The 57,671-nt window shown below is 67.8% G+C and carries 24 protein-coding genes (2 of these 24 running past the window's edge); 9 read left to right on the top strand and 15 right to left on the bottom strand.

What is annotated here, in order from left to right:
• From ACGF7Y_RS18300 to ACGF7Y_RS18290, 3 genes are all read left to right on the top strand, one after another.
• A protein-coding gene (locus tag ACGF7Y_RS18300) for a WXG100 family type VII secretion target (protein ID WP_393235106.1) crosses the window boundary here: on the top strand, positions 1 to 967 show its 3' portion. It extends 731 nt beyond the left edge of the window; 967 of the gene's 1,698 nt are visible here — the last part of the coding sequence; its start codon lies off the left edge, out of view; its stop codon occupies positions 965 to 967.
• A 151-nt stretch (positions 968 to 1,118) separates the two neighbouring features.
• On the top strand, positions 1,119 to 1,553 hold the full coding sequence (locus ACGF7Y_RS18295) for a YbaB/EbfC family nucleoid-associated protein (RefSeq protein ID WP_393235104.1): 435 nt from the start codon (positions 1,119 to 1,121) through the stop codon (positions 1,551 to 1,553).
• A 163-nt stretch (positions 1,554 to 1,716) separates the two neighbouring features.
• Positions 1,717 to 39,351, top strand: coding sequence for a LuxR C-terminal-related transcriptional regulator (locus tag ACGF7Y_RS18290; protein ID WP_393235101.1), 37,635 nt, complete (start codon positions 1,717 to 1,719; stop codon positions 39,349 to 39,351).
• Between the two features lie 168 nt (positions 39,352 to 39,519).
• On the opposite strand, the gene radC is transcribed toward ACGF7Y_RS18290, so the two are convergent.
• A complete protein-coding gene (radC, locus tag ACGF7Y_RS18285) occupies positions 39,520 to 40,197 on the bottom strand; it encodes a DNA repair protein RadC (RefSeq protein WP_393235099.1) in 678 nt (225 codons plus the stop codon).
• A gap of 127 nt (positions 40,198 to 40,324) precedes the next feature.
• Here radC and ACGF7Y_RS18280 point away from each other — a divergent pair, with 127 nt between their 5' ends.
• Complete coding sequence (locus tag ACGF7Y_RS18280; RefSeq protein ID WP_393235096.1) at positions 40,325 to 40,624, top strand: DUF6881 domain-containing protein; 300 nt, start codon at positions 40,325 to 40,327, stop codon at positions 40,622 to 40,624.
• Between the two features lie 23 nt (positions 40,625 to 40,647).
• Here ACGF7Y_RS18280 and ACGF7Y_RS18275 read toward each other — a convergent pair whose 3' ends face one another.
• Positions 40,648 to 40,845, bottom strand: a complete 198-nt coding sequence (locus ACGF7Y_RS18275) for a type II toxin-antitoxin system VapB family antitoxin (protein ID WP_393235093.1) — start codon at positions 40,843 to 40,845, stop codon at positions 40,648 to 40,650.
• A 107-nt stretch (positions 40,846 to 40,952) separates the two neighbouring features.
• Here ACGF7Y_RS18275 and ACGF7Y_RS18270 point away from each other — a divergent pair, with 107 nt between their 5' ends.
• Complete coding sequence (locus ACGF7Y_RS18270) at positions 40,953 to 41,486, top strand: DUF4396 domain-containing protein (RefSeq protein ID WP_393235090.1); 534 nt, start codon at positions 40,953 to 40,955, stop codon at positions 41,484 to 41,486.
• 128 nt (positions 41,487 to 41,614) lie between these two features.
• Positions 41,615 to 42,511 (top strand): phenylalanine 4-monooxygenase, encoded by an 897-nt coding sequence (locus tag ACGF7Y_RS18265; protein WP_393235087.1) that lies wholly within the window; start codon positions 41,615 to 41,617, stop codon positions 42,509 to 42,511.
• A gap of 29 nt (positions 42,512 to 42,540) precedes the next feature.
• Here ACGF7Y_RS18265 and ACGF7Y_RS18260 read toward each other — a convergent pair whose 3' ends face one another.
• Positions 42,541 to 43,152 carry a TetR family transcriptional regulator gene (locus ACGF7Y_RS18260; protein WP_393235085.1) on the bottom strand — a complete coding sequence of 204 codons (612 nt, stop codon included), beginning with the start codon at positions 43,150 to 43,152 and terminating at the stop codon, positions 42,541 to 42,543.
• Positions 43,142 to 44,656 carry an MFS transporter gene (locus ACGF7Y_RS18255; RefSeq protein ID WP_393235082.1) on the bottom strand — a complete coding sequence of 505 codons (1,515 nt, stop codon included), beginning with the start codon at positions 44,654 to 44,656 and terminating at the stop codon, positions 43,142 to 43,144. The genes ACGF7Y_RS18260 and ACGF7Y_RS18255 overlap by 11 nt, the downstream gene beginning before the upstream one ends.
• A gap of 129 nt (positions 44,657 to 44,785) precedes the next feature.
• Here ACGF7Y_RS18255 and ACGF7Y_RS18250 point away from each other — a divergent pair, with 129 nt between their 5' ends.
• Positions 44,786 to 46,087: a D-alanyl-D-alanine carboxypeptidase family protein gene (locus ACGF7Y_RS18250; RefSeq protein ID WP_393235080.1), complete on the top strand. Its 1,302-nt coding sequence runs from the start codon at positions 44,786 to 44,788 to the stop codon at positions 46,085 to 46,087.
• Positions 46,088 to 46,095: 8 nt separating this feature from the next.
• Here ACGF7Y_RS18250 and yhjD read toward each other — a convergent pair whose 3' ends face one another.
• From yhjD to ACGF7Y_RS18235, 3 genes are all read right to left on the bottom strand, one after another.
• Positions 46,096 to 47,127 carry an inner membrane protein YhjD gene (yhjD, locus tag ACGF7Y_RS18245; protein ID WP_393235185.1) on the bottom strand — a complete coding sequence of 344 codons (1,032 nt, stop codon included), beginning with the start codon at positions 47,125 to 47,127 and terminating at the stop codon, positions 46,096 to 46,098.
• A 67-nt stretch (positions 47,128 to 47,194) separates the two neighbouring features.
• Complete coding sequence (gene trpS, locus ACGF7Y_RS18240) at positions 47,195 to 48,226, bottom strand: tryptophan--tRNA ligase (protein WP_393235077.1); 1,032 nt, start codon at positions 48,224 to 48,226, stop codon at positions 47,195 to 47,197.
• A 21-nt stretch (positions 48,227 to 48,247) separates the two neighbouring features.
• The gene (locus tag ACGF7Y_RS18235; RefSeq protein WP_393235074.1) at positions 48,248 to 49,216 is read right to left on the bottom strand and encodes an oxygenase MpaB family protein; all 969 of its coding nucleotides are present in this window, start codon (positions 49,214 to 49,216) and stop codon (positions 48,248 to 48,250) included.
• 94 nt (positions 49,217 to 49,310) lie between these two features.
• Between ACGF7Y_RS18235 and ACGF7Y_RS18230 the strand changes: the two genes are divergently transcribed.
• Positions 49,311 to 49,946, top strand: a complete 636-nt coding sequence (locus ACGF7Y_RS18230) for a TetR/AcrR family transcriptional regulator (protein ID WP_393235071.1) — start codon at positions 49,311 to 49,313, stop codon at positions 49,944 to 49,946.
• Positions 49,947 to 49,955: 9 nt separating this feature from the next.
• On the opposite strand, the gene ACGF7Y_RS18225 is transcribed toward ACGF7Y_RS18230, so the two are convergent.
• The 3 genes from ACGF7Y_RS18225 to ACGF7Y_RS18215 are packed head-to-tail and all read right to left on the bottom strand — an operon-like array spanning position 49,956 to position 51,702.
• On the bottom strand, positions 49,956 to 50,450 hold the full coding sequence (locus ACGF7Y_RS18225) for a barstar family protein (RefSeq protein ID WP_393235068.1): 495 nt from the start codon (positions 50,448 to 50,450) through the stop codon (positions 49,956 to 49,958).
• Entirely contained in the window at positions 50,450 to 50,929 is a 480-nt protein-coding gene (locus ACGF7Y_RS18220) for a ribonuclease domain-containing protein (RefSeq protein WP_393235065.1), read from the bottom strand. The genes ACGF7Y_RS18225 and ACGF7Y_RS18220 overlap by 1 nt, the downstream gene beginning before the upstream one ends.
• A complete protein-coding gene (locus tag ACGF7Y_RS18215) occupies positions 50,926 to 51,702 on the bottom strand; it encodes an exodeoxyribonuclease III (RefSeq protein ID WP_393235062.1) in 777 nt (258 codons plus the stop codon). Before ACGF7Y_RS18215 ends, ACGF7Y_RS18220 begins: the two co-directional genes overlap by 4 nt.
• A gap of 68 nt (positions 51,703 to 51,770) precedes the next feature.
• Here ACGF7Y_RS18215 and ACGF7Y_RS18210 point away from each other — a divergent pair, with 68 nt between their 5' ends.
• Positions 51,771 to 52,652: an alpha/beta fold hydrolase gene (locus ACGF7Y_RS18210; RefSeq protein ID WP_393235059.1), complete on the top strand. Its 882-nt coding sequence runs from the start codon at positions 51,771 to 51,773 to the stop codon at positions 52,650 to 52,652.
• A 499-nt stretch (positions 52,653 to 53,151) separates the two neighbouring features.
• Here the strand turns inward: ACGF7Y_RS18210 and ACGF7Y_RS18205 are convergent, their stop codons facing one another.
• The 5 genes from ACGF7Y_RS18205 to ACGF7Y_RS18185 form a co-directional block, all read right to left on the bottom strand.
• Entirely contained in the window at positions 53,152 to 54,408 is a 1,257-nt protein-coding gene (locus tag ACGF7Y_RS18205; RefSeq protein ID WP_393235056.1) for an acyl-CoA dehydrogenase family protein, read from the bottom strand.
• Between the two features lie 26 nt (positions 54,409 to 54,434).
• Complete coding sequence (locus tag ACGF7Y_RS18200) at positions 54,435 to 55,310, bottom strand: SDR family oxidoreductase (RefSeq protein WP_393235054.1); 876 nt, start codon at positions 55,308 to 55,310, stop codon at positions 54,435 to 54,437.
• Between the two features lie 74 nt (positions 55,311 to 55,384).
• Positions 55,385 to 56,254, bottom strand: coding sequence for a MaoC/PaaZ C-terminal domain-containing protein (locus tag ACGF7Y_RS18195; RefSeq protein WP_393235051.1), 870 nt, complete (start codon positions 56,252 to 56,254; stop codon positions 55,385 to 55,387).
• 219 nt (positions 56,255 to 56,473) lie between these two features.
• Positions 56,474 to 56,911, bottom strand: coding sequence for an SRPBCC family protein (locus tag ACGF7Y_RS18190; protein WP_391466848.1), 438 nt, complete (start codon positions 56,909 to 56,911; stop codon positions 56,474 to 56,476).
• 40 nt (positions 56,912 to 56,951) lie between these two features.
• A protein-coding gene (locus ACGF7Y_RS18185; RefSeq protein ID WP_393235048.1) for a lipid-transfer protein crosses the window boundary here: on the bottom strand, positions 56,952 to 57,671 show its 3' portion. 498 nt of this gene lie beyond the right edge of the window; only the last 720 of its 1,218 coding nucleotides appear in the window; the start codon falls outside the window, past its right edge; the stop codon is at positions 56,952 to 56,954.

Here is a 57,671-nt window from a genome sequence, read left to right as displayed (position 1 = left end):
ACAGGGAGCGCCGGCGAATACACCGACGGGGAAGCAGGCGGTTCCACCGACGATGCCGAGCGGCCGCAACGACTCCGGCAAGCCGTCGGCGAATACGCCGTGGACGCGGAACGGGTCGGGCACCCCTTGGGCAAAGGCTCCCAGCCCCTCGGGCGCGCCGGCAAACGAAACGCCGCCTCGGGTATCTCCTCCACGCACCCCGGACCGCCCGCCCGCGGGCAAGAAGCCGGAGCCGGCTCCGAAACGTCCCGAGCAGAAGCGGCCCCCGAAACCCGCAAGCGTGCGTGCGCGCCGAGCAACCGATGCCGAGGCCATGCGGATCGCGCGGGAGATGGCCGCTCGGCACAACATCGAGATCGTCGGATTCGACGCGGCGGGTATCGCCGCGGCAACGGTCCAGGACATCGCCGATGCTGTCGACACCGTCCTCCCGCGGATGCCGGGCGCACTGCGCGGAATCGAGATCCGGGATGTGACGGGTGCGCCATCTGCCGTCGAGAATCGCAGCACGGCAGAGCGACCGGGGGAGGTGACGCCGTGGATCCTGCTGGCTCAGGCTGCTGTCATCGATCCTCGGATGTTGGCCGGCCGTTCCCGGGCGACAACCCGATCCGGTCCTCCACGGCGACCGATGTATGCCGCGATTCTGCGGGAACTCGGCGCCGCGATCGACCTCGCCGACGGGTTCCGGGCACACAAGGAGGCGCAACGCGCGCTCATCACCGAATACATGCGGATCAACGGCCCCCGCGGCGAGACGCTGAGCCGGGTGGTCGCCGGCTACAAGCGATGGCGGGCGCAGCTCGGTGACAACTGTTTCGAGCGGGGTCTGTTCGTTCCGGGCAGAGCGCTGGCCGAGGGATTCGCCGCTGTCGAATCGAGTGAGGACGAGGCCAACGGCCCGCAGAAGGTGCTTGGTCGGCTGTTGGTTGCGATGTCGCGTGCGGAGTTGCCGGACCGGCGATGAGACCCGTCGCCGCCTGGGCGGACGGCGTCCGACTTCCCCCTTCCCACCAGTGGTGAGAGTTGCCACGCATCTGCCGGTCATCATTATGGGCACGTTCGGAGGTCCGCGGTCGTCGCTGTCCGCTGAGGGTTTCGAGTCGGAAGGTTGTGGCATGGATCGATGGGAGCGCGAAGGCCTCCGCTCGGCCAACAACGGCATGCGCAACCAGCTCGAACATCTCCTCGACTCCTTCGAACGTCAGCAGGGCCGACTCGCCGATGTGTTCCGAGAACTGGAAAACGCTCGCACGCAGGCGAGTTCTCCCGACCAATCGGTAGAGGTCACCGTGGACGCCGCAGGCGTGCTGACGGATTTGCGCCTCACGGCCGCGGCGATGCGCCAGACACCGGAGCAGTTGAGCGGGGCGATCGTGGACGCCGCTCGGGCCGCGGCGCGCCGGGCGCAGCAGCAGGCCGAGGCCCTCGCCGCACCCGTCGACGACGACCTCGAGGGCCTGCCCGACCTGCCCGATATCTCCCCGGGCGCCCCCAGCCTCAACGAAATTCGCGCCTTCTTCCGCGGGGACAACGAAGGTCCCCCGAGATAGCACCGGGCCGCGTAGTGCAGACGATGCTGCGTACCTGCCGACGACCGGAGAGGAACTTCCCGCCGGCGGAAGGGCCTGGGATTCGGATGCGACCGTGCGATGCCGGCAGCAGTAGCGTTCACGAAGCCGCTTGCCGGATACGCGTCGACGAACGCGAGCGCACATGACGCTACGTTTGCCGGACTGGCTCCCCCCGGCCGTAGTGATGTGTGTCGCCGGGCACTTCCCGCTGGGCGACGAGGACGCGGAACGACGCGCCGCCGATGCCTGGTCGGATAAGGCCGAATGGTGTCGTGCGCAGGCTGAGTATCACGAAGCCAAGGCAAAGCCGCCCGAGGGCTCACACGGCGACACCGTCGCCGCGATCGCCGACAAGCACCGGCGCACGGCCGATCGCTTCCGACAGCAGGCCACCAATTGCGACAGCCTCGCCAGGCAGCTCTACGAGAGCGCCAACGCCACCGAGCTGCAGAAGATGGTCATCATCAGCATGGCCGTGATCCTGGCCATCCAGCTGGCTCGGTGCGCATTGATGTTCGCGTTCGGTGGTCCGATCCAGGCCGCCATAGCACAGATGGCGACCCGAACCGCGGCGCAGCGCGCGTGGATGAGATTCGTGGCATTCCTTTCCGGACGCGGTGCGGAACTGGCCGCGGAACGCGGATCGATGGTGCTGCTGCGCAACGGAGTCGTGATCGGGGTAGCACTGGGCGGCGGCACCCAAGCCGGCGCTCAGGCGATTCAGGTCGCCAAGGGCGACCGCGAACAGATGGATTGGACGTCGGTCGGCGTGGCAACGGCCGCCGGCGCTGTCGGTGGCCTTTTCGGCATGCTGTTCGGACTCTGGGCGGGGCCGAAGGTCGCCACCATCGGCGCGAACGCCAGCAGCACCGCGGGACGGGTGGCCCTGCAGCTCGCCGGCACCACCATGGTCGGCGCCGGAGCCGGAGCCGTCGGCGCTCTCGGCGGCACCGCCGTCTCGCTTGCGCTGTCGGACCAGCCGTTCAGCCGCAAGGCCTTCACCGAGGGCCTGATCCCCGGTATGGGTAGCGGGTTCATCGGCGCGGCAGCCTTCGCGGCACAGGGGATGCGCGGCCGGGCACCACTTCCCGACACGACTGCCGCCCCCGCTGCCGCACCGGATGTCACCACGGCCGAACCGTCGCCTGGTTCGCTCGTCGACGCACTGCGCTCGCATGGCATCGTCACCGCTGACTTCGATCCGAACAACCCCTCGCCCACCCATCAGCAACAACAGATCGACAATCTTGTGGCGCTGCTGCACCGAGCCGGCGTCACCGCGGACGACGCAGCCCGTCCCACGCTCCCATTGAACAATGCCGACTGGCAGCCCGCGAATCTGTCGAATGCGTTGCCCGACAACCTCAACGCGGTCAAGTCGGCCAAGCTCCCCTCCCACGCCGTTGCCACACCAGCGGATCCGGCCCCCGCAGCCCCTGCAACCCAAGCAGCCCCCGCAGGGACAATGCCGAAGGCTGACGGAGGCGATCAACCACTTGTTGTGTCGCCGCCGAAAGAGTACAAGCCGCCTCCGGAGCAGCCGTTCTCCGTGCCGAACAACAGCATGGACTGGGAACCACCCGCAGGCATGCCCGGCGCCCTGATCGACAACGTCAATCCCGTCAAGACCGTCACCTTCCCCGCAGCCGCCATCCCGTCTACCGTCAACCCGGTCGGCGTGCCGAGCATCGGGACGGATCCGACATCGGCGGAGGCGCCCGGGTCACGGAACACTCCTGACGCACGACCGGATGCCGAAACCGTCGGCACCGCTGAAGCTCCTCTCGACGGGGAACTGCCTCCAGCACCGCACGACTCGGATAACAGCACCGCCGAGAACGCGGGCACAGCACGGCAGACCACCGAACATGATCACCCTGCGGCCGGGCCCGACCACTCGGTGCGGCCGCACCCCACGGATACCGGCGAAGGCAGTGCTCGACCGGCAGATGTCGCTCCCGGATCGGCTCGCGGCAACCGGGTCGGTGCCGAAAACCCCTCGGTCGCACCTCATTCCACGCCGGAGCACGCCGCGGTGCCGGACAACGCCACCGCCACGGCCCGACCGCATCCCGGCGGCCGGGACACGGCGGGCGAGGGGGCGGCCGGGCGAGGCCGCGCCGTGGCGGATGCCCGAGGCGACGATCCGGCGGCGGGGCCGTCGTCATCGGTTCGGCAACGAGGTGTCGCAGCGGGCGAGGAATCCGGTCCGCGACCAGTCACGGCCGACCCGCACGACGCATCGGCGCAACAGAGCACGACCGTGTCGGCGGAGGAATCCGGTCCGCGAGTGGTCACGGCCGACCCGCACGACGCATCGGCGCAACAGAGCCCGACCGCGTCGGCGACCGAGGGTCAAGGGGAACAACGGGTTACCGACGTGGTCACCGATCCCGAGCCTGCCGTGTCCGAGCTGGTACCGGCGGCGGCGCACAGGGATTCGGCCGACGGCCTGTCATCGGACCACGACGTATCCCCGAGCATGACGATCACCGCCGACCCGTCACCCGCTCCACAACGCGGTGATGCCGGTCCGCGCTCCCCTGGCGCGGACAGGCTCGTGGACGCGGCCGGGCAGCAGCGGCAGACCGGGCAGCCGTCGGGCGGCCCGGCACGACCGGCCGCAGGCCTCCAGCCCGGCACACCCGCTGCCGGTGGTTCGCCCGCTGCTGCCGGAGGCAATCGGCCGCCGCGTGTGTCGGCCCCGAAGAATGCCGCAGCGGAGCGCCCTCCGGCCGTCGAACCGGTCGAAGGAGCGCGCGGGCCGGCCGAGGACGGCCATGCCCCGTCCGGTTCGGCGACCGCCCACGCCACCGACAATGACAACCGGAGCACACCGCCCGCGGCCGCCGAACCGGAGTCGGAGCACGGTCGCACGGCTGACGGCACCACAGGCGACGAGACCGCGCGAGCCACGCATCCGGATGAGGCGAATGCACCGGAGTACGCACTCCCGGCCGACGAAGGCGCGAATGGGCAACAGGCCAAGAGTCATCCCGAGGTAGTCGACGAGGCGGGACCATCGCAACCGAAGCCCGGTGAGTCCGATACCAGCGGAGACGATGTCCCCGGCGGTCGTGCGGGCGACGATGATGCGAGTGAGCGGCAAGCGAAGACGAAATCCGATCCCCCCGACGACGCGGCCGCGCCACCTGCCGAGTCCGAACACGGGCGCGCACAGAATGATTCGGATGGACAGCTCACCGCTCGCGATGAAGACCCCGCCGCGGCCGCGCGTGCGAGGGCGAGAGCCGAAGTAGAGCAGCGTAATGCGGCCGAGCGGCAGCAGAACGAGCTGGTGCGCGAACACCACCGGCAGCGTGTCGAAGCGTCGGCCGAGCGCGAACGGGCCACCCATGCCGAGCTGCAGCGGCAGGAGAAGGCCGTGCGGGTGGCCCAGGAGCATGAGCGGGCCACCCGCGTCGGCTTCGGCGACAAGATGCGCGATCTGTTCGGGCGGGGCACGGCGGAGGATCGGGTGGCCGTCGAAGCCGCGCGGGCCGCTCAGGAACAGCTCCGGCAGGCTCAGGCGAAGGTAGCCGAGTGCCGGGACGCGTACGAGGCTGCGGTAGCCCAGCATGACGCCGCAGCCCAGGCCAGAGCCCGCGACCTGGTCGAAATCTCGGACAACGCGGGCGTTTCGCTGATGAACGACTACGAGGCCGGGGTGCTCACCGATCGCGACGCCGTGTTCGAGGTGGTTGCCCAGGAGCGGGTACGCACGGCCCTGGATGCCGGTCGCGCGATCGGGGAGTTGCGGAAGCCGGGCAGCACGGCCGACGGTACGAGCCCGTTGGCGAACGCGTCACCGGAGTCGCTGGCCGACACGATGGCGCGGGGATCCAGGGAGGAGCGCGTCGCGGCGATGACGGAATGGATTCGCCGGGGTGACGACCGGCATCGGCTGGTGCGGGAGACGCAGGCCGCGGCGTTCCTGCTGCTCGAGCACGGTCCGGTCGATATGAAGACCGGTGAGGGCAAGACGATCGTCATGGTGATGAAGAAGGTGTCCGACGCCATCGATCACGGCACCGCACATGCGTGGACCAGTAGTGATCTGCTCGCCGGTGAGCTGGCCGGTGAGTTGCAGGCATTCGTGGTGCGGCCGGAGTCGGATACCGGGATCGATGTGGTGCGGATGGATCAGGACGGTCCGCTGCCGGATCCGGTACCCGGCCGTAACCGGATCGTCGTTGGTACGAAGGAGGACTACCTGTTCCGCGCGTTGAAGGTCGCGGATTCGATGATGAACGAGCTCACGGCCGGTGGCATGTCGCACCAGGAGGTGACGGCACTGCGGGACTTCCTCAACACGAAACCGTCGATCGATCTGATCAAGGAAAGGCTGGATACCGCGGCATCCGACCACGGCCTGGACCTCCGGTACGACCCGTTCCCGGCGGGCAAACTCACCGTCGACGAATTCGACACCATCTTCGACGGCAATTCCGAATGCGTACTTTCCCCCGGGGCGGCGAAGGAGGCCACACCCGAGGTGGTCGCCGAACTGCAAGGGATCTGGGATCGGCTGACGACCGCGGAGCGCGAACACGGTTTGACGGCAGCGGATTTCAAGAGGCCGGAGAACACCCGCGGAATGTGGGCCGCAGAAACAACCCTGGCGGCGGTCGCCAAGCTGGAGAAGGTGGCGGGTGGACCGGTCACCGTCTCGGAGCTGAAGCTCTACGCCCATGCCGCCAACGCCCGCTGGGGGCTGGAGAAGGGCACGCACTACATCACCAGGGCGGACGACGGCGAGGGCGCGAAGATCGGCATCCTCGCTCACGAAACCAACGACAAGGCGATGTGGGACAGGACGAAGTCGACCGAGGTGCGCTGGCAGGACGTCGGCCAGTTCGTCGACCTCAAGGAAGGGCTGCCGGTCCGGGCGAATCAGGAACATTCGCTGCGCATGTCGGATCAGCAGTTGATCGGCAGCAAATTGCTGTTCGAGCCGTCTGGTTTGTCAGGGACCATGAAGGGCGTCGAGGGCATCACCTACGACCTGTACGGTGTGGGGCCGGTGCCGGAGCTGCCGACCTTCTATACATCGCAACGGGTCGTGGAACCGCCGAAATTCTACGAGAACACGCATGCGAAACTCACGCAGCTGGCCCGTGACATCGTGCGGGATGCACATGTGGTCGACGGGGAGCAGACGGGCCGTGCGCAGTGGGTCGTGTGCATGGACAACGGCGAAATCCGGGGCGACCCGGATGCCGGGCGGATCGGACTGATCGACCTGCTCCGCGCAGCGGCGAAGGACGAACACGGCGAGGGATTCGAGCTGAAGTTCGAGGTGGTCGATGCGGAATTCTACGCCGAGCACGGCGGTAGCAATGCCGACGCCGAGGCCCTGGTCAGGCAGAAGATCGAGGAATTCGGGGACAAGGGCACCATCTATATCACCAACAAGGACGGAGGCCGCGGCGCCGACCCCACACCGTCGCAGGAGGTGATCGATCTCGGCGGTGTCGACGTCAAGGTCAGCGGCGGGCCGTCGTACTCCGAGCGGGTGAACGACCAGGTCGATGGTCGTGGCGCCCGTGGTGGATCCGGCGACGACCGGGAGCACGGTGGCACCCCGGGTTCGGCGGTGCACTACGTCTCCCCCGAGGACTTTCTGGGCCGGGTCACCGACCACGGCGTCACGCAGCAGATCGTCCAGTACACGGAAGCCGTCAAGGCCCACCGGGCCGCCCAGGAACAGCACGAAGCCCTCGGCACCGAGGCCACCCGCAGCGAACTCGACAAGGCCGAAACGGCGCTGCGGAACTCCGAGTCCGACCTGTGGAAGCATGCCGTCCCGGCGATGAAGGACGCCGTCGAGCAGAATCAGCTCGCCTCCAAGTACGCGAGCGCCAACCAAGCCAACGCCCCACCCGCGGACGCACATGGCACCGCGACCCAGCAACCCCAGCAACCCCCTCCCCGATCCGCAGGGACCGCGGCTCCGCACGCGACCGGCCCACATGCGACCCCGCACGCCCCTGCCGCCACCCACAACGGCACCCCCGTCCCGACCGCCGCAGGCCTCGCCGCCGGGGCGGCGTCCAATCTGGCTTCCGGTAACCCACCGGCCGCACCCGACCTGCGTGACGAGCACGGCGACGGCACCCTCCGCCACCTCCTTCGGGTGCTGGACGCACCCGGTGGACAGGCGGCCGCACCATTGCTGCCGGTCGCGCAGGCCGTTCGCGACGCGGCGTTCGATCAGGTCGCGTCGCAAGGGCTCCCCATCGGCGCCGACGCCGCCGACCACGTGCGCGAGACCGCACGAAATCTGCTGCACACCAGCCTGAATCAACTCGATCCGGCGCAGCGCCAACTCGTCGCCGACGCCGGGACGCTGCTGCAGCAAGGACGCCGGCTCGAAGACGCGCACACCGCGGCCGTCGCCCAGTTGGTCGCGCAGGTGCCGACCGCCCAGCCCGTCCTCGCGGCCGCCGCGGGTACCACCGTCTCGTTCGACCAGCTGCCCGCCGGCGACCGCACCGAGACACTGCAGCGGGCGCAGCAGGGCGACCGGGCCGCCGCGCAGGCCTTGGACCGCCATTTCGGCCCCGCCACCGCCCAGGCCATGTGTGCCGTACTCAGCGGGGATGCGGAGCACGGCACCCCACCCACGCGGATCCAGCTCCTAGCGCACGCCGTCGCCCGGGCCACGCTCGGCGCCGCCGAAACCGGTGGCTGGCAAGTCCCGCCGGGCGTCGACATCGGCGACTGGCTGCTCGGCGAAGCGCAAGACACGTGGCTCGACAGCCTTAATCGACTGAATCCCGCGGTACGTCGACTCGTCAATGAAGCGCTCGATTCCCGATCCCGCAGCAACGACCTCACCGACGCTCAGGTCGCCCTGTTCGGGTGGGTCGCGCAGGAAATCGCAGGAGGGGCGGCCGATTCGACGGTCCGGCAACGGAAACCCCCGGCCGAGAACCGCGACCGCGCGAACTCCGCGAGGACGGGCGAGGCCGATCGAAAAACCAAGCAGGCCATCGCCCGGCAGTTGTTCGAGACGTTCGACATCGAGGTGCTCGGACTGGACAAGCCGGGGATCTCCGTCGACACGGCTCTGTCGATCAGGAACGCGATAGTCGACGGTTTCGCGGCAGGGCGGGAGATCAAGCTCGACGTCGTACTGGTCGCCCCCATGGTCGGCAATACCGGTGCCTGTATCTGGACTCCCGAAGGCATCGGAAAGGACGCCCCGACCTTCATGGTCCTGAACGAGAACCTCTTCGGTGACCAGGAGAAATTCCGGAAAGCCATGCGGAAGGCGGTGCGGTCAGGCCACCTGATGGCCCCGACCGGCGATCCCGCGTACGACGCCGTCAGTCACGAGATGGGCCATCTGCAGGATGGCGCCGCGCGGAAGGGGCTCTACGACGAAAAGCCGATTGCCCATCTACGAGACGGAGCCGTCCAGGGGAAGGACTACCAAGACTCCAAAGAGGCACGAGCATTCGGATTCCTGTACACGCATTTCGCCGAGTTCAAAAAGGCCGGCATGCTGCCACCGGACCTCGATTTCGACGACTGGCTGGGGCAGCTCGATTCCTACAGCAGCAGCAGGAAGAAGCTGAAGGAGGCAGAGGAATACAACCGAAAACTTGCGGGCGAAGAGTCGCACGGAACGGAAATGGGCACTTACGAGCCCAAAATGGGTGACCTCGCGGTATTCAATCCGGCAGAAGCACTGGCCGAGGCGAACAATGCGTTCGGCAGGACCGCACCGGCCGATCGCACACATCCCGCCTACGTCCTGCAAGCCCTGCTTCGAGACATTCCGTATTTCCAGGTGCTGCGGGAGGCCGAACAGCGCAATGCCCTGGTGCAGGCGGACTATCGCGGTCCGGTCCCGGCTGCGTCCGAGTTCGGCACGAGCATCGCCTCGCACGGCCCGTCCGCATCCCTGGCCGCGCGATGGCGCGCTATGTCCCCCACCGCCCGCGCCAACTACGCCGAACAGCAAATCGCGTACTTGAACCCCGACACCGGTTTCGTGCTCGACGAGTTGGCCCGGCTCCAGGCGGAGCACCGCGCCACGGTCGCATCGACCTCGGATCGCACCGCCCCGACGCCAACACCGCAAGCGCCGCAATCTAATTCACCACGTACGGCGGCGCCCGGACAACCTGACGGCGGGTCGGCGTTCCCACCGGAGTTCTGGCAGCAGCATAGTCGGTCCCACGCGCGGGCAGCTGTCCCGGCCCCGATCCACCTCGGCGACCCCGACGATGCGCAGCCGGACCCGACGCAACCCGTCCCGGACTCGCCTCGCTCGGTCCAGGCGTCGAGACGTGCTGCTTTCGACAGCTTCCGGCGGCAGATCTTGGCGATCTACCTCGCCGGACCGTCGATCGAACGGAGCGATGCGGTAGCCCGCGCCCTGGCCGATGCCGACCCCGAGGATCTGCGGCGCGCTCTGCGCGAGGCCGGGCTCGACCCGAACCAGCAGCGGGTACTCCGCCAGTTCTGGCCGGGCCGGTCGGACCGGACGGCCGCAGCGGTGCTACCGGCTCCCGGCGAGGACATGGACCCTCTGCTGTGGGCGCCGATTCACAGATTCGCCTCGACAGTCGCTCGCATCCGGGCATCCGGGGAATCTCCCGCACGGGTGGTTCCGGAATCAGATCGGACCGAATCCGACACTCCGATCCCCGACAGAGGCGGGCTGACCCCCCGGGAGCTCGAGGTGTTGCGCCTGAGCGCGCGCGGCCTGTCGTACCCCGAAATCGGCCCTCAGATGGGGATCTCGCCCAAAACCGTCCAGAGTTACGCCCGGCATGCGTGTGCCAAACTCCGCTGCCCGAGTCTGATTCCCGCGGTCCTCGCGGCAGATCGGGAGGGATGGCTGGACGAACCATCCGGCCCGCACATCGACGTCGAATTCGCTCCGGACGAGGTCGCCATCCTCCAGCTGGCGGCGAACGGCCTGGACAACCGTGACATCGCCGCCGAGCTGGGGGCGACGCGGTATCGAGTGCGGACGTTCATGGCCGCGTTGCCCGGCCGTTTGGGTGTCGAGGGCAGGCTGCCCGGTCTGCTGGCGGCACAGCGGCAGGGGGCGTTCCAGCCTGGCGATCCCCACTCCGCGGCGACGCGGAAGCACGCCGATCTGTCTCCCCGCGAACGCGAGGTTCTCGACCTGGTCGCGGCCGGTCTCACGGATCAGGCGATAGGTGACCGGCTGGGAGTTACGGCATCGACGGCGCGGGGCTATCGGATCCAGCTACATGCCAAGCTGGGCACCTCGGATCACGAGGAACTGGCGACCCGGGCGCGCAGCCTGGCGTCGTCGGCCGCGACGGCACGGACTGTCGAGCTGACCGAATCCGAGGCGCTGCTCCTGCACCTGGTTACGAGGGGCGTGCCACACGAAACCCTCGCGACAGCGCTCGGCTTGCCGAACGGTGGGTTGGATCCCGTACTGGCACAGCTGGCCGACAAGATCGGTACGCGCGGCACGATTCGGGTATCGGCGCAGCGGCAGGAACCGGCATCGCAGCGCGAGCGACTCGCGACACTCGCCGAGTCGCTGCCGGGCGCGAGCGGTGATCCGGCAGCGGTGTCCTGGGCCACGGTGCGCGCCTTCCGATCTCGGATCGCCACCCACCCGTCCGAACTGACCGGGCGTGAACCCGATGTGCTGCGGCTGGCCGCACAAGGCCTGTCACTCAAAGCGATCGCTCGCACGTTGGGCGGATCGCACGCCACCGTGATCAACGAACTCGACAGCATCGCGGTGAAGCTCGGAACCCCTGACCGGGCCGTGCTCCTGATGGCGGCGCAGCGGGCATGGTCGGCCGACCACCCGGAATCGATACCCGAACCAACGGCCGACGTCGGTCTGACACCGCAGGAAACCAGGGTCCTGCGCCTGGTGGCCCAGCGGTTCACGAACCCGGCTATCGCGGCAGAGCTGAGCATCTCGGTGCCGTTGGTGAAGTACATCCGGCGCGGCCTACGCACCAAACTCGGTATCGACGACACCGCCGGGCTGGTCGCCTGGGCACGGCACAGCGGTATCGCCGTCGACGATCCCGCCGACGCCCCGGACCCGGAGTTGCAAGCGAGCGTCACGGACGCGCTGCGGCGGGCAACGGCGACGGATACCGACGACGACCGAGACGAGTCGACACCCGGCTCCCACGAGGCCTCGCCCATCCCCGCCGACATCGACGGATCCGGCGAGGCACAATCGGCCAAGCCCGCCGAAGCGGCCTCGGACCCGGCCCAGATCGCGCTGGCCGAGCACCTCGGGCTGCCACCCGGTGCGGTGACGCGGGGAGCTGTACGTCAGGCCCTCGCCCTCGTCGCGGAACAGACACAGGCCATGCCCGCCGCCGTGACCGTCGACGCTCAGGCGCTGAGTCGATGGATCCGGTCCCAGCTCGAACTGCACGCGGATCAGGAAGCGGCCACTCACGAGGGGGCGCTCGCCGAGCTGGAGCGGCGCGACGGCGAAGAATTCGGTCTCCGGGATGCGGCCGATCCTGAGGCCGATCCGTTGGACCAGAACGGTTTCGACAACCGGCGCCGGGCCCTCGACCAAGAATTGCGGGCACTGCTGGGGTCGCAAGACCTGAGCCCACCCCAGCCGATGACCACGGGCGAGGTGCTGGCCGAGCTGTACTGGATCACGAGCCTGACGGACTCGCCGGAGCTGGAACACCTCGTCGCCGCGAGTGAGGCCTTCCTGTGCGCCACTCTCGAACCGCCGGCGGCAGTCCCGCTGGACACGGTCCAGATCCACACGCTGCGCGACCAACTGGCGCAGCAGGTGGGCGTCGCCGACGACGAACTGACCCGCACGCACGCCGAAGTGCTGGCCGCCGACGAGAACGTTGCGCCACAGACGCGCCGTCTGGCGGAGCGCTACCTCTCCCTGCGCCGGATCGAAGCCGCGCAGAAAGCCACGCGGGCCGATATCGCCCGGCTGGCGGGTGTGGGCGAGTCGTATGTCAGCAGTGTGTTCAACGGACGGTTCGGCGCGAAAAAGCCGTGGCACGGCGAGACTACGCAACGCGTCCTGGCTGCGGCTCACCGGTTGGGTGTACCGCCGGACCGCGCGGACATCGCGGCCCTCACCGATCCGAACTTCGTGACGCGTCGCGTTCGCCCGGCACGTTGGGTCGGTGACGAGTTCGTTCCGGCGCGGATCAAGCCGCAGCCATCTCGCGAGACGTTGGCCGAAGCAGCGGGCACGGCCAAGGCCACGGTCCGTGATGTGGTGAAAGGTTCGGGCACGCCCGATGACATGCGGCTGGTGCGCAGTGCGGCCGACGAGATCGGGTTCTGGTATCACCCGGACGGCCCGATGGGGACGGTCGACGCGATCACACTGTCGGAGGGCGAATTCCACGTTCTGCGATTGATCGCCGACGGCATCGCCGAAGATTCCCTCGCCGCCCTGCTCGGGATGACGCCGGACCAGTCGAACCGGCTGCTCGTCCGACTGGCCGAGCGGGTGGGATTCGAGGGGCCCGTCCGCATGCCCACGGACGCACGATCGAGCGGTTTGCCCGACGGCGCCGTGCCGTCGTCCCCAAAGCAGACCGGTCTGTCACCTCAGCAGGTCCGGACTCTGCGACTGGTGGTGGCGGACTTGCCGTATACCCCCATCACGGGCACGGTCCCCGCGGACACCGTTCAGGCGTTCCGTTCCGCCCTCGCGGAGCGGCACCCCACCGCACTCACCGGCAGGGAAAGGGAAGTACTCGCGCTACTCGCCGAGGGCCTGACTTCCGGACAGATCGCGACCAGGCTGGGATTGTCCCGCAACACGGTGAACGGGTACATCGCGCGCGCGGAAATCAAGCTGCATACCGACGGCCTGCGTCGTACCGTGCGGGCGGCACAACAGGCAGAGCGATCACAAGCGGCCAGTGAACAGCAGCCGACCAGCGATCGTGAGGCGACATCCGGCACCCGCATCGATCCTGTCGCGATCGATCTCGGCGATTCCGACGAGCCGGACACCGCTGTGCAGCGCGCGCGGCAGGGGGATACGACGGCGTTCAACGAGCTGCGCGAGCGATACGGCCGGGCCTCACTCCGGGAAGTGCTTGCCCGGTTCGGGGTTCCGGCTTCGCCGGTCGGCCGCGACTTGCGGCCGCTCCTGCAGGTGGCACAGGAGCTCAACCGCATGGCATTTCGGATCGCGGAGGCGCACCGATGGCGTGCCGACGCGGGCACGGATCCCAGCGAATGGCTGCACAGCATCGTGAGAGGTCTGGTAGACGGCTGGTTCGAACTGAATGCCACGCAGCGCAAACACGTCACCGAGGCGGTGGACGCAATGCGGCGTGGTGCAGCGATCAATTTGGTGCAAAGAGGTGCGCTCAACAGATTGGTCGACGCCGGCGAGCAGGTTATAACAGACGCCGAAACGCACGCGACCGACACGTCACAGCAGACGGATAGTGGGCTCACCAACCGTCAGTTCACGGTGCTCGAGTTGATGGCCGCGGGAATGACCAGCCCTGAGATCGCGGAGGAGCTGGGGTTGTCCCCGGGGACCGTGAGCATCTACGCGACCCAGGTTCGCCAAAAACTCGGTGCCCGTACCCGGGCGGAAGCGGTGTACATCGCACTGAGCACAGGCATCCTCCCCGGCGGTCCCCGCGCCGACGGCGAGACACGTGGTCGCGAAGATCTCCCACTGACCAGTCGCGAAATCCATGTACTAGGACGGATCGCGAACGGAGACACCAGCGACGACGTCGCTCAAGACCTGGAGATCTCTCCGAGAAGCGTGGACCGGTTGGTGAGTCGAGTCGGCCGCAAGCTGGGCGCGCGCAACCGTCCGGAAATCGTGGCTGCCGCCGTGAGAACCGGCGACCTCCCGCTCGCCGACCCTGCCGACGCCGTCCCGGGCACCGGCCGAATATGGCTGGCCGATTACGAAACCAACGTGGTCACGCGGATCGCGAACGGTGAGACCAGCAAAGACATCGCGCAGGCGCTGGGCATGTCCTCGCTCACCGTGGACGAGTACCTGATGCGTGTCTGCCGAAAACTCCGCGTGCACAACCGGGCGGCGATGATAGCCGTCGCCATCCGCACCGGACTCCTGCCTGGGACCACCCGAACCGCTGTGGAAGTTCCCGAATCGACCGCCGCCGATATCGATCTGCTCGCGCGGATCGCGAACGGCGATACGAACGCCGATATCGCGGAGGACCTCCAGATTTCGCCGAGCGCGGTCGACAAGGCGCTCGCCCGTATTCGCGAGAAACTCGGCACCCGCAACCGGCCGCAGACGGTGGCAGTGGCTATCCGTGCCGGCATCCTGCCCGGCGCAGACACGGTCGAAGCGGCTCCCGCCCCTCCCGCAAACCCGGCGGAACTGAGGGAACAGTACGGGCTCGACACGTTCGGACACGTGCTATCGCTGCTCGGGGTATCAGCGAGGGGCGGGCGGCGAAGCGAACGGCTTGCGCGCGCCGTGCAGCTGGCATTGGAGATCAATGACGATGTATTCCGGCTCTCGGACTCGAGATCGGACGGCGACGTCGCTCGACGGTTGCGCGAAGTTGCGCGAGAACTACTGGAGCAAAAATGGTTCCGCCCTCTCCGCGCGAAGATGCTGGCAGTGCTGCGTTCCGATGGCATCACCGAATCAGACCCCAGGTACAGCCGCCTCGCCGAGTTGACCGTCACCGAACTCCGGGATTACCTCGACCAGATCGGTGTCACGACGCGATGGGTGTTTCTCGAGCTGGCGGACGGTCTGCATCACGGCCGGGACATAGGTTCGTTGTCGCGGCAGGAAAAGAACAGCGTGCTGCGGATCGCAAAAATAACGCGTGCGGAGGAAGTCTCGCCACCGCTGCTGGACGCCTCGCCGCACACCGTCTCCGGAGCCTCGCGGACCGGTGAGGAGGAACCCGAACCGGCGACCGCAACCGATCACACCACCTCTGATACAACGCATCCCGGCATGACCGAACACGAGATCGCCGTGCTCGCCCTCGTTGCCAAAGGTCGTTCCCACCGCGACATCGCCACCATGCTGGCACTTTCGGATCGCCAGGTCGGCGCAGCCGTCCGTTCGATCGCAGTGAAGTTGGAGACCCCTCACTGGGCGGAAATGCTGGAGGTGGCCCGGCGCAGAGGGATCGATGTATATGCCGACAGCCCGGCCACTCCCGGGCGTGACCGGCCCCGCGACGACGCTGCCGCCCGATTCAACGCCTACCGCTCCGCACTGGCGCATGCCTTGGCGGCAAGGACCGGCGAGCTGGGTTCTGCCGCGGTGCTGGCCGAGGCCACCGCCGAACAGATCGCGCAAGCCAGTCGCCAGCTATCCTCCGCCGAGCGGGAAATTCTGGCGGAACTCCGCTCGAGACAACCAATTCCGCGCGATTCGGCCGTCCGTCCGGCCGTCGCCGCAGTTCGACGTCTGACTTCGATTCTCGTCGTCGAGCAACACACGTTGGACATCCAACTTGCACAGGTGCTCGCCGAAGCTACCCCCGACCAACTGGAGGAAGCACTCGGCACGCTCACGGACCGGCAACGGAAGATCATCCGCGCTGTCTTCACGCGCAGGCTGTCCGTCGAAACCATGGTGTCCGGGCTCGGCTATCGGGATGAGGCGACGGCCAAGTCGTTCGTGATGAACACCGTCCGGCAACTCGGAATGCACCTGGCCGGAATACCCGTCTCCGCACCGCTGAGTGACGCACACTCGAGTGGCGCACTGCCATTCGGGCGTGAGCGGCATATGGCTGGACGCAGCGCAGTCGCCCAGGCACCACCCGGCGAAACCGCCTTCGAGCGCGGTCGTCGTGAGGCCGAGGAGGAACGAAAGGCCGCCGCCTCAGGCATCAGCGAAGCCGAAATCGACCTGCTCGACAAGCTTCTGTCCCGCCTGGATCTATCCGCGCCCACCACCGGTAGTGTGTCCGGTCCCGACCCTGTCGCGATCGACCTCGGCGATTCCGACGCCCTCGACCCGGAATCGGCGGAATCCCGGGCAGGCGGGCACGGCAGCACCGAATCCTCCACGCATCGGTCGAGCCGGGATTCGGCGAGCGGGATCGACGAAGAAGCGGCGGCCGCGACGCATAACCCCGCAGATGTCGCCGCGGCCCTGCGGAACAGTCTGCCTGGCGCGGTCAAGCAGGTCCTCGACCAGATCGATGTCGAGCTGCGCTCCATGACCGATGCCGAGCGCCGCGACGCCGCCACCCGAGCCGACCTCACCCGTCTTCCCGGCTGGGTGGTCGACCGCCTCGCCCATGAGGCCAAGGCTCAGGAGCTCGCCCGCGACACAACCACTCCCGAGCAGCGCGCCGAATGGCGAAACCGGGCAGAACGATTCGACCACGAACTCGCCGACATCCTCGGCCTGCCCCAGCCCGGTACAGGATGGACCGACCGCATCAGCAGTGACCCGCTGCACCACCTCCGCGCACTCACGCGCCGCCCGGACGCCCCCGCCGAACTCCGTCACCTGGTCGACACCGCCACCCGATGCCTGAGTCTGCAAGACGTCGCCGCGGCCGTCGAACCGCTGCACCGGGCGCTGGCCGACTGGCCCATCGCCGAACACACCGACCGGGCCGCCGCCATCGCTTGGGAACTCGCGTCGCAAGCCCGCGCCGACGGCGGCGGGACACCCGCGATCTCCGTTGCCATCCACGGACAACCAGGTCAACGGTGGATCGAGATCCACGTCAGCGACGACAGCCGTACCCTGCCGGCGCGCGAGAGCGGCGACCGCCCCGGATGGCGCGCCGTCGACCTCCTCGACGCGCACACCGAAACCTGGGGATGGGTGCTCCCCCGCAACAGCGGAAAACAGGTCTGGTTCAAGCTCTTCGAAACCGCCGACACCAGCGACCCCTCGCAACCACCCCACGAACTCATCCTCGACCTGCCCATACCGCAGGACTCCTTGCAACGAGGCCCGGGCCTCGCGCGGCGAGCAGTACGGCAGCGCTTGCGACAGGCCGGCCACCCTGATCCCTACGACCTGATCGTCCTCGTATCCGACCTCGTCCAGAACGTCTACCGCTACGCCGACCAAGGCGACGCCCGGGTTCGAATCCGGCTCGACGGAAGCACAATTCGCATCGGGATCACCGATGCCAGCCGTGGCCTACCCGCACGACAAGAGGCGACCACCCAGGGCACCGTCAGCGCCGCCGCTTTCACCGATGACCAAGCCGCCGAATGGGCCGACACCGGGATCGTCGCCGACACCCACGGTTTCTTCCTCGGCATGCTCGAAGCAATGGCCTCGGCCTGGGGCGTGATCCTGGAACGCGCCGGCGGCAAAACCATCTGGTTCGAAGTGCCGATGCCGCCCAGGGCACCCGGCACCGCCACCGATCAACCACCGAACACACCCGCATCCGATCCGGACACCCCCGCATCGATCGGCATCGACCTCAGTGCAGGCGACCTGACCGGACGCGGCCAGGCCCCTTCGACCACCAGCTCGGATCCCGATCCCACCCACCCGAACGATGGGACGCAGAACCGGTCGACCCCACGCACGGATACCGACGGCCGGCGCCCACCCACACCCGGCGACCGAATCGACCCGGTCGCGCTCGCCCTCCCCGACGAACCGGAAACGCCCGAATCGCCGGCTTCTACCCACCGGGCACCGACCGACCCGAACGAGCACGACCCCGCCCCGCTGCCCACAACCCGGGAACTGCTCGCGGATCCGGGAAGACTGAAAACGCTGCGGCAGGAAGTCGACGCACTGAGGCGGCGACTCCTCGAGCTCAGCAACGGGCGCGCGGATCTGTCGAGCGCAGCAGCGGTGGACAGGTTGCTCGGGGCCCTGCTGCAACTCGAGCGAGAAGACAAGCTGAACCCCCGCCAGGCCCGCGCACTCCCGCTGGTCGAGGAGTATCGCGAGAAGTCCGGTCTCCTCGACGACGCCGAGCGGGTCCGCGGTCAATACCGAGAACACAAAGCCAATGCCGCTCGCCGGACGGATCAGCCGGAAGGCGCCAGGCCGACCACCTCCCGCGGACCCGACCCCGTCGCTATCGACCTCGACCCCGACGAAGATCCACCGGCAGACCGGCAGACCGACAACGCGGAATCCCGTGCCACCGAACAGCTGCGGACGCTGCGTGCCGCGGTCGCCGCGAGACTGGCAGGCACAGCGGAGACTTCGAACGATCCCGTGCTGAATCGCGCACCCGCTCTGATCGATGAACTGGTGGCCGCGCGGCGCCGGCCGGAGGCGCAGGTCCCAGCGGATCGGCTGCGGTTGCTGGAGCAGTTCGCGCACCAGATGTCGGCATGGTTGGCCGGCGCGGACGAAGCCGCCGAGGCGAACGCCGCCTACGAGCAGGGGCTGCGGGAAGGGACGCCGGCCGTCCTGCGGGCCCGGCAGGACGCCGCGGAGATCCGGCTCGGGTCGGCCCTCGCCGCCGTCGCGGAGGTCTGGGCACAGGCCCGCCCCCGAACAGAAACGCCGATCGTGACCCGGCCCGCCGACCACCTCCGGCCAGGAGAGACCGAACGGCTGCGCGACGTGGCCGAAACGATCTTCGGGGAGATGGTGGCCGCGGGGGCGGCGGTCGATGCGGTGATTACCACCGACCACCGACGGCTCGACGAGGCCACGGAGCGCTATAACGCGCTGCGAGATATGTCGCAGTGGCTGGAGGAGCTGCTGTCCTTCGCGGAGCAATGGGATACGACACGGATAGGCCGGGAGCGCCTCTCGTTCCTGCTCGACCACTTCCGCGCGATCTCAGAGCTGTTGGCGGCGACCAAGCTTCGCGACACCGCGGCCACCGCCCTGGCCGGTGCGACCGATCGAGAACGACGACGCGCGCAAGCCGCCGAGAACTACGGCATGGCCGACCGCGCGGTCCGCAATATCGCGGAGATGCTGGGCGAACCGCGGCATCGAGCGACGGCCACTCCCCCGGCGGCGCAACCCGGCGCACCCGTCGTCTGGCCCGGCGCGGACGGACAACCCGACTTCATCGCACAGACCCAACCCCGGCAACACGATCTCACCAAGCCCGGTTCCGGCGAGTCGGCGTCGTCCGATCGAACTCCCGAGGACCGCGCGGCGCAGCCCGGATCGGAACACCCACGGGGACACCATGTAGAGGAACCCCGCGGCTTCGATGAAACCGCACCACGGCGCTATGTCGAACAGAACCTGACGGTGGAGGATCTGGGTTCGGTTGCGGCAGCGAGCGATCGGGGGCGGCACGCGCACAACGAGGACGCCTTCGCCCTGATCCGAGTCAGTGTCGGTGGCGAAGAGGCCACCGCACTGATCGTGAACGACGGTCTCTCCCGGCCGAAGGGCGGTCACCGCGCCTCCGCGGCCGCCAGGGCAGCCGCCCACGATTTCGTGGTGGCGGCGCTGCGGCGGGCCGACCGCGACGGCCGGATCGATCCGGTGGCCGTAGTCGAGGGTGCCGTGGCCGCCGCCCAGGAGGCGGTACTCGCCTTGCCCCCGGAGTCTCCCGCAGACAACCCGCCCGCCACCACGATCGTGGTCGCGCTGCTGGAGTCGGGACGGCTCACCGTCGACTGGGTGGGCGACAGCCGCGCGTACTGGATTCCGCTGGACGGCGGCCCGCCGATACAGCTGACCAGGGACGACTCGAAGGTCCAGGATGTGCTGGACGTCTTCGAGGACACCACTCGTGAAGAAGCCGAACATTCGCCGATCGGCGGCCCGGGTCTCACCCACAACCTGGGCCGTTCTCTGAACGGGCTGAAACCGCGTGAGAAGGCCCGAGACATACGGGGCGACGGTGTCGTCCTGGCGTTGACGGACGGTGTGTGGGAACCGATCAGCCCCGACGACCCCGAACCCGTCGCGGCCATCGTCCTGCGGTCGCTCGCCGAGGCCCCGGGCGATCTCGGAGCCGTCACCCGCGCACTGGTACGGGCAGGCATCGAAGCGGGTACAGCCGACGACGTGACCGCCGCGGCGGGATTCCTGTCGGCCGCGAACATCGACACCCCCGCGGATACGACAACGGACCACGACGTGCCCGCGACCCCGACCGATCGCGGCGCCGACCCCGTCGCGATCGACCTCGATCCAGACGAAGCCGATCCCACGCCGGTCGGGTCTCGACAACCCGAAACGACCCCGCCGCGGAACTCGCCGGATCGCACCGGGGCACAGCCGGGCCCACAGCACGGCACGACCAACGAGGCGAACACCGCCGGCAGAGTCGGCACCCCGTGGGACAGCGCCCCGCGGCTGCGGCAGGTCCTCGAGCAGCATGTCGCGAGCGGACGACCGGAGCTCGCGACCGCCCTGCTCCGGCAACGGTTCGCGCCCGAGATACCGCGCCTCGCAGATGTTTTCGGGCGACGGGCAGCGCACCACATCGCCGACGAGGTATGCGCGACGGCGATCGCACGCCTCGGGCAGCTCGGTAACCGAAATATCGAGCTGTGGTTGAACAACATTGCGCGAGAAGTCATCTGGAACCATCGCCGTATCGCGGGCCCCTGGCAGAGCATCCGGGAGTTCGTTTCCGAATGCGCACAACTCGAACAAACCGATCCCCTGGTCCGGCTGCTGGCCGAAGCCCGAACCACGGATGTGCGGCGTATCCTGGAGGGATTGCCGAGCCGCCGGCGTGACCGTTTGATCCGCGCCTTCTGGCCCACGGGTCCGGGCACATCACCTGCCGCGCCCTACGGCACCGAATCCGATCGTGATGCGCTGTGGGTCGCAGCTCGCCAATTGGCCACAGCGGTGGCGGCCGCGGCGAACTTCTCTGCCCAGCTACCGGTTCGGGCCGCGAGCAGCGCACCTCGGATCGACCGACCCGACAGCCGCACCGCGACAACGTCCTCGCCCTGGCTCACCAGCAGGGAACTCGAGGTGCTCAACCTGATCTACCAGGGTTTGACCCATGCGGAGATCGGGCGACGGCTGCATGTCGACACGAAGGCGGTCACGAACTATCAGAGGAATGCGGCCAAGAAGTTCGGTACCGCCGGCCCCATCCGGACGGTCCTGGCGGCCAAGCGGCAGGGATTCATCCACGACGGGGACCGACCACCGGCCGGTACCGTCCAACTGTCCCGCGAGCAACGACAACTCCTCCAGTTGATGGCCGACGGCCTCACGGATCAGGCCATCGCCGAGGTGCTGGGTGTGGCCACGCTCACCGTCAAGCGCCGCCGAGCCCGGATCGGCGACGTACTCGGCGAGACGAAGCGAACGCCGATACTGATGAAAGCCGTGCGGCTGGGAGCCTTCGACGAACCTGCCAGCGAAGACACCACGCCGAGCGCACCCCGCAGACCGGACACCGTCGCCATCGATCTCGGCGACCCCGACGAACCCGACACACCGGCGGAGCAATCAGCGCGGGGCACCGCGACGCCCGGCGCCACCCCGTGGGCTCGACCCGCGCAGAGCGAGACACCGCCGGGAACCGCGGCGCTCGATGTGAGCGTTTCACGGCCCGGTCCTCTGCTGCGTCGAGTCCAGGAGGCGGAGCTGGCCCGGTACCTCTACGGTCGGCCGGAGGTCAAGGCTGCGGCGGTGGCGGTGCTGGACCGGCTGGAGACGGTGATCAAGGGCCTGTTCCAGGACGTGCTCGAGGATCTGCCCGCGACGGAGGCAGACGAGCGGATCCGAGCGGTTTTCGACGCGTCCGCGAGGCCGCGGTGGGGCGGCATGGTGCTGCCGTCGGTGCCGATGGACGAGCTGAAGCGCGACGGAAACCTGCGCGAACTGATGTCGGCCATGCTCAACGCCATGATCCGCAATGCCGAGCTCGGAGAAGCAGCGGTGGGTCTGACGTTGGACCAGGGCATCGCCCGGTACATGAATCAGACGCAGGAGTGGCGACGGAGCAAAGCTCGCGAACTGGGGCTGGACTTCGACGCGCTGGAGGCGGTTCGCGCGGCCGTTCTCGGGGACAAGCAGCCCGGAGAACCGGTCACCTGGAAAGACCTCAACCCGGTCGAGTACGTCCGGAGGCACGACGACGCGGCCGATCGGGCCTACGCGGAGTACGAGCGGCGGAAGGCGGCATTCCCCGAACGAACTTCGGACGCCCCACATCTCATTCCCACTTCCCGGGATGCCGCCGCGCTGGGCATGCCGCTGTCGCTGCGCGAATTCGCCGCACTGCCGGAGCGGAGAGTGCTGCGGATCAGCAAATTCGACCTCGGGGGCAGCGTGGCGATTCCCCGTCTCGACGACGGGCGCGTCGATATCTCCCGATTGGAAGCCCAGCTGCGAGAACACGACGACTCTGTCGCCTATGTCGCGCCCACCTACATGCTCGACCCGCGCGGACATCGAATCGTCGACGACGAGGGTTGCCGCATCGCATCGATCAACGTCTACCACGATGAGGGCACTGTCGGTCCCGAGGAAGCCTTCGCCCTCGACCACTCCGAACGGGTCATTCAGCTCCCGTGGCGACCGGGTTACGTCTACGTCGACCCCGACACCGGCAACGACGACATCCGCAGGCTGGCCGAACAAGAAATTCCGTCGAACGCAGGCATTTCCGGCACCGCCACCCGGATGCTCACCCGCTTCGACTGGCTGCGCCCGCCCGGCGTCTCCCAGCACGATTTCATCGCGGCGTTGATCGCCTTCATGCTTCCCCACCAGCACACGGTGTACGAAATCGTGCGGGGCTTCGAGATGGCGGGCGTGCGGATGGGCGACGACTCGGAGTCGATGTACCGCACGATCATCGAACAGTTCGGCCCAGGGCAGCGACCCGACCGCTCGCCCCGTGCCGAGGCGAGTAATACAGAACGGCAGCCTTCACGGACACCGTGGCAGGCCGCGCGGAACGCAGGCAGCGCCCGGAAAGAGGTCGTGCCACACGCTCGGTCAGGTCCGCAGGCACCCCCGACAACCGCGACCGCCGATTCGTTCGACGAATGGATCCAGGAGCTGCGGCACCTGGGAATCGACACCGAACGAATGGTGTCGGACCTGACGGAAATCTGGGACTACCTGCGCCTCGACCCGAAGTGGGAATTTCAGCCGGATCGTCCCTACGACGCGGTAATCGTCCTCGGTAGCCCGGACATCGGCACCGCGGCTGTTGCCGCGAACTTCCTCAGCGAGCACGATCTCGGCAATTGTCCGGTTGTGTTCTCCGGTTGGCGCGGGAAAAGGACCGAAGCCGAGACTGCCGAGGATGAACGGATCGAGCACATCGCCGAAGAACTCGGGATCGGCTCCGAGGCAAAAATCTTTCGAGTGGTCGCAGAACAGCTGGGTCTGGACGCGACGAGAAGTATCGAGGAACCGCATGCCCAGAACACCAGGGGGAATGCCCTGAAGTCCGTGCCACTGCTGTGGGAGCACGGATATGAAACCACCTCGATCCTGCTCTTCTGCAACCCATCACATGCGCGAAGAGTGCACGCGACGTTCGTGAAGAAGATCCAGGAGCTGATGGATGAGTTCCCGGATGCTTCGAGGCCCAGAGAAACCGAGCACATCGGCATAGTCACCGCGCCCGTAACGTTGGCCAATTTTCTCCGCTACGGCCTGCCGCACATGACCAGACCGGAACTCGTGTCCGCGATCTCGACCGAGGTGCGGGGACTCATCGAGACACCGGCGATGGGACACATCGTCGAGCAAGAAATACCTGAAAACGTGCGCATCGCCTACCAGAACGTGGCCGGGTCGCTCGAACTGGCCCGAGTCGGGTCGACCCGGGAAGAGCTCCGGGTGTTCACGCGACTCGTGGAAGGCAAGGACTACAAAGAAGTCACGACGGAGTTGGAAGTAACGCCGTGGGCGGTGCAGAAGTACGTCGCATCGATCTACGCCAAATTCGGCATCGAGGGGCGCAACGAGCTGGAAGCAGCAATCCGCGCCCGCCACGCCGACAGCACCGCCGCGGCCGCCTCGCGCAATCCGGTCCCGCCGACCGAGACCACCGATCAGACACCGCAGAACGACAAATCAGCGCGCCGCCCCGGGGGCATCGACCCCGTAGCGATCGACCTCGGTGATCCGGACGAGACGACGCCGACGGGGGAAACGGGCTTGGCGCATACCAGACGACTCGCGGAAGCAGAGATCGTCAGGCTGCGCGAAAAACGTGATCTCGCAGCCCATCTGCTGAAACTGACACCCGGGAGGAGTGACAGTGCATTGCTGCGTGAGATCGCGGCCACCCATCCGTTCGACGACACCTACGCCCTGCGCACCGGCCCCCGCGGCAAAGAACTGATCGGCGACATCGAGAGACACATGGTCGCCGAAGACCAGTTCCGCCGCTTGGACGGCGCCGCGACCGACCTGCTGCACGCCCAGGTCCACGCGGCGCTCCATGGCGGAAGCGCCCAGAGAGAGACAGCTCGGGTAACGAGAATCCTGGCGGAGAGCGGCGACAGCGCGGGCGTACTCGCCGGCAGCACGGCTCGGTCCATCCCCTATGACGGCCGCGCATCGGCTGCCCGCATCATCAACGATCTGTATCGAGCGGAGGTGATATCGAACCCCGATCGGTCGAGCGCCTCGACCGAGATGACCGTGGCGGACATCGAAGCCAGGTCGGGAGGCAGGTTCACAGAACCGTCCACCCCGCGCCGCATCGACGCCATACTCAGGCAACTCGGGGATGACGCATCGGTGGTCGTCGACAGCGGAGGCGAGCATGCGCGGCCGTTCGTCCTGCATTGCTATGGCAACGAGGTCGTACGGATCGACCCTGGCGCGAGCGACGCCGTGACTCCGTTCCGCGCGGACGCTCAGGGTCCACCCGCCCGGGCGCTCTTCCTCGACGGCAACGGTGAACCGGTGCCGCCACGCTTGTTGGATTGGATAGAAACCACCTACAACCTCGAACACCCGTTCCGGCTCGCCACCGACCGCGGGGTTTCGGGTGATGGGGAAGTCGCCCGCGGGGTCTGGGGAAAGTTCGGAGCGGCGGGCGTATTGATCAGGCACGTCGACAGCACCGAGACCGCCAGGTACTTGGTCACGAAGTCGGCGGCGGGATATTCCCAGGGAAACTGGCAGCTTCCAGGCGGCGCGTTGGATTCCAAGGAAACTCCCGCCCAGGGTGCCACCCGTGAACTCTTCGAAGAACTCCGCGTGCGCGAAACCGACGCGCAGAACCTGCGACTGATCGATACCTCGGTTGTCCGCGCGGCCCGGGGAAGGCCCAAGAACTGGACCTACACCATCTTGCTCGCCGATACACCCGAACGGTTCGACGTCGTCAGCGATGGCGTCGAGACCGAACATGCCGCATGGCTCACCCGCGACGAGCTGGAGGCGCTGGCGGCCCGGGGTGAAGTCCATTCCGCACTCGCCGCGGAACTTCCCGCTCTCTTCGATCGTCTGGATTCTCGGCCACCTCGGCAGCCCTGGAGTCCACTCGCCGCGTTCCGGAACGTGTACGACGCAATCGGCGACGACTACTACGACCACGTGGAGATGGTGAAATGGAACCACCCAGGTCTGGACGAGCAGTTGCTTCCCGGATACGTCGCGATCCGCACATACACCGGCAATCTCTACTACTGGGAGATGAACGCCGCCCTCCGGTCCGGCGACCCTGCCCGTATCAACGAGTATTACCACCTGATCCAAGGCATCACTGCCGCGCTGCACACACTTCCTCTCCAGAACGGGCTGGTAGAACGGCAAATCAACGTGTCGCCCGGAGCCCTCGTCCGGCTCTTGGCGAAGTACCGGCGCGGGAAGGTCATCACGGAGCCCGCGTTCGTCAGTGCCAGCAAGAGACCCGACGCCCTCGGCGGAAACGTGAAGTTCGTCATCCACTCGTTCACCGGTCGCGACATCTCGAAGATCTCGAGGAACTCGGGCGAAGCCGAAGTGATGTTCGCCCCCGGCTCCCACTTCCAGGTCCTGCACCAGACCAGGCAGAAGGGGCGGTGGGTTATCGAAATGATGGAAGTTGCGGATACTCGCGGCCTCGAAGATCACGACGACCACGGCGCCGCTCGGCAATCGACCGAGGCCGGCACCACCCAGCGCGATGTTCGCGACACCACTCCCGGCCCCGACCCCGTCGCCATCGACCTCGACCCCGACGAATCAGAGGAGGGACCCGATTCTGGGGCGATCGACCTCGGCGACGGCACCCTCCGACCCGGCACACATCGGTCCAACCCGGATACGCCGGGGGATCCGGAACAGCAGCCGAGTGCGGACGGCGGCGCGCCGGGGCGGCCCGGCCATGTGCCATCGGAACAGCTCCGACGGCAGCTGGAACAGCTTCTCGCGCAGCGTCATACCGAACAGGCCGTCGCCCTGGTGCGGGACAATCTCGCGCACAACGTATTTCCCTGGATTCAGGCGAACCTGCAAATGCCGAGAGTAGCTCGGGAAGTCTTCGACGAGGCGTGTGCACATGCGGTGGGGCAGTTCGGCCGCATCGGGCAGCGCGACGTCGAGGAATGGGTTGTCCTCAACGCCAGAAACCTCATGTCCCAGCACCGTGAGATCGCCGAGATCTGGCACCGCATTCAGGAGTTCGTGGTCCGCGGTGCACGATTGCGCGCTTCGGATCCGCTGGCCACGGTGTTGGCCGCGGCGGATTCCGTACAGGTGCGGCAACACATGCGCGCGCTCACCTCGACACAGCAGCAGGCGCTACGCCGATTCGCGTCGAGGCGTTCGGGTCCCGATGCACGGTTCGTGATGCCCGGCGACCCTGCCGCCGAGCCCCTCTCGCTGTGGCATGCGGTCTGCGAACTGGCCACAGCGGTTGCTGACGAGGGTGGCGTGCAGGCCTCACTCCCGGACACACCGAGGCCGCAGCGTGCGAAATCCAGCAGCACTCCCGGGCCGACCGCCGCGCCCCGGGCCGAGCCGGAAAACACCGCCCCCACATCGGATTCTCGTTCAGAGCCGACGGACAATGCGGCCGCCCTGCCGGATATCCCCGCCGAAACGACGGCCGCGGAGTTGGTGGTGGCGCTGGCCCGCAACGCGAACGCCCGGAACCTGCCACCGATCGTCCGGGAGGCGCTGCAGAACGACCGCCAGGCGCTGCAGGGCTGCCTCGAACAACTCGCCCCGTCGCAGCGACGTATTCTCCAGCTTCGCTTCGGACTCGAGATGTCACCCCACCAGACCGCGGATTGGCTGGATCGCAGTCCAGGGGCGGTCCGCATCGCACAGCATGCCACCTTCGCTCGTCTCGCTCGCCTGCTGCAGGAGCGCGCGGGCAATCAAGCCTTGACGGTGGTCGAGGAGGCCCAGGAACAAGATCCCGACGCATTCCACCGCTGTCTGGCCGCCCTCGGTGAGAAGCAGCGTGCCGTCATCAGGGACCGGCTCGTACTCGGGCATGCCGGTCCCGAACTGGCCGAAGCGCACGGAAGGGACCACCGCAATACTTTTTATCGTGGCATTCAACGACTTTCGGCGCTGCTGCTCGGCGATGCCCAAGCGCGTCCCGGGGCAGAAGCCGATCGGGAACTGGTTCAGCAGACCACGCCGGAAGCACTCATACTCGCCCTCCCCGGACTCACCAACGCCACGCATCGACAGACGCTGATATTGCGGTTTGTGCGCAGCCTGCCACGCGCGGAGGCCGCGGAGGCGGCCGACGTCGGCAGTCGTGCGTTCGAGATGCGGGAGTTCCGTGCGATCCGTGCCGTCGCCCCACTACTGCGCCCAGCCACCGACGCACCGGCAACGACCGAGCCGCAGCCACGCCCGGTGGTGCTGTCCGATCGTGAGACCGAGATCCTCCGAATGCTTCTGGCGGACATGTACTTCACGGAGATTGCCGCAGCACTGGCCATCACTCCGGCAGCCGTCCGCACGCACACCCAGCACATCTACCGCAAGCTTCGGGTAGGCAACCGAGCACACCTCGCGCAGGCGGCACGGTCCGCCGGTATAGATCTCCGCTTCCCCGACGAGCAACGGGAAGCAGCCGCGAGCGACCACCGTCCGGCAACGAGATCCACCACATCGGAGGCGACGTCCGGCGACCACATCGACCCCGTGGCCATCTACCTCGGCGACGGCGAGCCGAGGACAGCGTCATACTCAGGGACGAGCCGATCCACCTACGACACGATGCCATTGCCGGAAATTCCGCTCGAGCCTGCCGACGACATCGAACTGGTGTGGCCTGAGGTGGATTCGCGCGGCTGGTTCGTTTTGCCCGGAACGGGGCCCGACAAAGAGCCTTGTCACACCAGCGATCCCGAAATCGGCGACCCTTTCATCCTGCTCACCAACGGGAAGTTCGTCACCGCCGACGCGTCGCACGAGGATCTGCTCAGCGCACTCCTCGCGCAGGGCGTATCGCTGGATGAGATCAGCGGCTTCGGATGGTGGCGGATCAGCGGCCGAGTGAAAGGGCTCGATGCGTTCAGCCAAGGTTTCGAGGAATGGAACGGGGATCCGATGAACCCCGCGCAGATCCTCGACGCCTTGGAGAACAGCGGAGCTGATCTCAGCGTGTGTGACTTCGACACACAGTTCGGTTCCGAGCACCAGGGGCTGATGTGGCGAGGCGCGGCAGCCGAGATGCCTGTCGGACAAATACTCAGCCACGAAGGCGACGCATACAAGCTGCTGTCCGGCTACTCGTCCGCCAAGGACGGCGCAGGTAACCGCGTTGTCTTCTGGAACGACCTCGTCGCCTGGGAAGCGACCGCCGAGGGCCAGTCGTTCACCATCCGGGTCAACGCGGCCCGAAGTGAGCCTGCCGAGGGCACGATCACTTTGCGCACCGACGGTGACTCTGTCACAGCGCATTACACCGCCGTCCGGTTCGGACAGGATCAAGCGCGAGCAGCGGCCGCGTGGTCGGTCGTGCACGACAAGCTCACCTCCTGGCTCACCGACTCCGGCGCGTCCTGGGCGATGGGCAGCGAAACGGCTCCGACCGAGGATATTTCCGTCGCGGCCGCTGGACCCGCGACAGTGGCGGAGTCTGCCCAACGGTCCGAGCGAATCATTCGTGCTGAGCCGGAGGGCCGATACAGCCCGGACGCGGCGTCGGAAGCCGCGTCCTGGCTGGCCCAACAGCTCGACGGCTGGCCCGCCGAACAAGTGAACCTCGCGTGCGCCGAACTCACGGCCATGGTGACCGACGCGGCCGAACACCGCCGCGGCAGAGTCCACCTAGTGGCGGAGACAACCGATGACCGGCTGCGCGTGACGCTGCTCGACACGCACGCCGCCTCGATGCCGCGGAACGCACGAGGCGGCATTCCGACCCGCTCCGGTCTCGCCGTGCTCCCCGGACGGGCTGTGGCGGCGGATGATCCGACGCCGATACGCTCCGGCGTCGAGCTGTTCAAACGCCATGAGCACGGCTGGCACCAAGCCGTATGGTTCGAACTGTCCGCACAGACGAACAACCCGCCGGTCGGCGACCGCATCGACCCCGTCGCGATCGACCTCGGCGACGAAGACCCCCATGACCACGTTTCCGTCGAAAGTCCGCCGACCGGCGCTCCTCTGAATCCGCTCGACGGCGCTCAGGTGGTGCGGCAGATCCTCGACAGCCCGGCGGTACCGGTGCACTGGCAGCCGGCCGCGCAGGTGCCCGACGATGTGCTGGTCGCCTCGGCCACCGAGCCGGATGTCGATCTCGACGGGATCCGGCGGAGGTGGGAAGCACTCCAGGAGGACTATCCGGAATCGGGGTGGCGCATCGGCGGAGGGCTGTTGTTCCGTGGCGACACGCGTCCGCGCAGCGTCCTGTGGGCGGACGGGTTCGTCCCGCTGACACAGCGCGACGGCAGGGTTGTTTACACGACGGTACGGGTGAATCGGGCAGCCGATTACGGCCAATCGGTGATGATGGACGACACCTCCGAGTGGACCCTTGTCCACCAGATCTACGTCATCGACGCGCCCGGCGGATTCGGAGTGGTGGACGAGGACGGCGGCGTCATCTCCGTGCACTGGCCGGGCGGCCTGCGTAGCGACCGCGTCATGGGCTGTTTCGAGATTCCCGCGCAAATCTGGCGAGGCGATTTCGCCGCCCTTGCCGACGAGTTACCGCGGTACTGGCGCCCCAACCCCGGATACTTGCCGGACGGCCCCACCGATACAGGGAAGACTCCCGGCACCCCCCAAGACCCTGTCGCGATCGATCTCGGCCCCGACGACGAGGACTCCTTGGGCCGCGATGTCGTCGTTCCCGGGCACGCCACCGGTACCTCGGCGGGGGTTGCCGAGCTGGTGGGCGAGGATCTGTCGTTCCGCGGCGATGCGGCCGAGCGGCTTTTCGCACAGCACATCCCGGCGGGTGGGGCGCCGGTGACGACGACTCGCGCCGCATGGGAGCGGGATGTGCGCCGTGCGGTGCGCAGTGCGGAGGCGAGGGTCGCCGGCCTACGCCCCGGAACGGAATCGGGATTGGGCTTGCTCGGCCTGCCGCCGTTGTCCGAGATGTTCTGGCCAATAGAGGATCCGGCGGACGGCGACGAGCAGCCTGTCGGCCTGCACAGGGCGCCGATACTCGACGGCTTCGTCCGCGACAGCGCACCGGCCCGATCGGGTGCGAATCCCACCGAATTCGGCCCACCCGCATGGGCGTACGCGGCATTCGCCGTCCGCAATCCCTGGCCACCCGAGGTACGGCCACAGGTGATCGACTGGTGCGCGCAGCAGATTCGGCAGCGGCACGGCGGCGCTGCCGAAGCCGACTTCCTTCGCTACCTTGCGGTCGAAGCACGAATCGCGGCCATCGGCCAAGCGCTCCACGCGCCCACAGACATCGCTACCGACCCCGGCCGATACACCGATCTGCTGTCGGCGTTCTCCACGAACCTCACCCTCGTGCGCCGCGAAGCGGCCATCGGCCGGGCCCTCCCGAAGTCCTGGCAGCGCACCACCTGGTCCGAATACCTGGCCGTCCAGCGTCGGGAAGTGGGACCTCGACCGATATCCGAGGACGAAGGTCAGCGTGTGCTCGAAACATTCGCGAGCCACCTGTCCCAGGGACGGCCGTCGAACCTCGACGCCTATCTCACACCCGCACTCGATGAGCCGCTCCCGCCACGGCTCGAATCTTCGATTCGAAGAATGCTGGAAAAGCGACAGCAGGTCGAGTTGAGCCACACGATCCTGCCTCCGTCGACACCGACACCGACACCGACACCGAGCAGAACGCACAGACTGAACGTGACTCGCGCCGCCTACGAGCCGGACCCCGGGCGCGAGGGGGCGCTACGCCTTCGCATGCACGCCGCAGTAATGATCGATCAGGCCGAATTCGGCGATGTGGAGTTACTTTTCGAGCTCGATGCCGCCGGAATCGTCACGGCTTACGTCGAGCCCGGCCCGGCCGGCGACTTCCTGCCGGAGTATCGGTCCACCCGGCGCGAGGCAGGACGAGGGTCGTTCCTCGACCTGGTTCGGCACTTCGTGCGCGGCATCGGCGCCGACGTGCTGCGGGTGAAGGCGGCCGACGACTCGGGTGCCGTGGAACTGCACGGTCGCGACCTGCTGCTGCGCGCGGGCCTCGCACCGGTCGAGAACGCGCCCCAGTGGCTGAGCGAACGCTGTGCACCACCGGCGGTCGCGGCCGAGCCCATCCCTTCGGGCCTGGATCGACGACTCACTCGCGAGCAGGTACTCGGGTTGATGGAACAGGTCCGAGTCACCTCGCCGCACGAATCCGAAAACCAATGCGGTGTCTGGCATCTGCCACTGCCCGCCGGACCGGGCGCGACCTCGGAACCGATGGTGACGGTCCGGGTGTACCTGGACGAGGCGGAGCGTTTGGGCTTCGATCTGGCCTCGCTGGCCGAGCCGGCGGCGGAAGCGTCGGACCTGTTCCACCGGGCCGGGGTGCGGGGCCCGAGGCTGCTCTATGACTCCGAATCATCGCCGATGGCATTGGACTTCAACACCCGCGTGACGATTCACGAGCACATCGCGGGTGATGAAGTCCTGCCGGACGAGGGTTGGGACCGCACAACCCAGGACGTCTTCCTCGAGTTGTCTCGACTACACGGCATGTCCTCCACTCCCCACACGAAGTATCTATGGGACCGGGAGCAAAGACGCCGGGTACTGGAACTGGAGCACGGCGACTTCGACCACAGGCTGGACACACTGATCGGCGGCGTCCCGCTCTTCGTCTCGTGGCAGCCGACGCTCGTCAACGAGGGCCGCGAGCTGATGGGCTTCACCCACGGCAACCCGATCCGCCGCAAGATGCGGCGCGGCGCCGACGGCCGCATCGGATTCACCGATTCGAAACTCGCGCAATACGCTCCCATCGCATGGGATTGGGCCCGGTATTACCTCGTGAACGAGTGGGCCGACGACACCGAGCGACGTGCCGTGCACTCCGAAATCCGCACGATTCTGCAATCCCGATACGGAGAGGGTGTCGGTGACGAACTGGTAGCGGACTTCGAGCGCTACGTCCTGCTGGAGGCACGCAAGTCGATCATCGGCGATGCCTACCGGCTACCCAAGAAGATCGCCACAGGGTTCGCGACCATCGAGGAGGTACTTCCGGACTTCTACCGGAACGTCGCCCTCATCCGCCGCGCCGCCGGGCAGGACCCCATCTCCGAGGAAGCGGTACACGATCTGCTGGCGGAATGGGCACTACGTGAGCTGGAACTGCTGGACACGCCCGCCACCGCGGCATCTGCCTGGCAGATTCCCGCTCGTGCGACGGAACCACGCCGGTGGATCCGGCGGATGGTGTACGCGGTCGACAGGGAGCTCGGTGCCGGTCACCACGATGTGGACAAGTCGGCGGCATTGGCCGCCGTCCAACGCTGGGACGGACCGCGACGGCTGGAGCCGACCAGGCTGCGGTTGCTGGGCTCTTCTCCGGACCGCTTCGTCACCGCCATCGTCACGGCTGCGGTCGTGGAAGGCACGCGCATCAGCGGCGAAATCCATTTCACCTTTTCCACAGATGCCTCCGGCCGGATGGTCGCAGATTGCGTCGGCGGCCTGGAAAGCCAGAAGGTCGAACCTCTCGTACTCGACTTCGTTCGTGACGCGGGCGCGGACCGGCTCCGGGTGACGTTGATCAGCGACTGGCCGGCGGCGGCTCGGGCCGGATTCGACTGGAACAGGGAGCACCTCGGTGAGAGGGAAATGATCCGCAAGGCCCTGTGCGACGCCATAGCGGACCTCGAACAGCGCGAGCCGGCCGTCCCGTCCCGCGTCGCAGAAGTAGGCCGAAGGTTGCGGGCCGGTGACCTTCCTTCGCCGAGGGAACTGGTGGATGCCGGGCTGATCGACGCCGGTGTGCCGCTCCAGGAGATCGCCGCGCCGTGGGCCGGGTGTATCGACATGGCCGACGCACCCGCTGTCGGGGACCTCGAATGGAGCCAACCCGAAGCGCGGCCGGTGGTAGCCATCCCCATGGACCCGCCCGCACAGGAAACGTTGCTGGACAACATCAAGCGCGAAGGCAGCGGCACGCTGGACTCGAAGGTTGCCGCCAGGCAGATCCTGCGGGCCAGACTCCGAGCACCCGACTACGAGGGAAACAACAAGCGGGCGTGGCGCTACCGAGACGACAACGGCAACCGGATAGTCGTGCACCAGATACTGCCGACGACCACAGGTGAGAAAGACCTCACCCGCAACCCCGACCCGACCCATCGGAATGTCCGCTGGTTCCATTGGCTTCCCTTCGATGCACCCGATGCCGTGCTGCTTGCCGGGACTGTGACCAATGTCCCCGCACGGGTATACCGGTGGCGCGATTACTACGTGGAGGAGTATGCCGACGGACGCACCCCGCAGCCGGATGATCCGAACTGGAACCTGGTCTTGAACAGAATGTTCGAGGTGAAGCGACGCCTGCTGAATGTGCAGCTACCCCCGCATCTGCGGGTGCGGCCTGTGACCGAACACCTCCACCTCTACCTGGATCAGCAGCGCCGCAACTACCGTCGCCGCGCGCCCTGGCTGGATCGGCTGTTCCGCCTCGCGCCGCATCAGGCCTGGTCGCCGGAGACCGACGACGCGGTGTGGCGGCCGAGCCTCAATCACAACGACATGACGCTCAGCAACCTGCGAATCGATGACGAGAACGACACCGCGACGCTGATCGATTGGGATAATGCCGCCGTCACGCACCCGCTGTGGGATTACGTGACCATGCTGTGGTCGAACTGGCCACCGGAGATCGCCGAGCAGGTCGAGAGCAAGATCAGAGCCGAGGTCCGCGACCTCGAGGCCAACGGGCTGGTGGGACCGGGCGCAGAAGCGGAGCTGGATCGGCTGCTGACCATGGGTTGCCTCGACTCGCTCTACGCCGATTCACGCAATTTCGTCCAGCAGATCGCGGAGGATGCCGGCAAGGCCGACCGGCTCACCGGACGGTTCTACTCCGACTATCGACGGCTGTGCCGCTTGCGCGGATGGGAGCCGGAGTCGCCGGATGTCGTTCGCACGCTGATGCTGGAAGCGGTGCACGAGGTGCGCAGGAGGCAGGGGCTGCCGCCGCTGCCGAATGAGCCTGCGGTGCAGCCGAGTCCGCAGGCTCCATCATCCGCGGAAAGTCCGGAGGCTGTCGTGCCCACAGCTCGTCCGGATTCGGTTCTGCCGGCCGCCGAGGTCGCAGGCGACACCGAACTGCTGGCTGTCGTGAACAATCTGCTGGATCGACGGTACGGTCCCCGCGACTACGTCGTGACACCGACCGCCGCACGGTACACCGACAACGCCGGGAACCGGTGCTTGACCGTATCGGCCACCATTGTCGCCGGGGGCACGTGGCGTGTCGGCGAATCGGGCGACATGCGTTTCGATGCCGATCAAGGCGGAGTCGCGGAGGGCCTACCGGGCGTTGACGAAGCGGGCGATATGCGTTTCCATGTCCGCCAAGACGAAAATGGCAGCTTCACGGTCACTTTCGACCACCTCGTGGTGGACCCGGTCTTCGCGGGCGGGCACTTCGCGCAGCACTTCGTTCCGCAACTGCGCCAGTGTGTCGGCACGGACGGCCGGGTCATCGTGCCGGTCAACGGCCCGACCGGCTTCACGATCGCGGCACGGCACGGTCTTCGGCTGGATTCCGATCCGGACCATCTGGCCGAGTCGCGGGAGAGCACGGCGCACGTGCTGAGCACCGACCCGCGGGAACTCATCGCCGACCCGATGCTCGACCGGTTCGACCGGCCCGCCGAGGCACGACCGTCCTTCGCGGAGCTGGCCGCGTATCTCGAGCCGTCATCACAGCAGTGGCCGCAAGACCGCCGGTGGTGGGGCGTGCTGGACGGTGCGGCCGCGGACGTTTCCGATCCGCTCCCCGGCGCGGATCCGCGACCGACCGCCCGGACGGCGTCCGTCGCTTACGAGACCGAAGATCCCGGATTCACCGGAACCGACATCGAACTTCTCACCACGCTGTTCCGCAACCGAGCCCACTTCGCCGGGAATCATCACGGGGTCTGGATCTTCGAGTTGAACGGCCGGAAGGTTGTCATCCGGGCGTCGATCAATACTCCGAATCCCAATTTCGATCCCCGGATCGGCCTGACGTTCGGGGAATCCGCCGCGGTCCAGCTGTGCCGCAAGGCCGGTGTCCGGGTACCGGCGCTGTATCACGTCGGTGCACAGGAGTCCTACCCCGAGCATTACCTGTTCCATGAGTACCTCGACGGCGAACACCCCACGCCGGACGTTCCGTGGCAAGACATCGCGGAGGCCCTGTTCCCCGTCCTCGACCGCCTGCACTCCCTGCACGCCGAGCACTGGGCCGAGGCCGAACCCGAGCAACCAGTACCCACCACCCGCGTCGAATGGGAGCAGCGGCTGGTTCGCGAGGTGACACGGATCCCCCTGGAGTTCGACACCGATGATCGGTTGCACGGTGAGCTGGGTCTGCCCGGCCTGTACGAGATCTTCCACGTCCGGCCCGCATCGGACGACGATATCCAGCTCGGTGTGCTGCACGGCGATCCAACCTTCCTCAATATGAAGCTGGGCCCCGATGGGGTCGGGCTGCTCGACTTGGAACTGACCCAGCCGGGATCGCCGGTGTGGGATTACGTCGCGTTCGCGACAAGGAACCCCTGGCCTACCCCCACCGTCCGGAACGAGGTCATGAACTGGTGCCGGGCGCGGCTGCGGCGCGACCACGGCGCGCACGCTGCTGCGGACTTCGATCGATATCGGCTGCTGGAGGCATGGAAATCCGTTGCCGGAGACAGCTTCCGGCTGCCGCTGCTGATCGCGCGCGACCCGGGTTTCCTCGCCGACGCGACGGATGCGTTGCACCGCAACCTGGAGGTCGTGTTCACGGCGGCGGGCCGACGGGCACCGGATGAGACCCAGGTGCGTAGCCTCTTGCAGCGATGGTCACGCCAATTCGTGCGGCAACGCGAAACCCATCATGCGGCGACGCATTCGGCCGCTGCCCCGTCGACAGCCACCGAACCGGCTACCCATGCGACGGAACGGGACACATCCGGACTGCCGCGGCTGTCGGTGCGCGAGTTGCTGCGGGCCGCGGTCGGGCACGACAGTGCCGCAGCGGATGCCGGCCTGTCCGACGCCATCGCCACCCTGCGGTGTACCGACGGACCGGCCAGGCTGGAACCTGTCGCGGCGGCACACGAGCCACTCGGTGACGACGACCCGGGCGTGGTGAGCCGCATTCGGCTGCGAACCGTGCTGATGGACGGCACTCGCGAATACGGCGAAATAAACGTGCGTTTCGACCTCGACGGGCACGGACGAGTCACCGCACGTCCGGAACCGATCGGCGCCGACCTCGATCGTCTCGCCGCCGACTACGGCGGCCCGTACCTCCTCGGACCGGCCGAGGACCTGGCCCGCCGGCTGGGCGCCGACGCGATCGAGGTCGAGGTCTCGCGCAAAGACGGCGTCCGAGCGGCGCGGTGCGGTTACAGCTGGGTCGCCGAGCCCGGCGGGCAGGCCGGGCCGGGTGCGCTGTTCGCCCGCCGATGGGCGTACAAGGACCTCACCGATCCGGCGGCGCCGACCACCCCGATCGCATTCCGCCCTGCCCTGCGCCGCCCGCAAGGCACCGACTACCTGCTCGACATCGCCGAACCGGTCCAGGACGGCGGCTTGGCGCTCGACGATGCGGCCCGCATGCTGATCACCGTCGTGACGAATTCCCCGGATGTCGCCGGTCATTACACGGAGGTCTGGTGCGTCACCGACGGCGGCGGAAACCCGGTGAAGGTGCGGCGTATCGTCGCCACGCCTGGCGACAAGGATCTGGCCGCCAATCCCACGCATCCGAAACTCCGCGCCGGGGACCGGCTCGTCAACCATCTCGCGCTGGATGATGAACGCGCGGAAGAGCTGGCCCGGCAGGTGGGTGTCGACGCGCCGACGACGATGGCCCAGTCCGACGACTACTCATTCCGCGAAATGGGACCCGGTCGCGTCCCCACGACCGGTGACCCGGACTGGCCACAGACTTTGCGCGCCCTGCTCCGGCAGCTGCGGCGGTTGCGGGCGGTCGAGCTGCCCGACGATCTGTCGGTCCGCACTGTAGCCGAACAGGAACAGCTGTACCTGAGTATGCAGCGGATCAAGCAGGAACAATCTCATCCGTTCCTGCACGAAATGAGAATTCCGCTCCCGCACGATATCTGGGTGCCGGGCGACACCACCTGGACGGCCGGGCTGACCCACGGCAACGCCACCTTCCGCAACCTGTGGGTCCGGCCCGACGGCGAAGTACGCCTCGACAACTGGAATCTCACCAGCGTCCGGCACCGGTTGTGGGACTACGTCACCATCTTCTGGAACCCATGGCCGCCGGAGGCCCTCGGCCGGGTGACGATCATGGTGGAGGACGAAATCCGCGACCAGCACGGTGACTCCGGGGTTCGGGAGTTCCGGCGGCTGCGCGCCATGGCCGCCCTGGACTCGCTGTACACCGACTCCCGGCACTTCGTGCACAAGATCAGCCTCGACCGCGCCACAGCCGGCCCCCTGACAAGTCGCTTCTACTCCGACTACCTCGCCCTGTGGAGCTACGCCGAGACGACCGGGCAGTGGCCGTCACGCGGGACGCGACTGACCTATCAGCAGGTCCGCGACCTCATGCTGCATGCCGCCGACCCGAGCCTGCCCCGGCCCGAGCTGCCCAGCGCCGATCTCGATACCACGACGCACGCGACTCGGCGGACCACCGTCGCACCGGACCCGAGCCTGTCGGAGGTGCCGGCCATACCGGATCTACTCGCCGATCCCCCTGCCGAAAGCGAGTTGCTACCGAGGTTGTCCGGCCTGCAACGGCAGTACGGCCTCGAGCTCGAGCTCCGGCTGACCCGTGTCGACTATCTGCGCACCGAGGACGAGTCCATCTCCGGAATACGGATCCGCGGTGTGTTCGTCAGCCGTGGTGCGAATCCGGCCGAGGCGGGCGACCTGGATCTTTCCATCGAGTTCGACGAAAGTGGCTGGCTCACGGCGCGATTCGACAAGCTGTGGATAGAACCGTGGCAAGCCCCCACCAGAGCCGGTGACCAGGTTGTCTCCCCACTCCGCGCCTACCTCCGCCGGTCCGAGGTGGAAGATGTGACCTTCACGGTGCACGGTCGCCGTGGGGCTCGCGCCGCGATCAGCCACGACCTCGACTGGAACGGCGTCACCGATCCCGACCATCTCGCCGCGGGCATGCGGGCGCTGAGTAGCCGCATCCGTGCGGATCTCGCCCTGGAACCGGACGCTGTGGTCACCCGGGAGTTGCGACAACTCCTCGACGAACTCGATCACCCACCGAACGACCGCTACCCCACCCTCGCCGAAATCGACCGCCACCTGCCGAGGGGAATGCATGCGGCCGACTTCTTGAAGGGATTCCACTGGACTGGCCACACCACGCCGTGAGATCGGCACGCCCACACCATTCCGTGAGGTGCGCCCACCGGGTTACCCCCGGCTAGGCGATGGCGATGCCACCATGCAGCCCCTTCATCGCCGCAGTCCGTTGCGCGTCGAATCCGTAGCGCAGCCGTGCCTGCCAGTCGGCAGCGTAGTCGCGGCGCGTTTCACCTGTCAGCCGCTTGCCACCCCGGGGGCGCTGGCCCATCTCTCCCCCGCGAGGACGACGTGGTCCAGGAAACGCAGACCTACGGTTCGCGCCGCTTCGGTGAGGAGGGTGGTGGTGCGGCGGTCGTCGGGGCTGGGGGTGGGGTCGCCGGAGGGGTGGTTGTGGACGATGGCGAAGGCTCGGCCGTCGTGGCGCAGGACGGTGTTGAGGATTTCCCGGACCGGGACGGCTACCTGGTCGATGGCGCCTTCGGCGACGAAGACCTTTTGCCGCAGGCGGTTCTGCGCGTCGCACACCAGGACGAGCAGGCGCTCGACTCTGGACCCGGCGAAATGCGGGCGCGCGGCGGCGGCCACGTCGGCGGGGCTGGTCAGCCGGATCGAGATGTCCGGCCTACCGCGGGCTCGCGCGCCGAGGTGGAAGGCGGCGATGATCGCGGCGGCCTTCGCGACGCCGACACCCGCTCGGCGCGACAACTCCTCCGGGCGCGCCGACGACAGCCCGGCGAGCCCGCCGTGCTCGACCAAGAGTTCCACCGCCAGGTCCAGCGCGCTCGCGCCGCGCCTGCCCTGCCCCAGCAGCAGGGCCAGCAACTCCGCGTCGCTCAGCGCGTGCGGGCCGAGGGCCAGCAACCGCTCACGCGGCCGCTGCGCCACCGGCACGTCGACTAGAGAGACCGCCATGACTCCCACCCCTCGGTCACGCCAACAGTGTCCGGGATTCTGCCAGGGGCCACCGACACATCGCGCATATGCTGGCTGGTGTGCGGTTCGGTAGCCGAGCGGTCACGAACTGGGGAGCTGATGTGCTATGTGGTATCTGAAGGCGCAATGGCACCACGACTTCGATGACGAACCGGTCGAGCTGTTCAGCGAGATCGGCGAAGACGGTTTCGAGGTACGCAAGGTCGAGATGTTCCGTGACGGGCACGCCGACTGGGCCGATTCGGGCAGCGGCACCGGTACGACCGAACTGGGGCAGATTCCGGTTCCGACCCCGGAGGAGATCAATGCCGAGACCGAGTTCACCGCGCTCCAGATCGACGCTCACGAGTTCGAGGCGGTCTGGCAGCGCGCTCTCGACGAGCAGCGGCCCGTATCGCCCAGGTAGCCGAAAGGGCGTCTGCGGAAAGCCTAGCGGTCCACCACCGCGACGTCCGGTAGCCCGACGAACGCCTTCGCGGCGAGCCTTTCCAGATTGTGCAGCTGACGCTCGTGCACGACGATCCGGCGCAAGGCCTCGTTGATGGTGGCGTCGCTCGTTGACGTGCCCATGATGGCGGCGGCCGCGGCGAGCAAGTCCTGGTCGAGATCGATCCGCACGGATTTCATGCGCCCTCCTTCGTACTTTCGCCATCTTGCGGCATAAAGCGGGTTCATGTCCGGCAAATCACGAACTCAGGCTTGCATTCATACCCTACGGGGGTATAGTTCCCTGCATGGAACACAGGCACGACCCATCGGGCGAGCACACCTCGCACACCGCGCACGCGACGAAGGAGGTCGGTCAGCACACCGCCCACCACTCCCCCGCTACCTGGCGGATGGCGGCCATGGCCACGCTGCACTGCCTCACCGGCTGCGCCATCGGCGAGATCCTCGGCATGGTGATCGGCACCGCGCTGGGCTGGAACAACGCCTCGACGATGGTGCTGGCCATCGTGCTGGCGTTCGTGTTCGGTTACGCGTTCACCATGCGCGGCGTACTGCGGGCGGGCCTGCCGCTGGCGGCCGCCATCGGTACCGCGCTGGCGGCCGACACGGTGTCCATCACGGTCATGGAGATCGTGGACAACGCCGTGATCCTGGCGGTCCCGGGGGCGATGGACGCCCACCTGGACACCGTGCTGTTCTGGACCACGCTTGCCTTCGCCTTCACCGTGGCGTTCGTGGTGACCACGCCGGTCAACAAGTGGCTGATCGGACGCGGCAAAGGCCACGCGGTGGTGCATGCGCTGCACGGCGCGCACTGATCAGAACGACGCCCTATCCGCGCCTTCCACTCCCGGATTTGCCCGGAATAAGCCCGTTCGGCTAGACAGATTGTCCAGCTGAACGGGCTTTTGTTGTCGCCGGGTCCCGGTGGTGCTTGCATCGAGATATGTTCAGCGAGGCGCAGCTGTACTCGCCGGTGACCCGCACCGGCGACGGCGACGTGACCGTGCACCTGAGCGACGAGCACCCCGGCGTGCACGATCCGGCATATCGGGCCCGGCGCAACGCCATCGCCGCGCTGGCGCTGGACTACGCGCCGGGAAAGCCGCTCCCCCACATCGCCTACACCGACGAGGAGCAGCGGGTGTGGCGGATCGTGTCGGCCGAACTCGCCCGCAAACATCGCCGCTATGCCAGCGCGGAGGTACTCGCGGCCGCCGAGGCGCTGTCCTTGCCCACCGATCACATCCCGCAACTGGACGAGGTCTCCGCGGCGCTGGCACCGCTGACCGGATTCCGCTACGCACCGGCCGCGGGCCTGGTGCCGCTGCGCGAGTTCTTCGGCTCCTTCGCGGACCGGATCTTCCACTCCACGCAGTACATCCGGCATCATTCCGCGCCGCTGTACACCCCCGAACCGGACGCCATCCACGAGATCATCGGGCACGCCAACCAGATCGCCAGCCCCCGCTTCGCGGCGATCTACGCGACGGTCGGCGCGGCGGTCGCGCGGCTGAGCACCGACCGCGCATTGAAATTCCTGGCCGACGTCTTCTGGTTCTCGATGGAATTCGGCGTCGTCCGGGAACACGGTGAGATCCGCTGCTACGGCGCGGGCCTGCTGTCGTCCTACGGCGAGATCGAGGAGTTCCGGCACGCCGAGCTGCGCCCGCTCGACATCGCCCGAATGGGTACCGCGACCTACGACATCACCCACTACCAGCCGATTCTCTACTGCGCGGACTCGATCGCGGAGATCGAGGACGTGATCGGCGGCTTCTTCGCGACCATGGACGACGACACCCCGGATCGGTTCCGGCAAGCCAGCACCGCCGGGGCGTAGTCGGCGAACGGCGAGCCGGATCGAAGCGTTCAGGATTCACGCTGCGGCGCGAGCGGCATGCCCGCATCCAGGAAATCCATCGTGCGCGCGATGTTGTCGAGGTTCATCGGCGCCATCGCCTGTACCGCAAGCCCGGCGCCCGTCATCGCGCCTGCCGCCACCCGCACCTCGAAGTCGTCGGGCGAGCGGCCGAGGTGATCGGCCAGCAGTCCGGACAGCAGATCGATACTGCGCATCATCTCCAAGCCGATCGCGGAGCGCAGTTCCGGCACGTGGAACAGCAGCGCTTGGCGCTCCTGCTCGAACGCCAGCTCGGCGGCGGGCAGGTTGGCGAAGACCTCGCGCACCGCCTCGCGGAAGGCGGCCATAGGGCGGACGTCGCGCGGCTGACGGCGCAGCGCCTCGATGATCACCGGATCGAGATCGTCGGCCAGTACCAGCTGTTCCTTGGACGGGAAGTAGCGGAAGAAGGTGCTCGGCGAGACATCGGCGGCCGCGGCGATCTGCTCGACGGTCGTCTCGTTGTATCCCTGCTCGCGGAACAGCCGGAAGGCCTCGAGGCGAATCGTCCGGCGGGTCCGTTCCTTCTTCCGCTCGCGCAGACCTCGCGCCGTCCCGTTCGCGGGTAGCTCAACCGACATGAATCGATTCTGCCGCACCCGGCTCCCGCGCCCGGTCGGGTTGCCGCACGCGGATGAACGTCGCCGTGAGCACGGCCGCCAGCAGGCACAGCGCGGCGCAGGCCCAGAGCATCGCGCTCATGCCGCCGAGGAAGGCGACCTGCACCTGGTGCAGCATCGACTGATCACCCAGGTGGCGCGCCGTGGCGACGCCCGCGTTCACGCCGTCGTCGATCGGTTCGCGGTTCAGCGCGCCGAGTTCGGACCGATACCGGGTGGCCAGCACGGTGCCCAGCACCGCGACGCCGATGGTGCCGCCCGCCTGACGCAGCGCCTGCAACAGCGCGGAACCGGAGCCGGAGCGCTCCGCGTCCAGTTCGCCCATCGCCATACCCATCGCGGCGGGCATGACCAGACCCATCCCCGCGCCCAGCAGCGTCAACCACAGGGCGGTGAAGCCGTAGCCGCTGTCCACGGTGGTGAGCGCGCCGAGCGCCAGCGAACCAGCCAACAGGGTGAACCCGGCCGTGATCACGACACGAAGGCCCAGCTTCGGCAGCACCTTGTCGACCAACCTGCTGCCGACCAGCAACCCGCCGATCAGCGGAAGCAACCGCAGGCCGCTGCCGAGCGCGTCCACGCCGAGCACCGCCTGGAAGTACTGCGGAACGGTGAAGAACATGCCGAACATGGCGAAGTTCACCACGATGGAAAAGCCCGTGCCCCAGCGGAATCCGTCGGCGGCGAACAGGCCGAGATCGACCAGCGGATGCGTCGTCCTGCGCTGCCAGGCCAGGAACGCGCCGAACAGGAGCACACCCGCCGCGACAATGCCCCACGCCAGGCCGTCGCCCCAGCCTTTCTCCCCGATACGGATGAAGCCGTACGTCAGTCCGAGCATGCCCGCGGCCGACAGCACCACCCCGGGCAGGTCGAGCCGGAAGCGTCGCGCGCTGCGCGATTCCGGTACCAACGCGGCGACGGCGAGCGCGCCGATCACGACCATCGGCACGTTGATCAGGAACACCGAACCCCACCAGAAGTTGCGCAGCAGCCAGCCGCCCACGATCGGGCCCAGCGGAAGACCGATCGCGGTGGAGGTGATCCAGATCGTGAGCGCCCGCTGGAGATCGGCCGGTTCGGGGAACATAGCGGGCAGCACCGACATCGACAGCGGCATCATCGCCGCCGCCGCGAGCCCGAGGACTACGCGCGCCGCGATGAGCTCGCCGGGCGAGGTGGCCACGGCGCAGGCGACGGACGCGACACCGAACAGCACCAAGGCGGCCAGCAGGAACTTCTTGCGGCCGTAGCGGTCGCCGAGCGCGCCCGCCGGCAGCATCACCGCGGCCAGCGCCAGCGTGTAGGCGCTGCTGAACCATTGCAGCGCGGCGGTATTCGCGTTCAGGTCGACCGCGAGCGTGGGCAGCGCCACGGTCAGCACGGTGACATCGAGCCCGATGGTCAGCATCGCCACGGCCAGCGCGCCGAGGGCGAGCCAGCGGCGGGTCGAGTCATTCTTCATGATGCCTCCGAAAGTGGTAGATACAACTTTTTGATAGTAACTGTCATTTGGTAGTAGATGTCAATACCAGTGTCCGGAGCGATGAGTGTGTGCGGCCGATCACCGGCCCGCTCGCTAGGCTCATCGGCGATGAAGATCACTCGCCGTGCCTTGCTCTGCGTGGGCGCCGTGCTGGCCGTCGCCGCGATCGCAACGACGGCCGCGCCGTCCCTCGCCGAGCCCAGCACCAGTACACCGTTCACCACCCCGAACACCGACGGCTGCCCGCAGAAGACGTTGCCGCCCGCGCCCATCGACGCCTCCGAGGTGCCCGCGCCCGGACAGTCGGCTCCCGCACCGCTGCCGATTCCTTCCCCGCCGATCGGCGGGCCCCGTCTCGGGGAGTGCGGCGTCGTGCTGCCCAAAGCCGCACCGCCCGCCCCGCAGGAGATTTCGGCGACGGCCTGGTTGGTGGCGGATCTGGACACCGGCGAAGTGCTCGCGGCGAAGGACCCGCACGGGCGCTACCGGCCCGCCAGCACGATCAAAGTGCTGCTGGCCACGCTGGCGCTGCGCACGCTGAATCTCGACAAGGTGGTGGTCGGCACGCAGGCCGACGCCGATGCCGACGGCACCCGGGTGGGCATCGGCCCCGGCGGCCGCTACACGAACCGGCAGCTCATGCAAGCGTTGATCATGGCCTCGGGCAACGACGCCGCGCATGCCATCGCCGCCCAGCTGGGCGGCGACGCCGCGACCGTCGCGAAGATGAACGACCTCGCGAAATCATTGCGCGCCATGGACACTCGCACGGCCACACCATCCGGGCTGGACGGGCCCGGGATGAGCACTTCGGCCTACGACCTCGCCGTGCTGTTCCGCGAGGCCATGACCATCCCGCTGTTCGCGGAGCTGATCCACACCGAGCAGGCCGACTTCCCTGGCTACCCCGCCGACCCGGCGGTTCCCGGCGACACCGACCGCCCCGGCTACCCCATCGGCAACGACAATCAGCTGCTCTACAACTACGACGGCGCCCTCGGCGGAAAAACCGGCTTCACCGACGACGCGCGCCAGACCTTCGTCGCCGCCGCGCAGCGCAACGGCCGCAGGCTCGCCGTTACCCTGCTCAAGGCCGACGTGCGGCCGATCCGGCCGTGGGAACAGGCCGCCCGCCTGCTCGACTACGGATTCGCGTTGCCCCGCGGCGCCTCGATCGGCAACCTGCCCGGCGCGGTGGTAGCCCAGCGCGACCAGAGCGCGGTCACCCTGGCCGCGCCGCCCACGGCGGGCAGCGACCGGGCCACGCCTTCGGTGCCGGGCAGCGACCCGTCCGCCATGCCCGCAGCCGAAGACCGCCGCACCGGCGCCAGAACCATGCTGATCATCGGCGGTGTCCTCTTGGTCGCCGCGCTGCTGCTAGGCGCACGCCAGGCCAACCGGCGACGCTGATCGAACGTTCACCGACGGCCCGGCAACTTGCGCAATCCAGAAAGTGCCAGGGCCGCCAGCGCCCCCGCGCCGAAGTAGGTGGCGCCCACGCCCACCGAGATGTCGCGTGCGCTGACCCGCGGCGCGATCACGGCGGGGCCGGGCGCGGGAATCTCCGCTTCCGGTTCGTTCTCCGAGGCGGTGGCCGCCCAGGCGGTGGCGAACAGGACGATGCGGTAGGTGACATAACTGAACACCATCAGGCCGATGATCGAGCCGAAGGTAGCGCCGGCGGGGCTGTTCAGCACCGAGCGCAGATAGATCGACGCGACGATCTTGAACACCTCGAACACCACCGCGGCCAGCGCGGCCGCCTTGACAGCGCTGGCGAGCGTCACCGGTTCCCGGGGCAACCTCGCGATGACCCACGCGAACACCGCCCAGGAGGCGAGGAACCCGAGCAAAGTCGACACCAGCCACAGCAGCACACCCGCCCCGGGCGCTTCACCGAGGCCGAGGCTTTCGAGTAGCCGCGAACCGAGGGTGCTCGAGGCCAACGCCGACAACCCCAGCGACACCGTGAAGGCGAGACCGAGACCGACCAACGCCCCGAGATCGGAGAGCTTGGCCATCAGCCAATTGCCGTCCGGAGACTTCTGCTCCCACTGCTCGGTGAGCGCCGCCCGCAGGTTGGCCATCCAGCCCAGCCCGCTGTAGACGCCGGTGACCAGCCCCAGCACGCCGACCGCGCCCCGCGACTCGACCGCCTGATCCACCAGGTCGTTCACCTGGGTGCCGAACGAGCCCGGAATGTTCTCGACGATCTTTGCCTGTAATTCCGCCAGGAGGTCCGGATTGCTGGACAAGACCAGGCCCGCGACCGCGAAAGCGATCATCAGCAGCGGGAACAGCGACAGCACAGTGAAATACGTGATGCCCGCCGCGTAGTAGTTACCCCGTTGCCGCTGGTAGCGGCCCGCCGTACGGACCAGATGGTCCAGCCAGGGCTGTGCCTGGACCCGGCGTTCGATCCCGGCCTTGATGTTGTCGATCACCTGCACCATTCGCCCCTTCGACCAAGAGACCTCGCACGACGCCTGACGGGGCGCACGAAGGTGAAGTAGCCGTTCAGCGACTCAGCAAACCGACCCGGTCGTAGACCTGGGCGAGAGTGTTGCCCGCGATCTCTCGCGCCCGCTCGGCCCCGGCGGCGAGGATGCGGTCGAGTTCACCTTGATCCGACATGTACTCCTGCACCTTCGCGCGCAACGGCGTGACGAATTCGACCAGCGCGTCGGCCACGTCGGCTTTCAGCTCGCCGTAACCCTTGCCCTCGAAATCCTTCTCCAGCGTGACGATCGGCGCGCCGGTCAGCGAGCTCAGGATCACCAACAGGTTGCTGACGCCCGGTTTGCGTTCCGGGTCGTAGCGGATCTCGCGTTCGGTGTCGGTGACCGCGGACTTCACCTTCTTCGCGGTGACCTTCGGGTCGTCGAGCAGGTTGATCAGGCCCGCGTCGGTGGAGGCGGACTTGCTCATCTTGGAGGTGGGGTCCTGCAGGTCGTAGATCTTCGCCGTGCCCTTGACGATGTGCGCTTCCGGCACCACGAACGTCTTCTTGAACCGAGTGTTGAAGCGCTGGGCCAGATTCCGGGTCAACTCCAGGTGCTGGCGCTGATCCTCACCGACCGGCACCTGATGGGCGCGGTAGAGCAGGATGTCGGCGGCCATCAGCAGCGGGTAGGTGAACAGGCCGACGGTCGCGTTCTCCGCGCCCTGCTTCACCGACTTGTCCTTGAACTGAGTCATCCGGCTCGCTTCACCGAAACCGGTGATCCCGCTGAGCACCCAGGCCAGCTCGGCGTGCTCGGGCACCTGGCTCTGGACGAACAGGGTGGACTTCTTCGGGTCGATGCCGAGGGCGAGCAGCTGGGCGGCGGCGGCCTTGGTGCGCGCCTTCAGCTCCTTGGGATCCTGCGGCACCGTGATCGCGTGCATGTTCGGGATGAAATACAGCGCGTCGTAGTCGTCCTGCATGGTCACCCAGTACTGCAGCGCGCCAAGGTAGTTCCCGAGGTGAAACGAGGAGCTGGTCGGCTGGATCCCGGAAAGAACCCGCTGCTTGCGTTCGGCGGCCGGGCTGGGCGCAGGACTGGACATACTCCGATCTTCCCATGCGGCTCAAGCGGAATTTCGCTGCACCCAGCTGCGCGGGTCCACCCCCGGCATACTCGGCCGTCCGCCACTGACCAGTTCGTGTTCGCGCTGGGACAGCCTCTTGTAGACCGGCGCGCTGGGCCCGGCGAGCGTGCCACGCAACACCGGCGGCACCAGCGGAAACGATATGTGCGCGGTGCGGACCGCCCGGGACAGCCCCTGGTAGGCGACCTCCTCGGCCACACCCCACCGTATCCCGTACATCCGGCGGATCCGGGGCGGCAGGCTGCCCTGCACCAGCCGGTAGAACGCGGAGGTGACCTGCTGCAACGGCACGCCCTGCGAGTAGGGGACGCGCTGTCCGGCCAGATAGGAGCCGACCAACCGCGCCTCGTCGGTGAGGAACAGCTCGTCGGAGGCCAGGTAGCCGTCGAAGAACGCGCGGAACTCGTGATAGCTGCCCGGCGCCGCGTCCGCGGGCATGCCGAACAGCTCGCCCCAGCGCACGTAGTCCTGGTAGAGCCCCTCGCGCTCGCCCTCGGTCATGGTGCGCACCAGCAGGTCGTACATCACCTCGGCCGAGTCGAAGGTGAAGGCCATCGTCATGAACATCAGGTGCGGATCGAGCGCGGAGTACCCGGTGCCCGCGGGATGGTGGGCTCCGGCATCCTCCGGCAGCGCGCCACGCACTCCGACGTGCCGTTTCCTGGTGAACGCCAGGGCGCGGTCGGCCTCGGACCTGCTGCCGAGGAACACCGCCTCGAACAGGCGGCCGGTCAGCGCGAGCCGGGTGTAGGGCGTCATCCGATGCTCGGTGTTCTCCGCGGTGCCGACATAGAGCAGCGGGTGCACCGCGCCGATCACCAGTGCGCGCAAGCCGTAGGTCAGACCCACCGCGCGCTTGCTCATCACCCGCCGGACCATCGAGTGGTCACTGAAATAGCCGGGCTCGGACATCGTCGCCTCCTCGTCGAGCACATCTGGCAATAGCATCCCCCAGAATCCGCCTTTCTGGCAATACTCTCTGCCAGAATGTTGCGTTGTCGGCACCCGGCGTGGGAGCCGGCGCACCTGTAAGAATCGAAGGGTGACGGCGCAACGGACTTACGGGGGCATCTCCGCCGAGGAGCGCCGGGCGCAGCGGCGTGCGGCGCTGCTGGAGGCAGCGCTCGAGATCATCGGCACGGAAGGGCTCGGGAAGCTGACCGTGTCGGGGCTGTGCGCGCGGGCCGGCCTCAACGAGCGGTACTACTACGAGAACTTCGACAGCCGCGACGGCGTGCTCACCGCCCTGATCGACGGAATCGCGGAGGAACTCGCGGCGGCCATCCTCGCCGCGGTGCGCACCGCCGCGCCGGACACGCGCGCGACCGCGCACGCCGCGATCACCGCGGGCGTGCACCTGCTCACCGACGACCCGCGCAAGGCGAAAGCAGCCCTGATCGCGGGCATGGCGACACCGGAGCTCCGGGCCCGCACCACCGAGACGGTGCGCGCGTTCGCGCACATGGTGGCCTCGGAAGGCACCGACTTCTACCGGATGTCCGACGCGGCCCCGGCCTCGGCGATCGATTTCCGCGCCCTGTACCTGGTCGGCGGGCTGGTGCAGACGCTGACCGCCTGGTTGCAAGGCGATCTGAACCTCACCCGCGACGAATTGATCGAGCACACGGTCGACGTGTTCGTCCTGCTCGGTGAGGACCTGGCGGAAAAACTGCGGTAACGGTCCCGCTCACATCCGCAGGGACACGTCCTCGAGGTCGGGCGCGTCGCCTTGCAGGACGACCCGGAAGAGCACGTCCCGCCGTGACCAGTAGGCCGCGCAGTCGCGCATGGCCTCGGCGAACCAGTCGCGCTCGATCGGCTCGTCGGCGAGCAATCCGGCCGAGTCGCGCACCACGGCAACGTATCCGGCCCCTTCACCGAGGAAATCGTCCAGGTCACGCAGGCATTCGTCGAACGCGTCCTTGTTCTCGCCGAAGTAGTACGGGAATTGGAACGCCGCGGCGAACTCGTCGAAGAGCCGGGCGGTGGTGGGCATCTTCGCGCCGCGCAGCTCGCGCACCAGGTAACCGGGGGGCGCCTTGTCCCGCACACCACTGAACTCGGCGGCATCGACGGCGAGGGCGCCGAACGTGACGCGCGGCGGGGCGAGTTCGGCCCTCGGCGGCGCGTCGTCCGCATCGGGACGGGCAAGGAACTGCGACAGCGTGACGGTCTTTGTCATCAGCGCATCCTCGTGAAGGTCTTGTAGTGGTCACCGGTGTACCAGGCCGAGCCGTCGCTGCCGGTGACGATGCGTTCGGCGTCCCGGGATCGGCCGGACTGCTTGGGATTGACGTCCCATTCCTGATAGGTGATCGGCTTGCCGGAACCGTCCGCGGCGGGCAGGTCGCCGCCGCGGTTCTGCCATCGCTCGCCCCCTTTGGTGCCCGGGGCATTCGCCGAGCCCGGCCACCGGCCCGCGTCGATCTCCCGCAGCGTGACGTACGCGCGCTCCGGCACGCCGGACGCCTGGGTGACCGGCGACGCGCTGTCCCCGCGCGGCGCGGTGACCGTACTCGCCGCCGCGGTGGTCGCGCGACTCGCGGACGTGGACGTGGTGGCATCGCCCCCGTCGTACAGTGCGAGCACCGCGGCGAGCAGCACCAGCGCGACCGCGCCCAGGACACCGAGACCGCGCTTGACCAACGGCGACCGGTTCATCGGTACTGCACCGTGACCGGAGCGTGGTCGGACCAACGCTGGTCGTAGGCGGCGGCGCGCTCGACCACCGCGTCTTTGGCGCGGGTGGCCACATCGCCTCGGGCCAACTGATAGTCGATGCGCCAACCGGTGTCGTTGTCGAACGCGCGGCCCCGGTAGGACCACCAGCTGTACGGGCCGTCGACCCCGGGATGCAGGTGGCGCACCACGTCGACGTAGCCCGCGGCCAGCAGCTCATCGATCCACGCCCGCTCCTGCGGCAAGAAGCCGGCCGACTTCAGGTTGCCTTTCCAGTTCTTCAAGTCCCGCTCGGTGTGCGCGATGTTCCAGTCCCCGGCGACCACGAAGTCCCCGGTTCGCGCGGTGAGATAGGCGCCGAGTTCGGCCATGAAGCGGTACTTCTCGTCTTGGCGCACCGTGCCCGCGTCGCCGGAGTGCACGTAGACGCTGGCCACGGTGACGTCGTCGAAGTCGGCCTCGAGATAGCGGCCCGCGGCGGCGAACTCACTGCTGCCGAAGCCGACTCGCACGGCGCAGGGCGTCCGCCGGGACAGGATGCCGACACCGGCGCGGCCCTTCGACTCCGGCTCGGCGTGCGACAGTTGCCATCCCGCGTCGAGCGCGGGAGCCAGCGCGGCCCGGACCTGCTCGTCGGTCGCGCGGGTCTCCTGCACGCACACGACGTCGGCTTCGGTGGCCGCGAGCCAGGCCAGCAGCCCCTTGCCCGCGGCGGCGCGGACACCGTTCACGTTCACTGTCGAGATATACGGCACCTCACGACCGTACAATGCTGGTCAGATGAAGTCCCCCGGACACCGCCGTCCAGGAAGGGGTGAAGACGATGTCGTCCGACACCTCCCAGTCCTCCGCCGCCGCGCGCGGCTCCACCCCGGCGAAACAGCCACAGCCGATCAAGGCACTGCATGTGGGTTCCGGCGATCCCCTGCTGTTGCTGCACGGATTCATGATGTCGCCGCACTGCTGGGAGCAGACCGCCGCGCGGCTGTCGACGCACTGCGAAGTGTTCGCGCCCGCGTTCGCGGGGCACTGGGGCGGTGCGCCCACCGAGGGCCCCGCGGTGAACGTGTCGACGCTGGCCGACGGGATCTGTGATCAGCTCGACGAACTGGGCTGGCGCACCTGCCATATCGCGGGCAACTCCCTCGGCGGGCTGGTCGGCGTCGAACTCGCCCGCCGCGGACGCGCCCGCACATTGACGCTCATCGCACCCGCGGGCGGCTGGCACGCGCCCTCGCTGACCCAGTGGCGGATCAACCTGAAATTCCTCTCGCTGGTGCCGATCGTCCAGATCGGCAAGCGCCTGGGCGGATTCGCGATCGGCAACCCCCTCGCCCAGCGGATCGCGCTGCTCGCGCTGAGCAAGCAAGCCTCCGCGGTCTCCCGCCGCGACGCCGCCGCCGCCCTCGCCGCCGCACTGCACTGCCCGGCGATGGTGCCGATGGTCCTCGGCGCGATGCGAGCGCCGGCCCAGGAGGACCTGTCCACCCTGCGGACGCCGGTCCGGCTGCTGCTCGCGGAGTACGACCGGGTCATCCCCAACCGCGTCTACGCACGCCGCTACCTGAAGGAACTGCCCGAATCCGCCGACCGCATCCTGGTCAACGGCGTCGGCCACGTACCGATGCTGGAAGCGCCCGACCGCATCGCCACCCTCATCGCCGAGCACGTGTACGCCAGCCGCACGCGGTTGCGCGCTGTGTAGTTTTTCCAGCGCCTTCGGCGCTGGGTGTTCGCGGCCCCTTCGTGGCTCGCGTCCGAGCGACCGCTGCTGGCGACTTCGTCGCGGACGCAGCGATCACTCGGACGCGAGCCGGGCCGCGAACGGAACATGCTCGGTCTCGCTTCGCTCGAAACCGGGAGTCGGGGTGAGCTGGGCGCGTTGACGATCGAGCTACGGGCATAGGGCACGCGGCTCGGTGCCACGAGCGGGCGGTGTCGGTTTCGCTTCGGTCGAGCCCGTGGCTGGGTCGACTGGCTCGTCGGCAGCTCGAGACCACATGCACACGGTCAGCGCCCCAACTCGACCGGCGGTAGGGCCGATGTAATCGGGTGCAGCGGTGTTCACAGGACTTGATCACACGGCGGCCGGCGAATGACCGCCGTCCGCCCGCGCGCTGAGACGGCAGACAGCCCGGTCACAAACGGCCGAAGCTCGCTTCGCTCGAATCCATGAGCGCCGTGCGAGGTCGTCCAGCTCGAAACTACTGCGCGAGCAACCCCTTCGCGATGTGGGTCACCTGGATCTCGTTGCTGCCCGCGTAGATCATCAGCGACTTGGCGTCGCGCGCGAGTTGCTCCACGCGGTACTCGGTCATGTAGCCGTTGCCGCCGAAGAGCTGAACCGCTTCCATCGCCACCTCGGTGGCCGCCTCGGAGGCGTACAGCTTCATGGCGGAGGCCTCTGCCAGGGTCGGGGGTTTGCCCGCGCGGCCCCGCTCCAGCGTGTTGAACACCATGTTCTGCACGTTGATCCGCGCGATCTCCATCTTCGCCAGCTTCAGCTGGACCAGTTGGAAGCGTCCGATCTCCTGACCCCAGAGTTTGCGGCTCTTGGCGTACTCCAGGCACAGCCGATGACACTCGTTGATGATGCCCAGCGCCATGAAGGCCACGCCGATGCGCTCGGCGGTGAAGCTCGACCGGGCGCTGTCGCGGCCGTCGCCGCCCTTGTGCTCCTCGGTCTCGCCGAGCAGCCGGTCGCGGCCGACGCGCACGTTGTCGAAGAACAGTTCACCGGTCGGGGAGGAATGCAGGCCCATCTTCTTGAACGGCTTGCCCTGGGTGAGGCCTGGCATGCCCTCGTCGAGCACGAAGGTGAGCACCTTGCGTTCGCGCTTGTCACCGCCCGCGCCGTCGTCCAGCTTCGCGTAGACGATCATCACATCGGCGAAGGGACCGTTGGTGATGAAGGTCTTCTGACCGTTGAGCAGGTAGTCCTCCCCATCGCGCTTGACGTAGGTCTTCATGCCGCCGAACGCGTCGGAACCGGAGTCCGGTTCGGTGATCGCCCAGGACGCCACCTTCCGCATGGTGACGATGTCCTCCAGCCAGCGCTGCTTCTGGGCCAGCGTGCCGCGCGACATGATGGTGGTGGCGCCGAGACCGATGCTCACGCCCATCGCGGTGACCAGGCCCATGCACACCCCGGACAGCTCACCGATGAGCACCGCCATCAGCGATTCCTGTCCGGCGAACGGACTCGAGCCGGAGGCCTTCTTCTCCGGCTTCGGTTCCCCCGCCGCCACGGCGGCCTCCCGCGCCTCCTGCTTGGCCAGCATCTTCTGCACGGCCTCGCCGCCCATCACGTCGATCCCGAACTCGCGGAACAACTTCCGGATGACGGGGTACGGCGGCAGTTCGCCGCTGTCGAGTGCGTCCAGGTTGGGACGGATCTCCTTGTCGATGAACCCCCGGACGGCATCGCGGATCAGCACATCGGTCTCGGACCATTCGAACATCGTCGTTCTCCTCACATTCCCCGGGATCAGGGCAGCCGGGCGGCGATGTCGTCGATCAGCCAGGGACCCTCGGTCTCGATGGTCTTCACATCGTGCCAACCCGCCAGCTCGGAGATCGCGCCGCCCTGCACCGCGAACACCTTGCCGGTGATCGGGCACGTCTCGGCGGCCAGGTACGCGACCAGCGGCGCGATGTTGGCCGGGGCGAAAGCGTCGAACCCGCCCTCGGACGACTCCGCCTCGGCCGCCAGCATCTCGCCCATGCCGGGAGTGGCCAGGGTGAGCCGGGTGCGCGCGATCGGCGCGATCGCGTTGACCCGCACGCCGTAGCGCGCCAGCTCCTCGGCGGCCACCAGAGTCAGGGCGGCGATCGCGGCCTTGGCCGCGCCGTAATTGGCCTGTCCCGGGTTGGGCAGGGTGGTGCCGGACGCCGATGCGGTGTTGATCACCGCGGCATCGGGCTGATTGCCCGCCTTGGACTGCTGCTTCCAATACACGGCGGCATGGTGCAGCACCGCGGCGTGCCCCTTGAGATGCACGGCGATCACCGCGTCCCACTGCGCTTCGGACATGCCCGCGATAAAGGCGTCGCGCAGGATGCCCGCGTTGTTGACCACGACGTCGAGGCCGCCGAACTCGGTGACCGCCTGTTCGACCAGCTTCTGCGCGCCGTCCCAGGTGGCGACGTCATCGGTGTTGGCCACCGCCTTGCCGCCCGCGGCGACGATCTCGCGCGCCACATCCTGGGCGGGACCGCTGTCGGTCCCCTCGCCCGCGTTGCTGCCTCCGAGGTCGTTGACGACCACCGCGGCGCCCTCCTTCGCGAAAAGCAGTGCGTGCTCGCGGCCGATGCCGCGACCCGCACCGGTGATGACGGCAACCCGTCCGGCCAGTACGCCCATGTGTTGTCTCCTGAAGTCGCGCCGAATCCGGCGATGGGAAAGAACGCGGCGGAATCCGTGCCGCCGCTGGAGGATCAGTCGGCGATCTCGGCCAGTCCGTCGCTGAGCACGACATCGTCGCCGCGCACGGTCTCGAAGGCGTAGCGGGTGATCCCGTCGGAGGAGCCTGCCTTCCAGATGCGGGTCTCCAGATCGTCACCGGGGAAGACCAGCTTGGCGAAGCGCACCGCGAACCGCCTGAGCCGATGCACATCCGACCCCCCGACCTCGGTGAGCACCGCCCAGGACGCGAACGCCATGGTGCACAACCCGTGCGCGATGATGCCGGGCAGTCCGGCATCCTTGGCAACCTGCTCGTCCAGGTGCAGCGGCACCGGATCGCCGGAAGCCGGTGCGTAACGGAAGGTCTGGTCGTGGTCCACGTGCTGCGCCACCACGGCGACCGGATCCTGCTCGCGCAGCCCTTCGTCGAACTTGTGCGCCGGAGCGGCCGCGCCGACCGTCGCGCCCGCGTCGACGTTGCGGAAGAAGGCGGTCAGGTATTGGTCGTTGACCGGTTCGCCCGCGTCCGTGCGGCATTCGATGCGGATGGTGATGGTGGTTCCGTTGGGCCGGCTGGTGTAGCCGATCGCCTTGGCGCGCGACACCAGCCGGTCTCCGGGCCGGATCGCGCGGTGGAAGTGGAAGTCCTGCTCCCCGTGCACGACCCGGCCGAAGATGTCCATCGGCGCGACATCGATGACGGGCATCATCATGGCCTCGAAGACCGGGACGATGGCGAACACCGGCGCGGCCACCGTACCGGCCAGATGCGCGGCGATCGGATCGTTCGTCGCGGCCGCGTACTCCGCCACGCGTTCGGCGGTGACCTCGAAACGCTCCTCGTCGGACCAGGTTTCCAAACCACTGTCGTCGAACTCGACGACACGGGCCTGACCGCTCATGCCGACTCCTCTCCGGCACGAGCGGGGCCCTGCGTGGTCACGCTCCGCTGCCGCCTCCGGGCCTGACCGCTCATGCCGTGTCCCATGGGGGCACGAGCGGGGCCCTGCGTGGTCACGCTCCGCTCCCGCCTCCGGGCCTGACCGCTCATGCCGTGTCCGATTCGGCATGAGCGGGGCCCTGCGTGGTCACGCTCCGCTGCCGCCTCCGGGCCTGACCGCTCATGCCGCTGCGGCCAGGGCGTCGAGTTGCTCGAGTGATCGGTCCAGCTGTTTGATGCCGTCCTTCTCCACCGCTTTGCCGAGCGCGCCCTTGATCAGGGCGCCCTCGAAATCACCGGACACCAGGATGCTGCTTCCCTCGCCGTTGGGCCGGATATCGAAGGTGAACTCGGTCTTCACCCCGGCCATGCCGGTGCCGCCGAGGGTCAGCTTGTGCGGCGCGTCCACCGAGACGATGGTCCACTCCAGCTTGTTCGCCATGCCGAGCATCACGATCTTGGCGACCAGCTTGACGCCCTCGGTGAGCACGGCGGGCGGCTCCTCCATGAAGCGTTCGTGGATGGTGAACCATTTGTCCCAGGTCTGCGGGTCGGAGACGACCGCCCACAGAGCTTCCGGGGCGGCGTTGACGTCTTTGGTGGCTTCGATGTGTCCCATGTGTCGACTCCTCGTCGAGTTCGTCCGCGGCCGGGCCGCGTCAGCGATCGGCGCGCTGGTAGGCGGTGACGACGGCAGCGCCGCCGAGGCCGATGTTGTGTTGCAGGGCGGCGGTGACGCCGTCCACCTGCCGCTTGTCCGCGGCGCCGCGCAGCTGCCAGGTCAGCTCCGAGCACTGCGCGAGCCCCGTCGCGCCGAGCGGATGCCCCTTCGAGATCAGGCCGCCGGAGGGGTTGACCACCCATTTGCCGCCGTAGGTGGTCTGACCGTCGTCGACCAGCTGTCCCGCCTCGCCCTCGCCGCACAGTCCGAGCGCTTCGTAGAGCAGCAGTTCGTTGGCCGAGAAGCAGTCGTGCAACTCGATGACCTGGAAGTCCTCCGGGCCGAGCCCCGCCTGCTGATAGACCTTCCGCGCGGCCTGGACGTTCATGTCGTAGCCGATCAGGTTCTTGGCGGTCTCGTCGAAGGTCGAGGCGAAGTCGGTGGTCATCGCCTGGCCGACGATCTCCACCGCCCGCCCGGCGAGGTCGTGGGCGTCGACGAAGTCCGCACTGGCGAGGATGACCGCACCGGACCCGTCGGAGGTCGGCGAGCACTGCAGCTTGGTGAGCGGGTCGTAGATCATCCGCGAGGCGAGGATGTCGTCGAGGGTGTACTCGTCCTGGAACTGCGAGAACGGGTTGTTCACCGAGTGCTTGTGGTTCTTGTAGCCGATCTTGGCGAAATGCTCGGCGGTGGTGCCGTACTGCTTCATGTGCTC

The sequence above is a fragment of the Nocardia sp. NPDC047654 genome (genome assembly GCF_043205035.1).
Classification (GTDB): Bacteria; Actinomycetota; Actinomycetes; order Mycobacteriales; family Mycobacteriaceae; genus Nocardia.
The sequence above is the reverse complement of the archived record's forward strand: the minus strand, read 5'-3'. Positions and strand labels throughout refer to the sequence as shown.

Coding starts and splice junctions, on each gene's coding strand:
- ACGF7Y_RS18295 (WP_393235104.1), top strand. CDS start 1,119: ATGGATCGATGGGAGCGCGAAGGCCTCCGCTCGGCCAACAACGGCATG.
- ACGF7Y_RS18290 (WP_393235101.1), top strand. CDS start 1,717: ATGACGCTACGTTTGCCGGACTGGCTCCCCCCGGCCGTAGTGATGTGT.
- radC (WP_393235099.1), bottom strand. CDS start 40,197: ATGGCGGTCTCTCTAGTCGACGTGCCGGTGGCGCAGCGGCCGCGTGAG.
- ACGF7Y_RS18280 (WP_393235096.1), top strand. CDS start 40,325: ATGTGGTATCTGAAGGCGCAATGGCACCACGACTTCGATGACGAACCG.
- ACGF7Y_RS18275 (WP_393235093.1), bottom strand. CDS start 40,845: ATGAAATCCGTGCGGATCGATCTCGACCAGGACTTGCTCGCCGCGGCC.
- ACGF7Y_RS18270 (WP_393235090.1), top strand. CDS start 40,953: ATGGAACACAGGCACGACCCATCGGGCGAGCACACCTCGCACACCGCG.
- ACGF7Y_RS18265 (WP_393235087.1), top strand. CDS start 41,615: ATGTTCAGCGAGGCGCAGCTGTACTCGCCGGTGACCCGCACCGGCGAC.
- ACGF7Y_RS18260 (WP_393235085.1), bottom strand. CDS start 43,152: ATGTCGGTTGAGCTACCCGCGAACGGGACGGCGCGAGGTCTGCGCGAG.
- ACGF7Y_RS18255 (WP_393235082.1), bottom strand. CDS start 44,656: ATGAAGAATGACTCGACCCGCCGCTGGCTCGCCCTCGGCGCGCTGGCC.
- ACGF7Y_RS18250 (WP_393235080.1), top strand. CDS start 44,786: ATGAAGATCACTCGCCGTGCCTTGCTCTGCGTGGGCGCCGTGCTGGCC.
- trpS (WP_393235077.1), bottom strand. CDS start 48,226: ATGTCCAGTCCTGCGCCCAGCCCGGCCGCCGAACGCAAGCAGCGGGTT.
- ACGF7Y_RS18235 (WP_393235074.1), bottom strand. CDS start 49,216: ATGCTATTGCCAGATGTGCTCGACGAGGAGGCGACGATGTCCGAGCCC.
- ACGF7Y_RS18225 (WP_393235068.1), bottom strand. CDS start 50,450: ATGACAAAGACCGTCACGCTGTCGCAGTTCCTTGCCCGTCCCGATGCG.
- ACGF7Y_RS18220 (WP_393235065.1), bottom strand. CDS start 50,929: ATGAACCGGTCGCCGTTGGTCAAGCGCGGTCTCGGTGTCCTGGGCGCG.
- ACGF7Y_RS18210 (WP_393235059.1), top strand. CDS start 51,771: ATGTCGTCCGACACCTCCCAGTCCTCCGCCGCCGCGCGCGGCTCCACC.
- ACGF7Y_RS18205 (WP_393235056.1), bottom strand. CDS start 54,408: ATGTTCGAATGGTCCGAGACCGATGTGCTGATCCGCGATGCCGTCCGG.
- ACGF7Y_RS18200 (WP_393235054.1), bottom strand. CDS start 55,310: ATGGGCGTACTGGCCGGACGGGTTGCCGTCATCACCGGTGCGGGTCGC.
- ACGF7Y_RS18195 (WP_393235051.1), bottom strand. CDS start 56,254: ATGAGCGGTCAGGCCCGTGTCGTCGAGTTCGACGACAGTGGTTTGGAA.
- ACGF7Y_RS18190 (WP_391466848.1), bottom strand. CDS start 56,911: ATGGGACACATCGAAGCCACCAAAGACGTCAACGCCGCCCCGGAAGCT.